53 protein-coding genes and 1 pseudogene (2 of these 54 running past the window's edge) are annotated in these 56,886 nt (G+C 57.4%); 23 read left to right on the forward strand and 31 right to left on the reverse strand.

The features are described 5' to 3' along the window. From AOC04_RS01860 to AOC04_RS01910, 11 genes are all read right to left on the reverse strand, one after another. Window positions 1–466: the 5' portion of an ABC transporter ATP-binding protein gene (locus tag AOC04_RS01860; protein ID WP_060690899.1), read on the reverse strand. It extends 299 nt beyond the left edge of the window; only the first 466 of its 765 coding nucleotides appear in the window; it begins with the start codon at window positions 464–466; the stop codon falls past the left edge of the window. 7 nt (window positions 467–473) lie between these two features. After that, a complete protein-coding gene (locus AOC04_RS01865; protein WP_060690900.1) occupies window positions 474–1,595 on the reverse strand; it encodes a succinylglutamate desuccinylase/aspartoacylase family protein in 1,122 nt (373 codons plus the stop codon). 9 nt (window positions 1,596–1,604) lie between these two features. Then, on the reverse strand, window positions 1,605–2,315 hold the full coding sequence (locus tag AOC04_RS01870; RefSeq protein WP_060690901.1) for an ABC transporter permease: 711 nt from the start codon (window positions 2,313–2,315) through the stop codon (window positions 1,605–1,607). Beyond that, complete coding sequence (locus tag AOC04_RS01875; protein ID WP_060690902.1) at window positions 2,312–3,040, reverse strand: ABC transporter permease; 729 nt, start codon at window positions 3,038–3,040, stop codon at window positions 2,312–2,314. The genes AOC04_RS01870 and AOC04_RS01875 overlap by 4 nt, the downstream gene beginning before the upstream one ends. 56 nt (window positions 3,041–3,096) lie before the next feature. Further along, window positions 3,097–3,879, reverse strand: coding sequence for a transporter substrate-binding domain-containing protein (locus AOC04_RS01880; protein WP_060690903.1), 783 nt, complete (start codon window positions 3,877–3,879; stop codon window positions 3,097–3,099). A gap of 312 nt (window positions 3,880–4,191) precedes the next feature. Further along, window positions 4,192–6,654: a penicillin acylase family protein gene (locus tag AOC04_RS01885; protein ID WP_060690904.1), complete on the reverse strand. Its 2,463-nt coding sequence runs from the start codon at window positions 6,652–6,654 to the stop codon at window positions 4,192–4,194. Window positions 6,655–6,862: 208 nt separating this feature from the next. Continuing rightward, complete coding sequence (locus AOC04_RS01890; protein ID WP_060690905.1) at window positions 6,863–7,504, reverse strand: glutathione binding-like protein; 642 nt, start codon at window positions 7,502–7,504, stop codon at window positions 6,863–6,865. A gap of 181 nt (window positions 7,505–7,685) precedes the next feature. Next, complete coding sequence (locus tag AOC04_RS23245) at window positions 7,686–7,895, reverse strand: SEC-C metal-binding domain-containing protein (RefSeq protein ID WP_073508898.1); 210 nt, start codon at window positions 7,893–7,895, stop codon at window positions 7,686–7,688. A 7-nt stretch (window positions 7,896–7,902) separates the two neighbouring features. Then, window positions 7,903–8,385, reverse strand: coding sequence for an LEA/WHy family protein (locus AOC04_RS01900; RefSeq protein ID WP_060690907.1), 483 nt, complete (start codon window positions 8,383–8,385; stop codon window positions 7,903–7,905). Between the two features lie 21 nt (window positions 8,386–8,406). Continuing rightward, window positions 8,407–8,883, reverse strand: a complete 477-nt coding sequence (locus AOC04_RS01905; RefSeq protein ID WP_060690908.1) for a YchJ family protein — start codon at window positions 8,881–8,883, stop codon at window positions 8,407–8,409. Window positions 8,884–8,887: 4 nt separating this feature from the next. Beyond that, on the reverse strand, window positions 8,888–9,385 hold the full coding sequence (locus AOC04_RS01910) for a DUF6231 family protein (RefSeq protein WP_060690909.1): 498 nt from the start codon (window positions 9,383–9,385) through the stop codon (window positions 8,888–8,890). Window positions 9,386–9,540: 155 nt separating this feature from the next. Between AOC04_RS01910 and AOC04_RS01915 the strand changes: the two genes are divergently transcribed. The 3 genes from AOC04_RS01915 (at window position 9,541) to AOC04_RS01925 (ending at window position 11,443) form a co-directional block, all read left to right on the forward strand. Beyond that, on the forward strand, window positions 9,541–10,233 hold the full coding sequence (locus AOC04_RS01915; RefSeq protein ID WP_060690910.1) for a PA1041 family peptidoglycan-binding anchor lipoprotein: 693 nt from the start codon (window positions 9,541–9,543) through the stop codon (window positions 10,231–10,233). Between the two features lie 180 nt (window positions 10,234–10,413). Next, entirely contained in the window at window positions 10,414–10,692 is a 279-nt protein-coding gene (locus AOC04_RS01920; protein ID WP_060690911.1) for a DUF1145 domain-containing protein, read from the forward strand. Then, the gene (locus AOC04_RS01925; protein WP_060690912.1) at window positions 10,685–11,443 is read left to right on the forward strand and encodes a hypothetical protein; all 759 of its coding nucleotides are present in this window, start codon (window positions 10,685–10,687) and stop codon (window positions 11,441–11,443) included. Before AOC04_RS01920 ends, AOC04_RS01925 begins: the two co-directional genes overlap by 8 nt. 51 nt (window positions 11,444–11,494) lie before the next feature. Here the strand turns inward: AOC04_RS01925 and AOC04_RS01930 are convergent, their stop codons facing one another. Then, complete coding sequence (locus tag AOC04_RS01930) at window positions 11,495–11,959, reverse strand: CopD family protein (RefSeq protein ID WP_060690913.1); 465 nt, start codon at window positions 11,957–11,959, stop codon at window positions 11,495–11,497. A gap of 98 nt (window positions 11,960–12,057) precedes the next feature. On the opposite strand from AOC04_RS01930, the gene dinG reads away from it, so the two are divergent. The 7 genes from dinG (at window position 12,058) to AOC04_RS01965 (ending at window position 21,884) form a co-directional block, all read left to right on the forward strand. Further along, entirely contained in the window at window positions 12,058–14,202 is a 2,145-nt protein-coding gene (dinG, locus tag AOC04_RS01935; protein ID WP_060690914.1) for an ATP-dependent DNA helicase DinG, read from the forward strand. Window positions 14,203–14,296: 94 nt separating this feature from the next. Continuing rightward, window positions 14,297–16,648, forward strand: coding sequence for a beta-galactosidase (locus AOC04_RS01940; RefSeq protein ID WP_060696845.1), 2,352 nt, complete (start codon window positions 14,297–14,299; stop codon window positions 16,646–16,648). Window positions 16,649–16,759: 111 nt separating this feature from the next. Then, window positions 16,760–17,905, forward strand: coding sequence for a serine hydrolase domain-containing protein (locus AOC04_RS01945; RefSeq protein WP_060690915.1), 1,146 nt, complete (start codon window positions 16,760–16,762; stop codon window positions 17,903–17,905). A gap of 257 nt (window positions 17,906–18,162) precedes the next feature. After that, a complete protein-coding gene (locus AOC04_RS01950) occupies window positions 18,163–19,308 on the forward strand; it encodes a serine hydrolase domain-containing protein (RefSeq protein ID WP_060690916.1) in 1,146 nt (381 codons plus the stop codon). A 110-nt stretch (window positions 19,309–19,418) separates the two neighbouring features. After that, window positions 19,419–20,558 carry an OmpA family protein gene (locus AOC04_RS01955; RefSeq protein WP_060690917.1) on the forward strand — a complete coding sequence of 380 codons (1,140 nt, stop codon included), beginning with the start codon at window positions 19,419–19,421 and terminating at the stop codon, window positions 20,556–20,558. Between the two features lie 23 nt (window positions 20,559–20,581). After that, window positions 20,582–21,229 carry a pyridoxamine 5'-phosphate oxidase gene (gene pdxH, locus AOC04_RS01960; RefSeq protein ID WP_060690918.1) on the forward strand — a complete coding sequence of 216 codons (648 nt, stop codon included), beginning with the start codon at window positions 20,582–20,584 and terminating at the stop codon, window positions 21,227–21,229. A gap of 190 nt (window positions 21,230–21,419) precedes the next feature. After that, window positions 21,420–21,884, forward strand: a complete 465-nt coding sequence (locus AOC04_RS01965; protein ID WP_003443142.1) for an outer membrane lipoprotein — start codon at window positions 21,420–21,422, stop codon at window positions 21,882–21,884. Window positions 21,885–22,029: 145 nt separating this feature from the next. On the opposite strand, the gene nhaA is transcribed toward AOC04_RS01965, so the two are convergent. The 4 genes from nhaA to AOC04_RS01985 all read right to left on the reverse strand — a co-directional run bounded on the left by nhaA (window position 22,030) and on the right by AOC04_RS01985 (window position 26,586). Continuing rightward, window positions 22,030–23,211 carry a Na+/H+ antiporter NhaA gene (nhaA, locus tag AOC04_RS01970; protein WP_060690919.1) on the reverse strand — a complete coding sequence of 394 codons (1,182 nt, stop codon included), beginning with the start codon at window positions 23,209–23,211 and terminating at the stop codon, window positions 22,030–22,032. Between the two features lie 240 nt (window positions 23,212–23,451). After that, window positions 23,452–25,062 (reverse strand): NAD(P)/FAD-dependent oxidoreductase, encoded by a 1,611-nt coding sequence (locus AOC04_RS01975; protein WP_060690920.1) that lies wholly within the window; start codon window positions 25,060–25,062, stop codon window positions 23,452–23,454. 100 nt (window positions 25,063–25,162) lie between these two features. Then, on the reverse strand, window positions 25,163–25,834 hold the full coding sequence (locus AOC04_RS01980) for a COG3650 family protein (protein WP_060696846.1): 672 nt from the start codon (window positions 25,832–25,834) through the stop codon (window positions 25,163–25,165). A gap of 152 nt (window positions 25,835–25,986) precedes the next feature. Beyond that, window positions 25,987–26,586, reverse strand: a complete 600-nt coding sequence (locus AOC04_RS01985; RefSeq protein WP_060690921.1) for a short chain dehydrogenase — start codon at window positions 26,584–26,586, stop codon at window positions 25,987–25,989. A 105-nt stretch (window positions 26,587–26,691) separates the two neighbouring features. Here AOC04_RS01985 and AOC04_RS01990 point away from each other — a divergent pair, with 105 nt between their 5' ends. Continuing rightward, window positions 26,692–27,600, forward strand: coding sequence for a LysR family transcriptional regulator (locus tag AOC04_RS01990; RefSeq protein WP_060690922.1), 909 nt, complete (start codon window positions 26,692–26,694; stop codon window positions 27,598–27,600). Here AOC04_RS01990 and AOC04_RS01995 read toward each other — a convergent pair. From AOC04_RS01995 to AOC04_RS02035, 9 genes are all read right to left on the reverse strand, one after another. Further along, entirely contained in the window at window positions 27,597–28,100 is a 504-nt protein-coding gene (locus AOC04_RS01995) for a DoxX family protein (RefSeq protein WP_060690923.1), read from the reverse strand. The two genes, AOC04_RS01990 and AOC04_RS01995, sit on opposite strands and share 4 nt — an antisense overlap. Beyond that, entirely contained in the window at window positions 28,097–28,870 is a 774-nt protein-coding gene (locus AOC04_RS02000) for an HvfC/BufC N-terminal domain-containing protein (protein WP_060690924.1), read from the reverse strand. The genes AOC04_RS01995 and AOC04_RS02000 overlap by 4 nt, the downstream gene beginning before the upstream one ends. Further along, entirely contained in the window at window positions 28,867–29,745 is an 879-nt protein-coding gene (gene bufB / locus AOC04_RS02005) for an MNIO family bufferin maturase (RefSeq protein ID WP_060690925.1), read from the reverse strand. Before bufB ends, AOC04_RS02000 begins: the two co-directional genes overlap by 4 nt. A 22-nt stretch (window positions 29,746–29,767) precedes the next feature. Beyond that, complete coding sequence (locus AOC04_RS02010) at window positions 29,768–30,070, reverse strand: BufA1 family periplasmic bufferin-type metallophore (RefSeq protein WP_060690926.1); 303 nt, start codon at window positions 30,068–30,070, stop codon at window positions 29,768–29,770. A gap of 239 nt (window positions 30,071–30,309) precedes the next feature. Next, window positions 30,310–31,011 (reverse strand): ABC transporter ATP-binding protein, encoded by a 702-nt coding sequence (locus tag AOC04_RS02015; protein ID WP_060690927.1) that lies wholly within the window; start codon window positions 31,009–31,011, stop codon window positions 30,310–30,312. Further along, window positions 31,012–31,779, reverse strand: a complete 768-nt coding sequence (livG, locus tag AOC04_RS02020) for a high-affinity branched-chain amino acid ABC transporter ATP-binding protein LivG (protein ID WP_003443113.1) — start codon at window positions 31,777–31,779, stop codon at window positions 31,012–31,014. It abuts the gene before it with no gap. Continuing rightward, window positions 31,776–33,032 carry a high-affinity branched-chain amino acid ABC transporter permease LivM gene (locus AOC04_RS02025; RefSeq protein WP_060690928.1) on the reverse strand — a complete coding sequence of 419 codons (1,257 nt, stop codon included), beginning with the start codon at window positions 33,030–33,032 and terminating at the stop codon, window positions 31,776–31,778. The genes livG and AOC04_RS02025 overlap by 4 nt, the downstream gene beginning before the upstream one ends. Next, window positions 33,029–33,952, reverse strand: a complete 924-nt coding sequence (gene livH / locus AOC04_RS02030) for a high-affinity branched-chain amino acid ABC transporter permease LivH (protein WP_003443109.1) — start codon at window positions 33,950–33,952, stop codon at window positions 33,029–33,031. Before livH ends, AOC04_RS02025 begins: the two co-directional genes overlap by 4 nt. A 250-nt stretch (window positions 33,953–34,202) precedes the next feature. Further along, window positions 34,203–35,342: a branched-chain amino acid ABC transporter substrate-binding protein gene (locus tag AOC04_RS02035; RefSeq protein ID WP_269465023.1), complete on the reverse strand. Its 1,140-nt coding sequence runs from the start codon at window positions 35,340–35,342 to the stop codon at window positions 34,203–34,205. Between the two features lie 356 nt (window positions 35,343–35,698). Between AOC04_RS02035 and AOC04_RS02040 the strand changes: the two genes are divergently transcribed. After that, complete coding sequence (locus AOC04_RS02040; RefSeq protein ID WP_060696847.1) at window positions 35,699–36,004, forward strand: DUF2288 domain-containing protein; 306 nt, start codon at window positions 35,699–35,701, stop codon at window positions 36,002–36,004. A gap of 152 nt (window positions 36,005–36,156) precedes the next feature. Here the strand turns inward: AOC04_RS02040 and AOC04_RS02045 are convergent, their stop codons facing one another. Further along, entirely contained in the window at window positions 36,157–38,361 is a 2,205-nt protein-coding gene (locus AOC04_RS02045) for a putative bifunctional diguanylate cyclase/phosphodiesterase (RefSeq protein ID WP_060690930.1), read from the reverse strand. Window positions 38,362–38,639: 278 nt separating this feature from the next. Then, window positions 38,640–41,486 (reverse strand): RNA polymerase-associated protein RapA, encoded by a 2,847-nt coding sequence (gene rapA / locus AOC04_RS02050; protein WP_060690931.1) that lies wholly within the window; start codon window positions 41,484–41,486, stop codon window positions 38,640–38,642. A gap of 161 nt (window positions 41,487–41,647) precedes the next feature. Between rapA and AOC04_RS02055 the strand changes: the two genes are divergently transcribed. From AOC04_RS02055 to ccoM, 3 genes are all read left to right on the forward strand, one after another. Then, the gene (locus AOC04_RS02055) at window positions 41,648–41,965 is read left to right on the forward strand and encodes a hypothetical protein (protein WP_060690932.1); all 318 of its coding nucleotides are present in this window, start codon (window positions 41,648–41,650) and stop codon (window positions 41,963–41,965) included. 113 nt (window positions 41,966–42,078) lie between these two features. Next, the gene (locus AOC04_RS23905) at window positions 42,079–42,240 is read left to right on the forward strand and encodes a hypothetical protein (protein WP_167344875.1); all 162 of its coding nucleotides are present in this window, start codon (window positions 42,079–42,081) and stop codon (window positions 42,238–42,240) included. A gap of 141 nt (window positions 42,241–42,381) precedes the next feature. Continuing rightward, window positions 42,382–42,492, forward strand: coding sequence for a cytochrome c oxidase subunit CcoM (gene ccoM / locus AOC04_RS24365; protein ID WP_060690933.1), 111 nt, complete (start codon window positions 42,382–42,384; stop codon window positions 42,490–42,492). Between the two features lie 144 nt (window positions 42,493–42,636). Here the strand turns inward: ccoM and AOC04_RS02065 are convergent, their stop codons facing one another. Beyond that, a complete protein-coding gene (locus tag AOC04_RS02065) occupies window positions 42,637–44,109 on the reverse strand; it encodes an inorganic phosphate transporter (RefSeq protein WP_060690934.1) in 1,473 nt (490 codons plus the stop codon). A gap of 360 nt (window positions 44,110–44,469) precedes the next feature. After that, window positions 44,470–44,664, reverse strand: a complete 195-nt coding sequence (locus AOC04_RS02070; protein WP_060690935.1) for a hypothetical protein — start codon at window positions 44,662–44,664, stop codon at window positions 44,470–44,472. A gap of 786 nt (window positions 44,665–45,450) precedes the next feature. On the opposite strand from AOC04_RS02070, the gene pcaR reads away from it, so the two are divergent. The 8 genes and pseudogenes from pcaR (at window position 45,451) to pcaC (ending at window position 53,655) form a co-directional block, all read left to right on the forward strand. Next, window positions 45,451–46,293: a pca regulon transcriptional regulator PcaR gene (gene pcaR / locus AOC04_RS02075; RefSeq protein ID WP_060690936.1), complete on the forward strand. Its 843-nt coding sequence runs from the start codon at window positions 45,451–45,453 to the stop codon at window positions 46,291–46,293. Between the two features lie 304 nt (window positions 46,294–46,597). Next, window positions 46,598–47,944 carry a 4-hydroxybenzoate transporter PcaK gene (gene pcaK, locus AOC04_RS02080; protein WP_060690937.1) on the forward strand — a complete coding sequence of 449 codons (1,347 nt, stop codon included), beginning with the start codon at window positions 46,598–46,600 and terminating at the stop codon, window positions 47,942–47,944. 220 nt (window positions 47,945–48,164) lie between these two features. Beyond that, window positions 48,165–48,428, forward strand: a pseudogene (locus AOC04_RS02085) (CoA-transferase subunit beta); the annotation flags it as partial. Beyond that, window positions 48,425–49,630, forward strand: a complete 1,206-nt coding sequence (gene pcaF, locus AOC04_RS02090) for a 3-oxoadipyl-CoA thiolase (RefSeq protein ID WP_171970560.1) — start codon at window positions 48,425–48,427, stop codon at window positions 49,628–49,630. The pseudogene AOC04_RS02085 and the gene pcaF, both read left to right, overlap by 4 nt. Before the next feature lie 119 nt (window positions 49,631–49,749). Then, window positions 49,750–51,042, forward strand: coding sequence for an MFS family transporter (locus tag AOC04_RS02095; protein WP_060690940.1), 1,293 nt, complete (start codon window positions 49,750–49,752; stop codon window positions 51,040–51,042). Between the two features lie 47 nt (window positions 51,043–51,089). Continuing rightward, entirely contained in the window at window positions 51,090–52,454 is a 1,365-nt protein-coding gene (locus tag AOC04_RS02100) for a 3-carboxy-cis,cis-muconate cycloisomerase (protein WP_060690941.1), read from the forward strand. Window positions 52,455–52,466: 12 nt separating this feature from the next. Continuing rightward, window positions 52,467–53,252, forward strand: coding sequence for a 3-oxoadipate enol-lactonase (pcaD, locus tag AOC04_RS02105; RefSeq protein ID WP_060690942.1), 786 nt, complete (start codon window positions 52,467–52,469; stop codon window positions 53,250–53,252). 10 nt (window positions 53,253–53,262) lie between these two features. Beyond that, on the forward strand, window positions 53,263–53,655 hold the full coding sequence (gene pcaC / locus AOC04_RS02110) for a 4-carboxymuconolactone decarboxylase (RefSeq protein WP_060690943.1): 393 nt from the start codon (window positions 53,263–53,265) through the stop codon (window positions 53,653–53,655). A 128-nt stretch (window positions 53,656–53,783) separates the two neighbouring features. On the opposite strand, the gene AOC04_RS02115 is transcribed toward pcaC, so the two are convergent. Together AOC04_RS02115 and AOC04_RS02120 are read right to left on the reverse strand one after the other, a co-directional pair. Next, on the reverse strand, window positions 53,784–55,235 hold the full coding sequence (locus tag AOC04_RS02115; protein ID WP_060690944.1) for an AdeC/AdeK/OprM family multidrug efflux complex outer membrane factor: 1,452 nt from the start codon (window positions 55,233–55,235) through the stop codon (window positions 53,784–53,786). After that, window positions 55,232–56,886, reverse strand: the 3' portion of a protein-coding gene (locus AOC04_RS02120) for an efflux RND transporter permease subunit (protein WP_060690945.1). It continues 1,501 nt past the right edge of the window; the window shows 1,655 of its 3,156 coding nt (coding positions 1,502–3,156); its start codon lies off the right edge, out of view; the stop codon is at window positions 55,232–55,234. The genes AOC04_RS02115 and AOC04_RS02120 overlap by 4 nt, the downstream gene beginning before the upstream one ends.

Genomic DNA, 56,886 nt, shown 5'->3' on the forward strand with positions numbered 1-56,886 from the left:
GTTGCTGGCCGCCGGACAGAAATGCCGGGTATTGACTGGCAACCCGGGCAGGCAGGCCGACCTTGTCCAGGTAGCGCCGAGCACTCTCTTCAGCCTCTTTTTTACTGACCCCCAGTACACGACGCGGTGCCAGGGTGATGTTGTCCAGCACTGTCAGGTGACTCCACAGGTTGAAGTGCTGAAACACCATGGCCAAACGGGTGCGCAAGCGCTGCAACTCGTCCTCGCTGGCCACCCGCATGCCGTGTTTGTCACTGACCATGCGAATCAGCTGGCCATCAAGGGTCATGGCGCCATCGTTGGGTGTCTCTAGAAAATTGATGCAGCGCAAGAAGGTGCTCTTCCCTGAGCCACTGGCACCGATCAGGCAGATAACATCCCCGGTTTTAGCCTTGAGTGACACGCCTCTGAGGACTTTGTTGTCGCCATAGCTTTTATGCAGGCCTTCGACGGTAAGTTTGTACATGCTGACCTCAAGGGGAAAGAAGATAGCCGCTACGATAGGCATGCTGCCCGGCTACATGGGCGATCACCATGCCGGCAGTTGCCATTCGCCGCAGTGAGCGGGCGTAGAGCAAGCCTGCTGCGGTGCAGTAAACCGGGGTCACACGGTCGCTGACAGGGTCAATGACTTCGGCAATCAGCTGGCCAGCCTGCAGGTAATCTCCGGGGTTTGCACAAAACACCAGGACTCCTCCTGCAGGCGTCGCAACGGGTTCCACGCCGGCCAGCGGAGTTGCGGGGTAGGGCAGAGGGGGAAGAGGCCCGGGCTCGCCCTCAATCGCGCCAAACCCGATCAGATAATCAATCAGTGCCTGGCAGTCCTGCTCGGCGAGCGCATGGCTGACATCACCCTGGCCGCGCAATTCTACAGTGACGGAAAAACTGCCCTGTGGAATGGCGAAGTCATGTGCAAAGCGTTGTTGTAATTGCCACCACAGCAGCGTAAAGCACTCATCAAATGACAACCCGCCTGAATCTGTGGCCAGCAGGCTGGCTTGTGCCCCGAGATAGCGCGCCAGCGGTTCTACCTGCGGCCAGGCCTCTGGTGTGGTGTACAGGTGCGCCACGGCCTCAAAGTCACAATGCAGGTCCAGCACCATATCCGCGTCGCAGGCCAGAGACTGGAGGGCCAGGCGTTGCGACTGCAGTTGCGTTGTCGGCACTTGTGCCGCCAGCGCTTCGCGCAAGTGGCCACGGATCAGTTGTCGGTTATGCAAGGGATCGTGGTTTAACAAACCCTCGAGCTCATCACCGATTTGTGCACTGAGATCGATGAAGTGGCGATTGAAATTTTGCCCGCTTTCCAGTTCATACCGGCCCAGCGGGATGTCCATTAATACTTGCTCCAGCCCCGCGGGATTGGCCACTGGCACCAGCACAATTTCGCTGCGCAACCGGCCTTCGCTTTCCAGGGCCGCCAGGCGCTGCTTGAGGTGCCAGGCAACCAGCATGCCGGGCAGCTCGTCGGCATGCAGCGAGGCTTGGATGTAGACCTTGCCCTGTGGCTTCGAGGGGCCGTAGTGAAAGCTGTGAATATGCCGCTCGGTGCCCGGCACGGGTGCCAGCAAGGGATGGATTTGATGTCGTTGCATGTGAAAATCCTAGTGTGCAGGGCCCAGAAAGGCTAACCAGCGGCGTTCCGCCAGCCGGAACAGGCCGACCAGAATGAAGGTGACGCACAAGTAGATGATTGCCGCGATCCCGAAAGACTGAAATGTCAGAAAAGTCGCCGAGTTTGCGTCCCGAGCGACTTTCAATACATCCGGGATAGTTGCGGTGAAGGCAACAGTGGTCGAGTGCAGCATCAGAATCACCTCATTGCTGTAATACGGCAATGAGCGACGCAAGGCTGAAGGCATGATGATGTAAGCGTAGAGTTTCCAGCCGCTTAGCCCATAGGCCTTGGCCGCTTCAACCTCACCATGGGCCATGCTGCGAATGGCCCCGGCAAAAATTTCCGTGGTGTAGGCACAGGTATTGAGCGCAAACGCCAGAATCGTGCAATTCATGGCGTCGCGAAAGAACGCATTGAGCTCGGGCTGTGCGCGGACTGCCGCGATGCTGTAGATCCCGGTGTAGCAGATCAGTAACTGGATATACAGGGGCGTACCGCGAAACAGCCAGGTGTAGAACTGCACCGGCCAGCGTACCCAGCCTCGGGATGAAACCCGTGCAATGGACAGCGGGATCGAGACCACAAAGCCAATCACCAGCGATGCACTCAATAGCCACAATGTCATTGCCAGGCCAGTGATGTGATAGCCGTCGCTGTACAGAAACGGTCGCCAGTACTCTTGCAATAGCTCCATCATCGCACTGCCTCCCGGGCGCCTGCGCCATAGTGGCGTTCAAGGCGGCGTAAAACGAAGTTCGAGGCGCTGGTTATCGCCAGATAAATAAACGCTGCGACGACCAGAAAGAAAAACAGCTGGTAAGTGCTTTTGCCCGCATCCTGAGCCGCCTTGACCAGATCGGCCAGACCAATGATCGACACCAGCGCTGTGGCCTTGAGCATCACCATCCAGTTGTTGCCTATACCCGGCAGGGCGAAGCGCATCATCTGCGGGAAGACCACATAACGGAACCGCTGGCCGCGCTTGAGGCCATATGCGGTGGCTGCCTCGACCTGGCCGCGGGGGACGGACAGGATGGCTCCACGAAAGGTTTCTGTGAAATAGGCCCCATAGATAAAGCCCAGGGTAATGACGCCTGCGCTGAACGGGTTGATTTCGACGTATTCCCAGTCCATTGCATCGGTAAGGTTGGTGAGCCAGGTTTGCAGGCTGTAAAAAATCAGCAGCATCAGCACCAGGTCGGGTACGCCGCGAATCAGGGTGGTGTAGAGCTGGGCAGGTATGCGCAGCAGTTTATGACTGGAGAGTTTGGCGCTGGCGCCGAGCAAGCCGAGCAACACGCTCACTGCCAGCGACAGCACCGATAATTTGAGGGTCATCCATGTGCCTTGCAGCAACAGCGGGCCAAAGCCCTGCAAGCTGAAAGCCGGAAGCCCAAGGTTCTGTAAAAGGTTTTCAAGCATCGGATCGAACCTATGGCAGTCAAAAAAGCGCCCACCCGAGGGTTGGCGCCAGAGCATTATTTGCCGCTGTACAGATTCAAATCGCCAAAGTGTTTTTTCTGGATCGTGGCGTAGGTGCCATCGTCGTGTAACGCTTTGATACCTTTATTCAATAGAGCTTGTAGCTCTTTGTTACCTTTCTTGATGCCTATTGCGGTTTTGGCAGGTAACAGTTCGCTGTCTACGGGTTTGCTGACTTCGTATTCCGCGCCTTGCGGGGTTTTCAAAAAGCCCAGTTCGGCTTGCAGCATGTCCTGGATCGAGGCGTCGAGGCGGCCTGAAATCAGGTCGGCATACACCTGATCCTGGTTGGCATAGGCCTGGGTGGTCACCCCGGCCTTGTCCAGTACTGCCTTGGCGTATGCCTCCTGGATAGTGCCTTGCTCATAGCCGACCTTTTTGCCCTTGAGCGATTCAGGCGTGGCGTCCAGGCCAGTGCCCTTTTTGAACACCAGCGCGGTGGGGCCGGAGAACAGCTCGTCAGAGAAGTCGATGACCTTTTCGCGAGCCGGGGTTACGGTCATGGAAGAGATCACACCGTCGAATTTGTTGGCTTTAAGCCCCGGAATGGTGCCGTCGAAATCGCTCTCGACCCACGTGCATTTTGCTTTCAGCTCGGCGCAGATGGCATTGCCCAAATCGATATCGAAGCCCACCAGGCTGCCATCGGCGGCCTTGGATTCAAACGGTGCATAGGACGGATCAACCCCGAAACGCAGCTCTTTATAGTCTTTGGCCAAAGCGGTACCTGCTGCCATGCATAAAGTCAGTGCAGAGAGGGCCAGAAATGCTTTTTTCATTATTCAATCCCTAAAACCGATGAGCGCTTGTGGCGCGTGATGACTGCTACTGGAGTGCTACGTCGGCAGAGAAGTAGCAAGTTCCGAACCACAGTGGGACAGGGAATGGATTAAAGGGAGAAAGAGGTCTGGGCAACGAGTGTCTATGCCCGAAAAAAGAGCGCCATAAAACAGCTGCACACAAAGAGTGCATGGCTGGTCTGTGGGCGTTTGCTGGCTTGCTCCCACAGAAACGGAGTGTGCGGTTGGCACTCAGTCTGTGGGAGCCGGTTTGCCGGCGATGGCGTTAACCCGGTTACCGATGGCAGCGTTCTATTTGCCGGGGACCAGGGTCAGGCGCGTATTGCCATACACCTTGTCGAAGTTCTGCGGTTGCATCGGGAAGCTGATGTACTGGCCCTTGAGCCACGGATCGATGCCGTCGGTGTAGTGCTGGCTGGACGGGTTGCTGGATTGGCCCGTGCTGTTTTGCCCCATCATCGGTTCGATCTGACCGAAGTCGACGATCATGCGCATGGCCGGGATCAGCGTTGTCTCGAAGTTGTTGCCGCCAACGTTGTAAGCCGCAATGTTCAGCGTGCTCTGGTCGCCGCCTGCTGCCACCGGGCCGCGCACTGTCTGGCCATCGGCATTACGCCACAGGTAATAATGCAGTTTGCCCCATTGCCAGGCCTTGTGATCGCTGCCCATCAAGCTGTCGCCGGCACTGATGGCTGCCGCCAGGCTGCGGGCCAGAATCGTAGGCTTGTCTTCTTTGTGCGGAGTGCGAATATCGTCCCAGAACGGGCTGTCCTCGCGCCCAAGCAGGTGATCGGCCTGGGCCGAATACGACAATCCGCCGTTGGCAATAAAAGCCTTCCAGCTGGCACTGCTTTCTGGTCCCAGTTCATCAAGGAAGATTTGCTTGGTGCTTTCTTGCAAAAACAGCTCGTACAACGCCGCATCCGCTGAGGCCGGGACAAGTTTGCCGTCAAACGTCATAAGCCGGCCAAGGGCCTCGCGTGCCTTGGCCTGGTCAGCCGCGGGCAAGGCTGCGATCGCCTGCTTCAACGGCTGCGCCATGCCGGGGGCGGCAAACATGGCTTTTAATTTGGCGGCGAACAAGGTGGTTTGGTCGTACTGCATCGCGATCATGCTGCGAGCATCCTGCTTGCCAGTGCCAGCCAATTGCGCAAGGCGTTCGCTGCGCTCAGGGGATAACCACGAATTGGACAGCTGCATGCCATAGCCATAGGCAGCCGTACGCTGGTTGGCCGTGCCCAGCCAGCCTTGTGCCGGGTCCTGGTCATAGGGGTGCAGCATCGGATCGGCGTAACCGTCCCAGTCGTAGCGGCCTTCCCAGCCCGGGGAGGGGAACAGACCAAGACCTTCACGGCGGTTGGGGTACAGCCCGGTCACTTGCCAGCCGAAGTGCTTGGCGTCCGCGTACAACAGATTCAGCGCTACGGCCCTGATCTCGCGGCTGGCGTCAGAGGCTTTCTCGCTGTCCTGGGCGCGGGACAGATCGAAAAATGCATCAAGAGTTTTATCGCCCTTCAAGTCCGGGGTTTGCAGGGCAAGGCCAAGGCTGGCGTTTAAATCAGTCTGAGTGCTCCAGGAACTGTTGAGCAGCGGCCCGTGGCGTGTTTCGTAAATGGTTTGACGAATCGGACGCTGACCTTTGACGAAAAAGGTTTCGTTGCGCACCGTTGCGGGTAGCCATTTTCCATCAGCCAGGTAGTACAGGCTGTTGCCCTGACGTTTGAGTTTCTCCAGAAACACATCCTGGTTATCCCCCATGGCCATGCTCATGCCCCATGCCACCTTGCCGTTGAACCCGGAGAACAGGGTTGGCAAGCCGGCAATGGATGCACCGGCGGCCTGATATTTAGGGGCGCGGATTTGCACATAACTCCACGCCGAAGGCACGCCTATGGGTTGATGCATGTCGTTGGCCAGCAGGCTTTTGCCACTACGGCTGCGCTGTGGACCAATCGCCCAGTCGCTCGAGGCCGTGACCCCGGGCAAGCTCAAACGGGTGACTTGCTCAAGGGCAAGGCTCACATCGCTTAACCCTGGCAGCGTGCTCCCGGGGATCAGCCCCTTGAGTTTGTCTGCCTCGGCTGTGGCCAGGGCTTCATTGGGGTAGGTTGGCGTCAACCACGGGAGCTTGTCGGTGCCGACCTTTTGCGCCAGTACCAGCGAGTTGAGCTCCTCTTGCAAATTGACCGACATGGAGAAGTTCAACAGGCTGAAAATCAGCGCTGAATCTTCAGGTTTCCAGTATTCGACTTTATAGCTGGCTTGCGCCAGGTCGGCCGGGAGCTTGTCGCGGTAACGGAACAGATAGGCGTTGACCCCGCGGGCATAGACTTCAAAGAATTTTTTAAGGCGCGGGGATGCGCTTTTATAAAGTTCGTCAGCATTTTTTTTCAGATTGACGCTGCGCATCAACCTGTCGCTTTCCAGCGCATCGGCACCGTTCAACTCCGCCAGCCGGCCTTGGGCCAGCAAGCGTAAACGGACCATCTGGCTGATACGGTCGCTGGCGTGCACGTAACCGAGGGTAAACAGGGCGTCATGAAAGCTGCTGCTTTCGATCAGTGGCATGCCCTGGCTGTTGCGACGTACAGATACATTCTGCGCCAGGCCTTTAAGGGGCTGTACACCGGAGGTCGGTACCAGGCTTTCTGAGGCATGGTTGTTTATCTGGCAACCCGTCAGGCCCAACAGGCTGACCACTGCCGCGGCAACGCCGAACCGGGGTAGAAAATGTGTAAGGACTGGCGAGGCCATGGCAAAGCTCCTGCGGGGGGTAGTGTCATCGAAAGGCGCTACGTTAGTGAGGCCGATGACGCCGCGCAAGCGCTATCTCACGGCGCTGTAGAGAACGCTGGAGCGGCGGGTGAAGGCTGCGATACGGGCCGCGTGACCTGCAAATGCTCAGGGCCGTTTCGTGCCCCGTCGCAGCCTGTGGCAGCGGCTACAAAACCCTGGCGGCTGCTTACTTCGGTGGATTGATCTTATCCACCAGTGCATAAGCGCGTCCGGTGGCCGGGCGTGCCTTGATACGCTGGAACCAGGCCTTCAATGCCGGGAAGTCATCCAGGTTCTGGCCCTGGAATTCATGGGGCACGATCCACGGATAGATGGCCATGTCGGCGATGCTGTAGTCGTCCCCGGCAACAAACTGACGACCCTCCAGCTGTTTGTTCAACACGCCATACAGGCGGGCTGTTTCATCGGTGTAGCGCTTGATCGCATAGGGGACTTTTTCGGGCGCGAAACGATTGAAGTGATGGTTTTGCCCGGCCATTGGCCCCAGCCCGCCCATTTGCCAGAACAGCCATTGCAGAGCCATTTGCCGGCCGCGCAAATCTTTGGGCAGGAACCGGCCGGTTTTTTCTGCGAGATACAGCAGGATCGCGCCGGACTCAAACAGCGACAGGGGATCGCCGCCGTCCCCGGGAGCCTGATCGACGATGGCCGGAATCCGATTGTTGGGGGATATCTTCAGAAAGGCAGGTTCGAATTGTTCGTTCTTGCCGATATTCACCGGATGCACGGTGTAGGGCAGGCCCGCCTCTTCAAGAAACAACGATATTTTGTGGCCGTTGGGGGTGGTCCAGTAATACAGATCGATCATGAAGGGCTCCAGAAGGGGATGTTCACGCAGTCGCAGCAGTTCACTGCGAACTGTCAGTTTTACCCTCAATGGCGCTCCGGATGAAAGTGTTTGCCGGGGCAGGTGGATTTTTTGAGGGCCACAAACACACACGCCGCACATGCCCAGGGCAGGTGCGGCGTGTGCAGGGCGCTTTTAAGTATCAGGCGCCGTGGCACTTCTTGAATTTTTTGCTGCTGCCACATGGGCAAGGGTCGTTGCGGCCAACGTCTTTGAGTTCGTTACGCACCGGCTCCTGGGGGGCATGGCCGCAATGCGGGCCATGCACGTGACCGTGGTCGTCATGGGCGTGATCATGATGATCGTGATCGTGGTTGCAGTCGGGGCCATGAACATGGGGTTGTTGGGTCATTACTCAATCACTCTGGAATAAAATCGGCAGGGATTATCTCGCCTTTGCGTATCAGGTGCACGTCGTTACCGTAGAACAGGCCGGTTTCGAGAGTGCCATCCAGCTGATAGGGGATGGGGACGGCAGGAGATTCAAGCAATTTGACCAGTGGGCGCACTTGTGGCCACAGGTTAGTCCGCACCGGCACCACGAACACGGTCTGGCTGTTTGGCTGGACGCTGAACCACTGGTCGTACTGACCTTCAGTCAGCTGGATCGTGCCCAAGTGAATTTTGTAGCTCAAAGCGCGCACAGTCAGGGTCGAGTCATTCGGATTGTCGACCCGCAAGTACAACTTGAAACGTTGCTCGAGCATTTTGGCCTTGACCAGCTCTACACGCACCAAGTGCACGTCCGGGTCTTTTTCGCCTGAATCAAACCAGGATGCGCAACCTGTAAGCGCCAGAATCATCATCAGGGCAATAGTTGTTATTCGGGCCCGAGAATCCATTCCTTATTCCCCTTTGTCGCTTTAGCTACCCAGGTAACTGGCGCAGCACTTTTTGAACTTGAGCCCGCTGGCGCATGGGCAGGCATCGTTGCGCCCGACCTTCAGTGGCACTGTGGGATCAATGAAGTACCAGCGTCCAGCACTTTGTACAAAAGATGACCGCTCGCGATGGCTGTGCTCGCCATTGGCATCGTGCCAGCGTGCGGTAAAGGTGACAAAGGCATGTTCGGGCTGGCCGCCGAATACTTCGCTGCTTTCAACCTCAAGTCCGAGCCAGGTGCTTTGTGCGCTCCAGTCGCCGATGGACTGACGATCAAGGCCGGCCTGCTGCACTGGCAGCGTGGTAGTGACCAGATAATCAATCAACCCCAGGACATAGGCGCTATAACGCGAACGCATCAGGGTTTCGGCGCTTGGGGCCGGATGCCCGGCGTGATAGTGCCCGCAGCAGGCGTCGAGCAAATTGCCGCTGCCACATGGGCAAATGGATGTACTCATCGGCTTACCACCAATACTTGCCAAAATTTTCCGGATTGGCCCAGAACCTGGCATTCAGCCAGTCGGGTACTTGTTTGTACTCGCGCAAGTCGTAAGTGAACAGGGTCAACACCTGTTCATCGCGCTGAAAACGCTCACTGCTTTGCAAGGCCAGCGCAAAGAAATCGGTGTCTTTCCAGTTACAGGCGCTCAGATCCGCCAATACCGCAATGCGGCTGGCGTTGAGATTGCGAATCCCGCCCAGTAGCTCCAGCCCGTGGCGCTTGGGCATATGCTCCAGGCAGTCGATCACCAGCGCCAGGTCAAAGCGCTGTGCGGCCAACTCTGCCGGTAAAGCGCCGGGGGCTGCGTGGGCGACAACAACTTCGGGATGCGTCTCCTGAAACGCTGCCAGCGCCGGAAACTGGCTGGCGCCGACCACGAGCAGGCGTTGTGGCGCATAACGCTCAAGCAGCGCCGCCAGTGCTTGCTGGGGTGTACGTGTAGAAATACCAGACGTCATCGAAAGTCCTCAATCAGAGCCCCCAAGACTAGCGCGCTGAAGCCCCGGGGCCTAGTGGGCACTTGCCCGTGCAGTGGCTTTGCTGGCGTATAACCCCGGCGGGGTCTTTACTTTCGGGGCATCGGCCCTACGCCGACCCCCAGGAGAGATCCCGTATGAGCATCATCAGGACAGCAGTACCTTTGATTGTTCTCACCAGTGTATTGACGGGCTGCGCCGGCTTGCAAAAAACCGACTGGCCTACCTGTGCAGCTGTCGGGGGCGTGGGCGGAGCGGCGCTTGGTGCAATAAACAGCACGGCCTGGGCGGGAGGTGGCGCGGTATTCGGTGCCGGTATGGCCGCGGCCTATTGCTGGGTGCATGGTGATGGCGACGCCGACGGCGATGGCGTTCCTGATAGCCGCGACAAGTGCCCGGACACGCCAAAAGGGGTGAAGGTCGATGCCGTAGGCTGCCCGATAGTCGCGGTAGTGGTGGTTGAAGAGGTGGTAGTGGTCAAGGAAGAAACCATCGTGGTGCGCGATGTGCACTTCGAGTTCAACTCGGCCAGGCTGACCGCCGCTGACAAGGAAAAACTCAATGTGATTGCGGCGCGCCTGAAAAAGGACGCCGCCAATGCTCAGCTTAAAGTCACAGGCTATACCGACAGCGTCGGTAACGATGCCTACAACCTCAAGCTGTCCAAAGAACGGGCGAAATCGGTGGTCGAATACCTGATCAGCAGTGGTGTGCCGCGCAATCAGTTTGTATCCGTAGCCGGTGGTGGCGAATCGAATCCGGTGGCCAGTAATCAAACCCCGGAAGGACGAGCCTTGAACCGCCGTACCGAGATTCAGATCATTCGTTAAAGTCGCTCGTGCGCTTTGGCGAAAACCTCGGGCCAGAGCGCAATTTCAAGCGTTCGCAGGAGTTGCAGGTTTAATCAGACAGATCAAACCTGCGACGTATTTTTTTTGCAAAGTTCACTGGCGTCTGCCTCCTGCGAGCCGTTAATGTGCGCTCAAAGAAAAACACAAAAGGTCAGTGGTATGAAGGTGCTTTGGGGGCTGGGGAAAGTTCTGACGTTGTTGTTTTGGGCCGTTGCGTTGATCAACATTTTTAAACCGCTGATCAACCCGTTCGATTTATTGATTAATCTGGCTGGCAGTCTGTTGCTGCTGACCCATGTTCTTGAGTTGCTGTTGTTCAACAGCAGCCTGCGCGATCGCCCGCATGCCTGGCGTGATCGCCTTTACATCCTTGTGGTTGGAATACTTCACGTGCAAACCCTTCGCAATTCTTCCAAACGAGACGACAGCCATGCGTAAGATTTGCCTGCTGGCCACTTTGTGCAGCCCTTTTGCCCATGCTGACGTGGTGATGGTTGAAGCCAATTCCATGATGCGCCTGCCGGCTAACGCCAGTGTCCTGCAACTGGAAAGACTTGAAGTGGCTGACTACGGCACGCTGCTGATTCCGGCCGGCGTTACCCGGGTCAACATCGACCAGTTGCATTTGGGCCGCGAGGCACGCATCACCCTGGTACCGGCCGAGGGCGGCATTGAACTGCGGGTGGCCCAGGCTAAACTCGACGAAGGCAGTCAAATCAATGCGCGTGGAGCCCCGGGCACTTTCGAGAAGCCTGCGCGGCCGGCACGTGATTTGAATGTACGTATCGAATCGCTGCAAGCGCCGCAATTAGTCATTGATGCCCGTGGCGGCACGGGTGCACCGGGTTTTGCCGGGCTCGACGGCGGTAATGGCGAGGCGCCGGGTTGTACCTGGGGGGCTGCGGGTGCCGGAGCCAATGGCGACAACGGCGGGAATGGCCAGGCCGGTGCAGCCGGTGCGAATGTGCGTCTTGAGTTGCCCGCTAGTTATCCTGGCGAACTGATCAGCGTGCGGGTTGATGGCGGAGCCGGGGGCAAGCCAGGGGAAGCCGGACGTGCGGGGGCAGGCGGTAAATCCAAAGGCTGCTTTGTGTACCGCACTGATGGCGGTAAATCCGGTCGTGCCGGAATTGCCGGGCAACCGGGAGAGGCTGGGAGCGCCGGCCAGGTGACGATTCAGCGTTTGTAACCTTATTGCCGTGCCCCGGGATCCGCTGAACCGGGCACGGCTGGCCACCCTTCAAAACATGGGGCGCGCTGCTGCAATCCCCACCACGACCAGCCCCACAATCAAATTACATCCCACCAGGCGCCGGATCCGGCCCATCACTGCCGCGCCTGCCGCCCACTGTTCATCCAGCACCGCCTTGCGCAACTCTGGCAGTTGCAGCGACTGGACCCGGATAAACAAGGCCACCATTACAATGTACAAGCCCATCATGATCTGTACATAACGCGGGGCCGTTTCGAAACCGCTAAAGCGCAACTGCAACAGGCCTACACCGCTTATCGGCAAAATCACCACGGCCACCCACACCCAGACAAAAAACCGTTGAAACACTTCTACCCACAGTTTTAACCGGGCCGGGCCTTCAAGGGCCGTCACAGCTGCCGGGCGCAGGATCATCCAGGCAAAAAACATACCTCCTACCCAGGTCAGGGCGGCCAGTAAATGCAGGCTGTAGGCGAGGCTAAAGGCGGTCATTGGGGTACTCCGTTCGGCGCAGGATGAATTAGCGGGGTATGATAGCGGCCATTCGAACCACTGAAAATTTATCCAGCGTTTCTCGCGCCCGAAGAACCATGATTAGTAACGAACTAAAATCCCAGATCCAGGGCGCTTACTCGCGTTTTCTCGAAGCCAAGAGCCTCAAGCCGCGCTACGGCCAACGTTTGATGATCGCCGAAGTGGCCAAAGTGCTGGGCGATATCGACACTGATGAAGAAGGCCACCGCAGTGGCGATCCGGCTGTGGTCGCTGTTGAGGCCGGTACCGGTACCGGCAAGACTGTCGCCTATAGCCTGGCGGCCATTCCTACGGCCAAGGCCGCCGGTAAACGCCTGGTCATCGCCACGGCCACCGTCGCGCTGCAAGAGCAGATCGTCTACAAGGACCTCCCCGACCTCATGCGTAACAGCGGGCTGAACTTCAGCTTTGCGCTGGCCAAGGGGCGCGGGCGCTACATGTGTCTGTCCAAACTCGACATGCTGCTGCAAGAAGGCCACGCGCAAACCGCGACAGCGCAGCTGTTCGAGGAAGAAGGCTTCAAGATTGAAGTCGATGAGGCCAGTCAGAAACTGTTCACCAGCATGATCGAGAAGCTTGCCGGTAATAAATGGGACGGTGATCGCGACAGCTGGCCCCAGGCTCTGGAAGATCAGGACTGGGCGCGCCTGACCACCGACCACAGCCAGTGCACCAATCGTCATTGCCCGAATTTCGGCCAGTGCGCCTTTTACAAGGCCCGCGAAGGCATGAGCAAGGTGGATGTGATTGTCACCAACCATGACATGGTGCTTGCAGATCTGGCGCTGGGGGGCGGTGCAGTGCTGCCTGACCCGCGTGACACGCTGTACGTGTTCGACGAAGGGCACCACTTGCCGGACAAGGCCATTGGCCATTTCGCCCACTACACCCGCTTGCGCTCAACTGCCGACTGGCTTGAGCAAACAGCCAAAAACCTCACCAAGCTGCTGGCCCAGCATCCGCTGCCGGGAGACCTGGGGCGTTTGCTGGAGCAGGTGCCGGAGCTGGCGAAAGAGATCAAGGCCCAGCAGCAGTTCATGTTCACCGCCTGTGAACAAATCGCCGACTTCAAGGTAGGCGAAGAGCCAGAGGGGCGTGAGCGCCCGCGCCATCGCTTTATCGGCGGCTTGATCCCCGATCACATGCGTGAAATGGGGATCGAGCTGAAGAAAGGTTTTTCGCGTCTGACCGACCTGTTCACCCGCCTGACGGAAATCCTCAAGGACGGCATGGACGGCGAGGTCAATATTGGCATCACCAGCAATCAGGCCGAAGAATGGTACCCGCTGTTCGGCAGCCTGCTGTCCCGTGCCCAGGGCAACTGGGAGCTTTGGACGGCCTTTACCACCGAAGACCCCCAGGACAGCCCGCCCATGGCGCGCTGGATGACCCTGGCTGAAAGTGGTTCGCTGTTTGATATCGAGGTCAATGCCAGCCCCATCCTTGCGGCCGAAATGCTCCGTCGCAACTTGTGGAACGTGGCTTACGGCGCTCTGGTGACGTCGGCCACCCTGACTGCGCTGGGTACCTTCGACCGCTTCCGCATGCGCGCCGGATTGCCCAAGGCCGCCGTCACGGCGGTGGTGCCGAGTCCGTTCCATCACGCCGATGCCGGTGTCTTGCGGGTGCCGGACCTTAAGGCCGATCCGCGGGATGCGGTGGCCCATACCGCCGCGATCATTCGTGATCTGCCCGGTCTGGTAGAAGGTTCGCGGGGTACGCTGGTGCTGTTTTCCTCGCGCAAGCAAATGCAGGACGTGTTTGACGGCCTGGAGCGCGACTGGCGCAAGCAAGTGTTTATCCAGGGCAACCTGTCCAAACAGGAAACCCTCAACAAGCACAAGGCGCGGGTAGATGGTGGGGACTCGAGCGTACTGTTCGGCCTGGCCAGCTTCGCCGAGGGGGTGGATTTGCCCGGCGCCTATTGCGAGCACGTGGTGATCGCCAAAATCCCGTTCTCGGTACCTGATGACCCCGTCGAAGCAGCCCTGGCCGAGTGGATCGAAGCACGGGGTGGCAATCCATTCATGGAGATCTCGGTGCCGGACGCTTCACTCAAGCTGGTTCAGGCCTGCGGGCGCCTGCTACGCACCGAGCAGGATCGCGGCACTATTACATTGCTCGACCGGCGGCTGGTCACCCAGCGCTATGGCAAGGCGATCCTCAATGCCTTGCCACCTTTTCGTCGCGAGATTTCTTAAGCACAAGTCGGCGTCTTCGCCGGCTTTGCTGTCTATGCTGTTTCTTCAACACCTCACAGGCTTGTTTTCGGCCGTTTGGGAGAACCTGATCCATATGATTCGCCGTTCCTTGTCTGCTGTTCTTGCGTTGCTGGTCACAACCCCGCTATTGGCGGCACCTGCCGGTCAACAAACCTTGTTCAACTTCGTTCGCCCTGCCGATGTGGTGCAAGTGGTGACCGTGGATGCGAGCTTGCCGCAATACAACGCGGAGCAAACGGCGGAAGGCGAAGTATTGCGGCGCGTGACCTTTAACCCCGCTGCGGTACCAAGCCTGCGTTTAACCCCGCAAGCCGGGGCGTGGGACTGGTCACAGTCGGGGATGATGACCCTGCGTATCCAGAATGCGATGAACTGGGCGCTTACCCTTGATGTGACCGTGCAAAGCAATAACGGCAAGACCCTCACCAGCCGGGTCGACTTGCCTGCCGGGCCGGCGCAGACCCTGTTGCTGCCGTTGCAGGCGAACTCGCCGCACACTCAGGGGATGCGTGCGGGGCCGCCGATGCCAATGACGGTCGACGGGCAACGTATCTTGCTGGCTACCACCCAGGGTGAAATTGATCGCAGCCAGGTGGTATCGGTTACCTTATCGATCCCGCAACCGAACGCCGCGCAAAGCATTTTGCTCGAGCGCTTTGGTGTGCAGGACGGCGCCGGGGTGATCAAAACGGTGTACGGCTCGATCGTGGATGGTTACGGCCAGTCGACCCGGGCCAAATGGCCGGAGCGGGTAGCCAATGACGAACAGCTCAAGGGCGCCGCAGCCAAAGAACAGCAGCTTCTCAAGGGCTGGCTGGCCAAGCGGGCGGATCAGGACAAATTTGGTGGTTCGCTGAAAGGTCCAGGGTTCAAGGCAACCGGCTTTTTTTATACCGAAAAACGCAATGGTCGCTGGAACCTGGTGACGCCTGAAGGTCATCCGTTTTATTCGTTGGGGCTCAATGCCGTGACGGCCAACGACAGCCAGACCTACGTTGCCGGGCGTGAGTGGATGTTCACCGATCTGCCTGAGCAAGGCGCTCCTCTGGCCGGTTATTACGGTTCATCGAACAGTAACAACGGTAATGGCTCCGCGCAGGGGCGAGGTTACAACGTAGGGCGCTGGTACAACTTCTATGGCGCCAACCTGCAACGGATTTATGGTGAGCCCTGCGTTGGCGGCAAAACAGTTCCCGGTGCTGATCCTGTTATGCCGTGTGCGCCAGAAGTCATTGATGCCAAGCGCTGGCAGGAGCACGCCCTGGATCGCCTGCAAGCCTGGGGCTTTAACACCATTGGCAACTGGAGCGACCCGCAACTGGGGCTCAACGATCGCGTGCCTTATACCTTGCCGCTGTCGATTGTCGGTGACTATGCCAGCATCAGCACCGGTGCCGACTGGTGGGGCGGCATGCCTGATCCGTTTGATCCGCGCTTTGCCATGGCCACCGAGCGTGCCGTGGCCATTGCTGCCCGTGACCACCGGGATGACCCATGGCTGATCGGCTATTTTGCTGACAACGAACTGGCCTGGGCCGGCCCCGGTAATGATCCTGCATCGCGCTATGCACTGGCCCTGGGCACCTTGCGCCTGACCACTGACGTGCCGGCCAAGCGCGCATTCCTCAAGCAGTTGCGCGACAAGTACCGTAACCAGCAAGGCCTGTCCAAAGCCTGGGGTGTCGAGATCCCGGCGTGGGAGTTAATGGAAGACCCGGGTTTCGAGGCGCCGCTGCCCAACGCCGAACATCCGGAAATTGAAGCGGACTATCAGTACTTCCAAAAAGTCTTCGCCGATACCTATTTCAAGACCATTTCCGATTCGCTGAAGTGGCATGCACCCAACCACTTGTTGTTGGGCGGACGCTTTGCCGTGAGCACGCCCGAAGCAGTCGCTGCGTGCGCCAGGTACTGCGACGTGCTGAGTTTCAACTTCTACACCTTGCAGCCGCAGGACGGTTATGACTTCGCCAAACTGCGCGAACTGGACAAGCCGGTGATGATCACTGAGTTCAACTTTGGCTCCCGCGACCGTGGTCCGTTCTGGGGGGGCATGACCGAGGTGGCCAACGAAGAAGCTCGCGGGCCGGCCTACGCCAGGTTTCTCAAGCAGGCAGTAGCTGAGCCTTCGATTGTCGGCGTGCACTGGTTTCAGTACCTGGATCAGCCTGTGACCGGCCGCCTGCTTGATGGCGAGAATGGACACTTCGGCATGATCGGTATCACCGACCTGCCGTTTACCGGCTTTGTCGACAGCGTTCGCAAGACCAACCTACAGGCCCTCGATCAGCTCGGCCAAGAAGCCGCCAAGGCGCAGGTTGATGCAGATCAAGCCACCAGGGCTCCGGTGCATGCTCCTCAGGAAGGGAGTGCCGGAGGCTCTGGCCCGGGTCATGCAGGCGGTCATTCGGGTAAAGGCCACTAATTATGTAACTCCGATCAGTGGCGATGTATTTCGTCGCTCTCGGGTTTGAGCACCTTTCATATTTCCATTTGAAAACTAAGGTCTTCCACTCAACTGGATGGAGACTTCGAAATGGATGCGAAAGGGAAGTGTGTGAGTGGGTTCGAAGCCGTTCAGCGTGCCTTTGAAGAAATCTTTGATGATCCGCAAGAGCGTGGCGGCGGAGTCTGTGTGCAGGTCGCTGGCGAAACCGTTGTCGACCTTTGGGCCGGCGTGGCGGATTTGGAGGGCCGCAAGCCCTGGAATCACGACACGTTGGTCAACTCCTATTGCAGCATCAAGCCCTTTGCTGCTGTCGCCGCCTTGATGTTGGTCGAGGAGGGCAAGCTGGAGCTGGATGCACCGATTGCCCGGTACTGGCCCGAATTTGCCCAGAGTTCCAAAGATCGAGTCACGTTGCGCCAAGTGTTATGTCACACCGCAGGGGTTTCAGGACTGCGCCTGCCTGATCATAGCGACATTATGTATGACTGGGAGGCGATGATTGGAGTTATGGCTGCCGAGCCACTCTGGTGGGAGCCAGGGTCAGATTTGGGCTATGGCGCCTGGACCTTCGGCTGGATTGTCGGCGAGGTGATTCGTCGGGTTGATGGTCGCGATCCAACCACTTTTATCGCCGAGCGCATTTCCAGGCCTAACGGTCTCGATGTGCATATGGGGGTTGCTGTGGAAGATTTTTATCGTATTGCTTACTTCAGTCACGCCCAGGGCCGTGTGGGTGATCAGTTCGCTCAAGACCTGCGTAATATCATCCTTTCTGAACCCGAGCACGTGGCTGCATTGACGTTCACTAACCCTCCTTTTGGTCCACGATTTACCTCGGACCCGCGCTGGTGGGCCCTTCGCCATCCCGGCCTGAACAGCCACAGTACCGCCCATGGTCTGGCCGGGTTCTACAGCGCTCTGTTGGGCGGACGTCTGATCGGCCCGGAGTTGCTCAAGGAGTTTTATCGTGAGCAAAGCAAGCGCGTGGATCGCACGTTGTTGCGACCCATGCGTTACGGGCTGGGCTGCATGATGGAACACCCGGATGACCCGAGCGCCTCGTACTGCATGGGGCCCAATGCCTTCGGCCACGTGGGCCTGGGCGGCCCGGTCAGCTTTGCCGATCCGGACAGTGATGTCACCTTTGGCTTTGTCACCAATACGATGGGCAGTCATGTATTGATGGATCCGCGGGCGCGAAAACTGGCCACTTTGGCCTACGCAGCGCTTTAAATCGCTGCAGCATCAGGTTTGTTCGCGTAGCAGTCGGCGCGGTTATCCGCTCGGGTGCAGCCTGTTATCGCGAGCAAACGTGCTGCCGTAGATCTCGAGGAATTTCACGAAAAATCCACTCTCGGGCTGATACCTTCTGCGCCGACTGCGTAATGCACAAAAATTGTGCGTTCGTAGCGGTTTGCTCTGTTTCAAAATCTCACAGGGACTGGAACAATGCATGCCTTGTAGAGCCATGCTTGATCCAGGAGGTAGGGGTGCAGATTCAGGGTTTTCACGACCTTAAGTTCGAAACCGTGCGTGAGGCTTTTGCCGATCTGTTCAGTGATCCGCAAGAGCGCGGTGCGGCACTGTGTATCCAGATCGGTGGTGAAACCGTGCTCGACCTGTGGGCCGGAACGGCTGACAAGGATGGCGAGCAGCCCTGGCACACCGACACCATCGCCAATCTGTTTTCCTGTACCAAAACCTTCACTGCCGTGACTGCATTGCAACTGGTGGAGGAAGGCAAGCTGGAGCTTGATGTGCCGGTAGCCCGGTACTGGCCGGAGTTCGCTGCTGCGGGCAAAGAGTCGATCACATTACGTCAGTTGTTGAGCCATCGTGCCGGCTTGCCAGCTTTGCGTGAGTCAATGCCGGCGGCTGCCTTGTATGAATGGCAGACCATGGCGGATGCACTTGCTGCTGAAGCCCCGTGGTGGACGCCTGGCGAAGGGCACGGTTACGCCGCAATCACTTATGGCTGGTTGGTGGGCGAGTTGATTCGCCGGGCCGACGGGCGCAGTGCGGGCCAATCGATAATGGCGCGTACCGCCAGGCCTTTGGGGCTGGATTTTCATGTCGGGCTGGCGGATGAAGAGTTTTATCGAGTGGCCCATATCGCTCGCAGCAAGGGCACGATGGGCGATGCGGCAGCGCAGCGTCTGTTGAAAGCGATGATGAACGAACCCGCTTCAATCAGCACTCGGGCATTCACCAACCCACCGTCTATCATGACCAGTACCAATAAACCGGAGTGGCGCCGGATGGAGCAGCCAGCAGCCAATGGCCACGGCAATGCCAGGAGTCTGGCGGGTTTCTACAGCGGTTTGCTGGATGGCAGTTTGCTCGAAGCCGAAATGCTCGAGCAACTGACCCGCGAGCACAGTGTTGGGCCGGATAAAACCTTGTTGACCCAAACCCGCTTTGGGCTGGGCTGCATGTTGGATCAGCCGGATGTGGCCAACGCGACCTATGGCCTGGGGCCCAAGGCGTTTGGTCATCCCGGAGCGGGCGGGTCGATAGGTTTTGCCGACCCGGATAGGGATGTGGCTTTTGGATTTGTTACCAATACACTGGGACCTTATGTATTGATGGATCCTCGGGCGCAAAAGCTGGTGAAAGTCTTGGCGCAGTGTCTATGACTGGGTTTTAGTAGGCCGTAGGTCGGAACCCTGTAGCTTTTATGCGTTCAATACGTTTTTTTATATGGGCATAGCGCCTTTTTATTCTTAATTCATTGTGTGGATATTCAATGTCATCTAATAAGACCCTCGCTCTGGCTCTTTGCCTGGCTATTACCGGTTGCGCACAAACTCCACAGAATGACGCCGCAGGTGGCCACAAATGGTGGCAGCTGGGCTCTTCCGACCAAGCGTCGACGCCTTCCGATAAAAGCGTCAGCGCACCTTCCAAGCCTGCAGACACTAAAGTAACTGCGCCGGCTGCCAAAGTCGCCGCAGCGCCTGCCCCAGCTTCCCATGCTGGTGCTCCAGTCGTGACCGAAGCCAAAGACAGCGGTTCCAGCTGGTGGCCATTTGGTTCTGACTCGGCCAAAAAAGATGCGCCGGCGGATAAAGACAAAGTTGTGGCCGCCGCGGTTGTGGCCCCGGCTGCGGCCTCTACCAAGAACTGGTGGTGGCCGTTTGGTAGCGATGCCAAAGATACCAAGGCCGCAACGGTCGGCGTGATTCCAATGCCGGACCCGAAAATCACTCAGGCCTGGCTGGACGAGTACGAACCTCGTCTGCGTGCAGCAATCAAGGACACCAACCTGCAACTGGAACGTCGCGAAAGCTTGCTGGTAATCGTTGCTTCGGCAGACAGCTCTTTCAAGGCGACGCGCCCGGATTTGTTGATGCCATCCATGCTTGGCCCGTTCACCCGTGTCGCTAAAGTGGTTGAAGGTGATCCCAAGACTGCCGTACTGGTACTTGGTCATGCGGATGCCACTGGCGCCATGGCTGCCAATACACGCCTGAGCCTGGATCGTGCCAAATCAGTAGCGGCGATCTTCCGTATGAGCGGTTTGCAAAGTAATCGCCTGACCCTGCGTGGCATGGGTTCGGTAATGCCACGTGCGGCTAACGACAGCAATGAAGGTCGTGCACTGAACCGCCGGGTTGAAATCCTGATGACGCCTCAAGCCACCATGGTCGCGTTGGTCAGCAAGTACAGCCAGCCTGCCTTGTCCCCTGCAGATCTGGTTGCGGTGCAACCGGCTGTTGCGCCATCGGCTATCAAAAAATCCGCTGCTCCTGCTAAAAAGTCGGTTGTCGCCAAAAAAGGCACACCGGCTAAAAAAGCAGCGAAGCCTGCTCCAGCCAAAAAACCGGTAGTGGCCAAAGCGAATACCGCTAAAAAAGTGGTTGCTAACGATCAGGCCAAGAACTGATTGATTCAGGAAAGGATTGGGGCATGACTCAAGCGCTGGCAGATATGCGCCGTGATTACACCCGCGACGGGCTGGCCGAGGCTCAGGCCCCGGGCGAGCCTTTCGCGCTGTTTCACCAGTGGTTCAACGATGCGGTGAGCACCGAACAGCCACCGGTCGAGGCCAATGCCATGACCCTGGCAACGGTTGATGAGCAAGGTCGCCCGCACTGCCGGGTGCTCTTGCTTAAAGGGCTGGATGAACAGGGTTTTACCTTTTTCACCAACTACACCAGCGCCAAGGGGCAGCAACTGGCAGCACGTCCTTTTGCTGCCATGACCTTTTTCTGGCCAACCCTGGAGCGTCAGGTGCGTATCGAGGGCAGGGTGGTCAAGGTTTCGGCTAAAGAGTCCGATGCCTACTATCAGGTTCGCCCCTTGGGTAGCCGGATTGGTGCCTGGGCTTCGCCGCAAAGTCAGGTGATTGCTGACCGTGAAGCGTTGGCCGAGCTGCTTAAAGCGACAGAGTTGCGCTTCAGTGATACCCAGCCACACTGCCCTGAACACTGGGGCGGCTTCCGGCTATTGCCCGAGCGTATCGAGTTCTGGCAAGGCCGCCCAAGCCGTTTGCATGACCGGCTGAACTATCGTTTTGATGGTGCTCGCTGGACCCGTGAACGGCTGGCGCCCTAACGTCGACAGCGGCTGATGGCGTGCAATGCAAAACAGCAATTACACGCTACCCTTTACAGAAGTTTTTAGATGGCTATCAGTTCTGTCCAGGCTGTACAGGTGCTGAAGAAAGGCTGTTTATCTGCGCCGTGCGGTGACAGGCCCCCGGCAGCGGAGTTTAATGTTTCCCTGATCTTTTGGAGTTGATTCTATGCGTAAGTCCGTACTGTTAGTTGCTGCTTTTTCGACCATGACAGTTCTGTTGGGCGGCTGCACCTCAAGCTTGACCGGCGACACCTACTCGCGCGATGAAGCGCGCCGTGTACAAACCGTTCGCATGGGCACCATCGTTGCCTTGCGCCCGGTACAGATTGAAGGCACCAAGACACCAATCGGTGCTGCAACAGGTGCAGTTATCGGCGGTGTTGGCGGCAGCGCAATCGGCGGCGGTCGTGGCAGCATCGTAACCGCGGTAATCGGTGCAGTAGCCGGTGGCCTGCTGGGCTCGGCAGCCGAATCTGGCCTGACCAAGACCCAAGGTGTAGAAATCACCGTACGTGAAGACGACGGCAGCACCCGTGCCTATGTACAGCAAGTCGAGCCGAACCAGGTGTTCCGTACCGGCGAGCGTGTACGCATCATGACCGTTGATGGTACTAGCCGCGTTACCCAGTAAGTTTGTGCGACAGCGCTAAAAACAAAACCCCGGCCAGTTCGAACTGGCCGGGGTTTTTTATTTATCTATGACATACCGGTGGGAGCTGGTTTGCCAGCCTGACTGACGCGCCGGTTTCATCGTCGGTAAGGCGGACTCCACTCAATCAGGCAGCCTGTTGCTTACGGCTAAAGAATGCCGTTACTGCGTAGCCAATCAGCGCTGCCAGAATTGAACCGGTCAGGATGCCCATACGGTCCATCCCCACGTAATCACTACTGCCCGACACAAATGCCAGTGAGCCCACGAACAGGCTCATGGTGAAACCTATACCGCACAGAATTGCCACGCCAAATAATTGGCCCCAGTTAGCGCCTGTGGGTAATGCTGCAAGGCCGGTTTTGATGACGATCCAGGTCAAGCCAAACACACCCACTGTTTTCCCGATCAGCAAGCCTGCGGCGATTCCTATCGGTACATGGTGAGTAAAGCTGTGCAGGTTTACGCCCGTCAGTGACACGCCGGCATTGGCGAAGGCAAATAACGGCAAAATCCCGTAAGCCACCCAAGGGTGCAGCGCATGCTCGATGTCCATCAACGGGGATGGTTCGGAGTTCCTGGTCCGCAGTGGGATACAGAAGGCCAGGGTCACACCCGCCAGAGTGGCATGCACGCCGCTTTTTAGTACGCAGACCCAGAGGATCAATCCGACAATCATGTACGGCGCGATCTTGACCACGCCCATGCGGTTCATCGCGATCAAAACCACCACACAGGCAGCCGCCAGCATCAGTGAAACGCCTGACAGCTCGCTGGAGTAGAACACCGCAATCACAATGATTGCGCCTAGATCATCAATGATCGCCAGGGTCATCAGGAACAGCTTGAGCGACACCGGGACGCGCTTGCCTAGCAGGGCCAGTACGCCAAGGGCGAAGGCTATGTCAGTGGCCATGGGGATTGCCCAGCCGCCATGGGCGTCCGGGAAGTCTTTATTGATGTACCAGTAGATCAGTGCGGGCACTACCATGCCGCCGATGGCGGCTGCGCCGGGCAGTACCACCTGGGAAGGCCTGGACAGTTGTCCATCGAGCAATTCGCGTTTGACCTCCAGGCCAATCAGCAGGAAAAACAAGGCCATCAGGCCATCGTTGATCCACAGCAGCGAAGGTTTGGCGATCTGCAAGGCACCGATCTGCACGGCCACCGGCACGTCAAGGAAGGCTGTGTAGTAGTGGGACAGCGGTGAGTTGTTGATGATTAATGCCAGAGCCGCAGCCGCAATCAATAACAGACCGCTGGCAGCTTCCAACTGAAAGAAACGAGTGAAAGTGCTACGCAGAAGCAAGGGGGCTCTCCATCGGGTGGTTATAAGGTGCAATGCCCTAAATTGTGAGCATGATTGTGATTACAAAAGCCATATTAGCTTTTGTAATAAACAACCTTTTGATCTCACATCGACAAGGAGCCTAGCAGTTGCGTGTCAAACAGAGCGTATCGAGTCAGAACAGACTGCTGGAGTGTCATGCGAATCAAAGTTTGTAGCCGCTGCCTGAAGGTGCAAGACCAACCGGCAGCGGCTCCAAGATCAGGCTTCGATACCGAGAATATCGCGGGCCACTGCTTCGGCAATGCGGATGCCATCCACACCAGCCGATAGAATTCCACCGGCATAACCTGCGCCTTCGCCAGCCGGGAACAGCCCTTTGACATTCAGGCTCTGCATTGACCCGTCGCGGGTCATGCGCAGTGGCGATGAAGTGCGAGTTTCGATCCCGGTGAGGATAGCGTCATGCATCGAGAAACCTTTGATCTGTTTCTCGAATGCCGGCAAGGCTTCGCGGATGGCTTCAATGGCGTAGTCCGGCAACGCCAGGGCCAAATCACCCAGGGACACGCCCGGCTTGTAGGAAGGTTCAACACTGCCCAGTGCCGTCGACGGCTTGCCGGCAATAAAGTCGCCAACCAATTGCGCCGGTGCTTCGTAGTTGCTGCCGCCTAACACATAGGCGTGAGCCTCCAGACGCTCTTGCAACTCGATACCGGCCAATGGTCCACCCGGATAGTCCTCGGGGGTAATGCCGACCACGATGCCTGAGTTGGCATTGCGTTCATTACGCGAGTACTGGCTCATGCCGTTGGTCACGACGCGGCCAGGTTCGCTGGTGGCTGCGACCACGGTGCCGCCCGGGCACATGCAGAAGCTATAGACCGAGCGGCCGTTTTTGGCGTGATGGACCAGTTTGTAATCGGCGGCACCCAGTTTCGGGTGACCGGCGTATTTGCCCAGGCGTGCGCTATCGATCAACGATTGCGGGTGCTCGATACGGAAACCCACCGAGAAAGGTTTGGCCTCCATGTACACACCACGGTCGTGGAGCATGCGGAATGTGTCACGGGCGCTGTGGCCCAGGGCCATGATCACGTGGCGTGATTTCAATTGCTCGCCATCGGCCAGCACCACACCGGTCAATTGTCCGTCATCGATCAATACGTCGGTCACGCGCTGTTGAAAACGCACCTCACCGCCAAGCGCCTCAATTTGCTGGCGCATGTTTTCGACGACGCCGGTCAGACGGAACGTCCCGATGTGCGGTTTGCTGACATAGAGGATTTCTTCTGGCGCGCCAGCTTTGACAAACTCGTGCAGCACTTTGCGACCATGGTGCTTCGGGTCTTTGATTTGGCTGTAGAGCTTGCCGTCCGAGAACGTACCGGCACCGCCTTCGCCAAACTGCACGTTTGACTCCGGGTTCAGGACGTTTTTGCGCCATAGGCCCCAAGTGTCTTTAGTGCGCTGGCGAACTTCAGTACCGCGCTCAAGAATGATCGGCTTGAAGCCCATTTGTGCCAGCAGCAATCCAGCAAAAATACCGCAGGGTCCAAAGCCGACCACAATCGGGCGTTCGTTCAGATCCTGGGGGGCCCGGCCGACCACTTTGTAGCTGATGTCCGGCGCAGGATTGACGTTGCGATCATCCGAGAACTTGATCAACAGCGGCGCTTCGTCGCGCACGCTCAGATCGATGGTGTAGATGAAGCACAATTCGGAGGTTTTTTTGCGCGCATCGTAGCTGCGCTTGAACAAGGTGAAATCGAGCAGGTCATCGCTGGCGATGCCCAGGCGCTGCAGGATGGCAGGGCGCAGGTCTTCTTCGGGATGGTCGATCGGCAACTTGAGTTCGGTAATTCGTAACATGACAGTGTCCAATATAGGGGCCAGGCAAACCCCGGCAGCCTTAACGCGAACCGGCGATTATAAGCTGCCTGGAGGTCAGACCGTCAGCAACATTCGTCGTTTAGTCGTTACGTGCGCCACCGAAGTAACCACAACCACGCTGTACCTGACCGTTGACCCGAAGTTCTGCACCCAGGTGCTGGATGCTGCCGTTGGCGCTGTCAGTGCAACGTTGAGGGGCCACCCACAGTTCGATGTGTTGATTGTTGGCCTCTGTGGACAGGGAAAAGCGACCGTTGCCGACCTGTTCTTCAACAAAAGGCAGGGCCAGTTCAGGCTGGCCATCGCGTTTGAGCATCATGCCCTTGGCACCTGCCTGAACTTCCCAAGCGGGACCGTTACCGTTGGCGTGTACCGTCATTTGTTTGAAGTTGGGGTCCTGGCAGGCTGAGCTGCTGCGCTCTAGGCGATACAGTTGTTGCAACTGAACTTCGCCATCAGTGCCGGGCACTTTGGCGCTGGTAAAGCTGCCGCGAATGTCGGCGAACAACTTGCCGGGCTTGTCAGGCATATCCGCAGCGTCTTGCACCAGCGTAGTGCTGGCGCTGTCACGCACCACATAGCGCTGTTGTCCGACGCACGGTTGAAAAACCAACTGGCCATTGGCCGAGACCAGCTCTCCCTGCAAGCGGGTCAAGCCGGCGTTGCTGTCAGCGGGTTTACTGTTGAACATTTGGCAGCCCGCGAAAACGGGCAGCAGAGCGAACAAAACCAAGGAACGAGCAGCACGCATCATTGAGACTCCTGACTAGTGCCGCCACGTTACTTAGGCGCGAAGTGCCGCACAAGGGGCGATCTTTTTTTTGTCCGGGGACTCCCTGCCGTAGCGAGCTTGCCCGCAATCTTTTGATCGGCAAAGCTCGTTCCTGCCGGGGGACTCGTCGGTCAACCCACCTGATAGGTTTGTCCGGTGTGCAGGCCTTCGACACTTTTGGCGTAGGCCAATGCAACGTCCGCCGCGGCTACCGACTTGAATCCACGGAAGTACGGCGCATATTTCCCCATAGCTTCGGTCAGCACGGTAGGACTCACCGAGTTCACCCGCAGCCCGCGTGGCAGTTCGATGGCTGCGGCTTTTACGAATCCATCCAGCGCGGCGTTAACCAGAGCTGCCGAGCTGCCGGTGCGAATCGGCTCGCGGTTGATGACGCCGCTGGTAAAGGTGAACGAAGCGCCGTCGTTAGCAAATTCACGACCGATCAGCAGCAAATTGACCTGGCCCATCAGTTTGTCCTGCAAGCCCAGGGCGAAGTCCTTTTCGCTCATCTCGCCCAATGCGACGAAGTTGACGTTGCCTGCCGCGCATATCAGGGCGTCGAAACGCCCGGTTTGTTCAAACAGGTTTCGAATCGAGGCGCTGTCGCTGATATCCACCTGAAAATCGCCACTTTTGCGGCCAACACGCACGATTTCGTGGCGGGGAGACAACTCGCGATCAATGGCTGAACCAATGGTGCCCGTAGCGCCGATCAACAGAATCTTCATTCCCACGTTCCTATAGTGATGAGGTGTGGGTTGAGTCTAGTGCTGGTTTTTTAACGCGATAAGCGCACTAATAGGCAACCTTTGGTTTTCATATGGAAACAATTGATGAGCGAAATGGATGACCTGGCGGCGTTCGCAGTGTTGATCGATGCCGGTAGTTTTACGTTGGCGGCGCAGCAGTTGGGCTGTAGCAAGGGGCAGTTGTCCAAACGTATCAGCCAGCTTGAAGCCCAGTTTTCGGTGGTGTTGCTGCACCGCACCACCAGGCGCCTGAGCTTGACCGCCGCCGGTTCTGCGTTATTGCCACAAGCCCGGGCGCTGGTGATACAGGTGGAGCATGCACGTCAGGCGCTGGCCCGGCTCAAGGACGACATGGCGGGGCCGGTGCGCATGACCGTACCCGTGTCGCTGGGCGAAACGTTTATTGATGCACTGCTGCTGGAGTTCTCCCGCGATTACCCGCAGGTGCAGATTGAGCTTGAACTCAATAACAGCTATCGCGATATGGCCCGGGACGGCTTTGACCTGGCGATCCGCTCACAAGTGGGCAATCACGAGCGGCTGGTGGCCAAGCCCGTTCTGAACTGGCACGAGATCACTTGCGCCAGCCCTGCCTACCTTGAGCAACACGGCGAGCCGAGTACGCCGCAGCAATTGGTCGAGCATCAGTGTTTGCTCAACAGTCATTACAGTGGTCGCGAGGAGTGGCTGTACCACCGCCAGCATGAGCTGCATCGGGTGCGGGTATCGGGGCCGTTTGCCAGTAATCATTACAGTCTGCTGAAAAAGGCCGCCGTGATAGGTGCGGGAATCGCCCGTCTGCCTTCTTACATGCTCCAGGCCGAACTGGCGGATGGGCGTTTACGCGGGCTGCTGCGCGATTATCAAACCCGAAGCAATCCGATGTATCTGGTGCATCCTTATCAGGGCGGGCTGCCCAGACGCACGCAGGTTCTGGCCGATTATCTAGTGGGCTGGTTCCGGCGTAGCGGTGAGGCAATAGACCTGCTTTAGCAAAAGCGCCGGGCAATCAGATGGTCAATTGAGAGCGTGCCCGGACCTCTGGCCATCAGATACAAAAGAATTGCGATCCAGGTGCCGTGGGTTGGGTAAGCATCGGGGTAGACGAAAAACTGAATGGTCAGCGTCATCCCCAGCAGGGCCAGCGCCGAAAAGCGGGTAGCGAAACCCAGCAGGATCAGCACCGGGAACAGGTGTTCGCTGACAGTCGCTGCATATGCAGCCACCTCAGGAGACAGCAGTGGAAGCGGGTACTCGTTGTGGAACAGGTACACCGTGGATCCGGCCAAGTCCGGGATGCCGAACTGAAACGTGCCGCCAACCAGATCGATAGAAAAACCTTCGACTTTGGTCTGGCCTGATTTCCAGAATACGGCGGCAATGGAAAAGCGGGCGATAAAAGCTATCAAACTTTGGGGGATGCGTTGCATGAGTCCAACTGCATACTCGACCCCACGGCGTAGCAAGCATGAAGTTACGGCGGTGGTGTTCATGGCGAAATCTCTGGGGGCAGGAATAAATCAGTGATGGCGCCATGTGCAATCAGCAGCGCCAGGGCCTTGCTCAAGTCAAAATGAGGATCGACGTGCAGGGCGTATTCAGCAGCAGGCCCCAAGGCATAGCCGCCCTGCAGATGGTTGATAAAGGCCGTGTAACCCGGTCTGACTGCAAACACCTCTACAGACAATCCGTAACGCAGCACCACCGTGTTTTGTGGGAGGTTCAGGTCATATTCATGGCACTGCCCTTCGCTTTGATGTGTGGCCCATAAGTCGGCTACGGCGTAAGGGGAGTCCAGGGTTGCTACGCTGGGGTGCAGTTGCAGGTGCAATTGGTCGAGACTTTCTGGAACGTGGAGCATCTGCGCCAGTGCCTGCGGGTTCACTGCGCTGGCGTCTGCTGCGTGATAGGCGTCCACGCACAAACGTTCCAGACGTGCGATATCGGCCAGGTAGGGCAGGCTACTGGCGGGAGCAAAATTGCTAATGAAGTCGGCCAAGCGGATGCCGTAGGTACTCATGACCGGATTGTCGGGCGGGCTGTGTTTAATGAATAAGCGTGCCATTTCCTGGAAAAAATCTTTGCCCACCAGCATGGACACAACGGGGTAGCTGAATGCCAGCGCATTGATTAACCCTCTTTGAACATTGTTGCGATACACCGCGAAACGGCTCTCAACGTGCCCGTTACGGGATACCACCCCTCCGGGGCATGGCTGTTGCGAGTCAAGTACGGCTGAGCTGAATACTTCTTGTAGTTTCATGGCTGCACCTGAGCCGTCAGCAAGTAACTGTCAGCGAGCCGGGCTTGCGCAAGGAGCTCGCTGAACACAGGCAGTTGATTGTCGCGCTCGATCAAAGTAGCCACAGGGCCAATACATTCCAGCACCTGTTGATACAGCGCCCACACGGCTTGGTCGACGGGTGCGCCATGACTGTCGATCAACAAGCGCTGTCCGGATTTATCGACATCTTCTGCAAAACCAGCCAGATGAAGCTCGCTCACCGCGTGCAAGGGCAGTGCGTTGATGTAGGCCAAGGGATCGCGGCCATGGTTTACGCAGGTAACGTAGACATTGTTCACATCCAATAACAGGCCACAGCCACTACGGGTAATGACTTCGTGAATAAAGCTGGCTTCGTCGAAATGCGCCTGGTCGAACTCGATATAGGTCGCGGGATTTTCGAGCAGTATTTGGCGCTGCAGTGTGTTTTGCACCTGGTCTATATGGGTGCAGACTCGCTGTAGCGTGCTCGCGTCATAGCGTAAAGGCAGTAAGTCGTTGAGAAAGTACGGCCCGTGGCTGGACCAGGCCAGGTGTTCTGAAAACATCTTGGGCTGGTAGCGGGCAAGCAATTTTTTCAAACGTTGCAGGTGCTCGATATTGAGTGGGGTTTCGCTGCCAATTGACAGGCCGACTCCATGGATAGACAGCGGGTAGCGTTCACTGATCAGACCCAGATAATGATGAAAAGGGCCTCCTGCCACCATGTAGTTTTCGGCATGTACTTCAAAGAACCCGACGTCAGGCAGGGTCTGCAGTACTTCCTTAAAGTGTTCGGCCTTGAGCCCCAGCCCCGCACGCGGCGGGAGCAGGGGCGAATGAGGCGCGATGAGCGAAGCAGTTGAACTGTTCATCATCAGGACTCAAGGGAGGAGATCAGGATTTGGCCGTGAAGGCTGTCAGTTGGCCGAAGCCGGTAGGTGAGGTACTGCTGGCGGTTTTATTGCAGGTACCTTTGGGGACGAGTTTCCAGGCATTAGCCTGGTAGTCGGTTTTAGCGGTGCCCGCGCAGGTGGTGCCAGCACCTGCTGCACAATCGTTTTGGCCTTTCAAGGCAACCCCGAAACACTTATCCATATCACCCGCAGCCCGGGCGGGCAAAGCGGCAACAGTCAAGGCAGAACCAAGTGCGAGAGCCAGGGCAGCGGTGCAAAGAGTGCGGCTGGTGTTGTTGTTCATGGTGAATCTCCAGGGGGGATTTGGTAAGGCTGCAGCGGATTGCTGCCGGCTTATTCCACTAGAGAGGGGAGGCGGGGGTTTGTTACAGGCGACTAAATAAAATTTCGATTTATCAAGGGCTGTTAATGTTCGGTGTTGACACGCGAACCGAAGGGATGACAGCCCACGTGGAGCCATGCAGCCTTCGTTAACGCCAATTAAAAACGGCCCCGAAGGGCCGTTCCATGTTGCAGGCAGTATTAGCCGCCCAGATAGGCATCACGTACTTTTGGATCGTTGAGCAATTGCTCTCCGGTGCCTTGCATCACTACACGGCCGTTTTCCAGCACGTAGGCGCGGTCAGCAATTTTCAGCGCCTGATTGGCGTTTTGTTCCACCAGAAACACGGTCACGCCCTCATCGCGCAGTTGTTCAATAATATCGAAAATCTGCTGAATGATGATTGGGGCAAGCCCCAGTGATGGCTCGTCGAGCAACAACAACTTGGGCTTACTCATTAGCGCCCGGCCAATCGCAAGCATTTGCTGCTCGCCACCGGACATGGTGCCTCCCCTTTGGTTGAAGCGTTCCTTCAGGCGCGGGAACAGGTGCAAGACCTTGTCCATTTGCTCCTGATATTCGTGCTTCTCAGTAAAGAACCCGCCCATGGCGAGGTTTTCTTCCACGGTCAGACGGGCAAATACCCGCCGACCTTCCGGCACCACGGCAATGCTTTTGCGCATGATTTGCGCAGAGCTCAACCCGACCAGCTCTTCGCCCAGGTAGCGGATGCTGCCGCTGTGCGCCTGGGGCGAGCCGCACAGAGTCATCATCAAGGTCGATTTCCCCGCGCCGTTGGCACCGATCAGGGTCACGATCTCGCCCTGACGCACCTCGACATTCACGCCGTGCAGCGCCTGGATCTTGCCGTAGAAGGTAGAGACGTTTTCAAATTGCAGCATTTACGCTTCCCCCAGATAGGCTTTGATCACTTCAGGGTTATCGCGGATCTGCTCCGGGGTCCCGTCGGCCAAAGGTGTGCCCTGATTGATCACCACGATATGGTCGGAAATGCTCATGACCAGTTTCATGTCGTGTTCAATCAACAGCACCGTGGCGTTGTGCTCGTTGCGCAAAACGCTGATCAGCGCCTTGAGGTCTTCGGTTTCTTTGGGGTTAAGCCCGGCTGCAGGTTCGTCGAGCATGAGGATGCGCGGACGCGTCATCATGCAGCGGGCGATTTCCAGGCGTCGTTGCTGGCCGTAAGCAAGGGTCCCCGCCGGGCGGTTGGCAAACTCGGTCAGGTTGACCTTGTCCAGCCAATACGCTGCGTAGTCCATGGCATCGCGCTCGCTTTTACGGAACGCCGGGGTTTTGAACAGGCCTGCCAGGAAGTTGGTGTTGAGGTGGCGATGCTGGGCAATCAACAGGTTTTCAACCGCGGTCATGTCCTTGAACAGGCGCACGTTCTGGAAGGTGCGCACTACGCCCTTGCGGGCAATTTCATGACCTGCCAGCCCTTCAATGGGTTCGCCATCCAGCAGGATGCTGCCCGACGATGGCTTGTAGAAACCGGTCAGGCAGTTGAACACCGTGGTTTTGCCGGCGCCGTTAGGGCCGATCATTGACACTACCTGTTTTTCCTTGACGGTCAGCGCAACGCCGTTCACCGCTAACAAGCCGCCGAAGCGCATGCACAGGCCACTGACTTTCAGTATCTCGCGGCTCATTTTCGCAGCTCCAGATGAGGACGTTGCATTGGCAGCAGTCCTTGTGGACGCCAGATCATCATCAGCACCATCAGGGCGCCGAACAACAGCATCCGGTACTCACTGAAATCACGCATCATTTCCGGCAGCAGGATCATGACCACGGCAGCCAGAATCACGCCCAGTTGCGAGCCCATGCCCCCCAATACCACGATGGCCAGAATGATCGCCGACTCGAGGAACGTGAACGACTCCGGGGTCACCAGGCCCTGGCGAGCGGCAAAGAAACTGCCGGCAAAGCCTGCAAAGGTGGCACCCAGGGTAAAGGCCGAAAGCTTGATGATGGTCGGATTCAAGCCCAGCGCACGGCAGGCAATTTCGTCTTCACGCAGGGCTTCCCACGCACGACCGATCGGCATGCGCAGCAGACGGTTGATCACGAACAGTACGACAAGCACCAGTACCAGCGCGATCAGGTAAAGGAAGATCACCTTGTTGATCGAGTTGTAAGCGATGCCAAAGTATTCGTGAAATGTCTGCACGCCTTCGGCTGCGGTTCTGTCGAAGCTCAGGCCGAAGAGCGTCGGCTTCGGAATGTTGCTGATGCCGTTTGGCCCGCCGGTGATGTCTGTCAGGTTACGCAGGAACAGACGGATGATTTCACCAAAGCCCAGGGTCACGATGGCCAAATAGTCACCGCGCAGGCGCAAGACCGGGAAACCCAGCAGGAAGCCAAAGGTGGCAGCCATCAAGCCGGCCAGCGGCAAGCAGATCCAGAAGCTCAGGCCGAAGTAGTGCGCCAGCAATGCATAGGTGTAGGCACCCACGGCATAGAAGCCTACGTAACCCAGGTCGAGCAGGCCCGCCAGGCCAACCACGATGTTCAGGCCAAGGCCCAGCATCACGTAGATCAGGATCAGCGTGGCAATGTCTACTGCACCCCGTGAACCATAGAACGGCCAGATCAGGGCAACGACCACCAGACCGAGAATGATCCAGCGTTGTGTGCTGGGCAGGGTCAGGAACTCAGTGGCTTTGGACGGTACTTTTGGCATGTTGGGCGAAGCCTTCCACGCCTCGCTCAGATGCTGGTTGAACAACACGCGCACAAACATCAACAGCGAACAGATCGCGATCACGCTCAGCGTAAAGGTGCTGGTGTTGTGAACTTCGATGTTGATCCCGACGATAGTCAGTTTCAGACCGAGTACCGGGTAGGCGACGGCCCAGACCAACAGGGCGCTGAAGAACGCCGATTTAAGATTTCTAGTCATACTTTTTCAATCTCCGGACGTCCCAGAATGCCGGTCGGACGGAACAGCAGTACCAATACGAGAAGGCCGAAAGCCACCACGTCTTTGTACTGGTCGCCAAAAATATCGGCACCAAAGGCTTCAGCCACACCGAGCACCAGACCACCGAGCATTGCGCCGGGGATACTGCCGATCCCGCCCAATACTGCAGCAGTGAACGCTTTAAGCCCCACCAGGAAGCCTGAGCCGGGGTTGATCACACCGTACTGCACACTGATCAGTACGGCTGCAACGGCTGCCAGTGCGGCGCCGATCACAAACGTCAGGGCAATCACGTTGTTGGTGTTGATGCCCAGCAGGTTGGCCATCTTCATGTCTTCGGCGCAGGCGCGGCAGGCGCGACCCAGGCGTGAACGGGAGATGAACAGGGTCAGGCCGAGCATTGCCAGGAGAGTGACGACGAAGACGACGATTTGCATGTAGGAGACAACGACTTCGCTAGCCCCTCCTGGACCGAATGTGAAACCGCCAGGGATCAGGTTAGGAATCGATTTGTCTTTCGAGTCTTGGGACAACAGCACCATGTTTTGCAGGAAGATCGACATACCGATGGCAGAAATCAAGGGGATCAGGCGATTACTGCCACGCAGAGGACGGTAAGCCACCCGTTCAATGCTGTAGCCATATGCACTGGTGACCACGATGCTGGCGATAAACGCCCCGGTCAGCAGTAATGGCACGCTGTCCAGACCCATCATGGTCAGGCCGGCGATGGCGATAAACGCAATATAAGAACCAATCATGTACACCTCGCCGTGGGCGAAGTTGATCATTCCAATAATGCCGTAGACCATCGTATAGCCGATGGCGATCAGGGCATACGTGCTGCCAACGTTGAGGCCGTTAACCAGCATTTGGAAGAAGTGATAGATGTCAGGCATTACAAAGCTCCTAAAAACCTGAGACGCATTTCACTGGTGGAGTCATTTTCCGGCCTGGGCTGCAGGGGTTTTTTACCCGCTTTGAGCGCAAGTCTTCTGCCAGCGAACCGCTGGTGACGGTTTTAAAGATTTTCAGGTGGGCAGACTTTCGGATCACGAAAGTGCGGCCCCTTTTCTGTGAACCAAAGGTTCGTAAAACAAAGCCCACTGCTTGCGCAGTGGGCTTTGTTATCAGATCAAGAACCGCTACTTACTGAGGGCTAACCTCTGTTTTAGGCTTGCCGAAGTGCCATTCATAGACCACGAACTTGAAGTTCTTCAGGTCGCCTTTGTCATCAAAGGTCAGGTCGCCCATCGGGGTCTTGAATGTCCCGTCATGGATGGCTTTGGCCACTTTTGCAGTGTCTTCGCTTTTGGCTTGTTCAATACCCTGGGCAATGACTTCAACTGCGGTGTAGGCAGGGAATACAAACGGACCAGTCGGGTCTTTTTTGTCTGCGACGAACTTCGCTACCAGTGCCTTGTTTTCAGGCTGTTGGTCGAATGCTTGTGGCAGGGTCACCAGCAACCCTTCGGAAGCGCCCTGAGCGATTTGCGAGATGGAGTCGTTACCCACACCTTCCGGGCCCATGAACTTGGCGTTCAGGCCTTTTTCCTTGGCCTGGCGCAGGATCAGGCCCAGCTCAGGGTGGTAGCCGCCGTAGTAAACGAAGTCGACATTGGCCTGCTTGAGTTTGGCAATGACGGCAGCGAAGTCTTTATCGCCTGCATTGACGCCTTCAAAGACAGCGACTTTGACGCCTTTCTTTTCCAGAGTCTGTTTTACAGCGGTGGCGATGCCTTCACCGTACTGCTGTTTGTCGTGCAGGACAGCGACAACTTTCGGTTTGACGTGATCGGCGATGTAGTTACCGGCCGCAGGGCCTTGAGCACTATCCAGACCGATGGTGCGGAAGATGTTCTTGTAACCACGGGCGGTGATTTCCGGCGCGGTAGCGGCGGGGGTAATCATGATGATGCCTTCGTCTTCGTAGATGTCCGAAGGAGGCTGGGTGGAGCTGGAGCACAGGTGACCGACTACAAACTTGACGCCGTCGTTGACGATTTTGTTGGCTACGGCAACCGCTTGTTTTGGATCGCAGGCATCGTCGTATTCTTTGGCTTCAAGCAGGAGCTTTTTGCCGTCGACGTCTACTCCGCCTTTGGCGTTGATGTCTGCGATAGCTTGTTTGGCGCCGGTAAACTGCATGTCGCCATACTGAGTTACAGGGCCGGTTTTAGGGCCCGCAATACCGATCTTGATGGTGTCTGCTGCAAACGAATGGCTGGCAACCCCGGCCAAAACCATAGCGGCAAACAATTTGGTAATTTGCTTAGTAGCCATCTCTATTGGTGCTCCACTCTTCTGTTGTAATTTTTATAGTCCTGGAAGCCAAGGCAGCCGGACCGGGTGTTTTCTAGCGAAATTCCCGGCCAATCCCCCCTGCAACTGTACCGGTACAGTGTAGAGCGCCGGTTTAGCGCTTGAATAGCGTGTATCCGAGGGAAAAAGCAGGAAATGTCGCCTAAACGAAAGAAAGAGACAGAATGGCGGCGGAATATACTGATGTTTTTTATCAGAATGTTGCCAGCTCAGCCTTGCTGTCCTTGTCTCCTTACGCTTTCTTGGCGCCTGTACCTTTATTCGGGTTTTTCTACCGGGTGAGCGGCGCTATCATTGCGCCGATTTTTTACCAGGTGAATCCCATGAACCAAGAACCTAGCACCCTCTATGCCAAGCTGCTTGGCGAGACCTCAACAATTGAATGGCAAGCGTTGCAGCCGTTCTTCGCCAAAGGCGATCTGTTGTGGGTTGATCCTGCACTGGACCTGATAGAAGCGGCGCAGGCCGTGACTCAGGATGATGCAGAGAAAGTGGCCGGCTGGATGGCATCCGGAGTGCTTGGCAAGATGACCGAGGCGCAGGCGCTAGACGTTCTTGAACGTGACCCGCAGTTGTGGGCAGTGGTTGTTTCGCCTTGGGTTATGGTCCAGGAAAGGGCAGGAAATTAATTTCTCGCACCAAATAAGAGCGTTTTAGCCCGATCAGATTTCGGCCTGTGAGTGTGTAGGGCAGTAACTCGTCCCGGCATAGTGGCCAGTTGCCGTAGAGAAAGGCCACAGTCTGCACTGTGGCTTTTTTTTGTCTGCAGACAGCCCCTGACCTACTGGCCCGAAAGTTGAAGTGTCGCGTAACCGGGCTCCGACAGCGGGCGCCGATTCAGCTCCTCTAGCAACTCGTGCAGGGCCTCAAAAGGCACCGGGCGGCTTAGCAGGAAACCCTGGATAAAGTCGCAGCCGTACTGGCTCAGGAATTCGAATTGCTGATGGGTCTCAACCCCTTCGGTGACGACCTGTAAATGCAGCGTATGGGCCATGACGATAATGGCCTGGACGATTTCCATGTCCTGGCTGGAGGCCGGGACTTCCTGAATAAACGAACGATCGATTTTTAACGTGTTGAGAGGCAAGCGCTTTAAATAGGCGAGGGATGAATACCCGGTGCCGAAGTCATCAATTGACAGCGATACGCCAAGGGCGCGGATTTGACGAAGCAGTTGCGAGGTAGTGTTGATATTACTCATCAGTGCGTTTTCTGTGACTTCAAGTTCCAGTCGATACGGGGCAATGCCGGATGTTCGCAGGGCATTTTCAATTTCGTCGGCCAGCTCTACTCGTCCAAGATTCAGTGCCGAGCAATTTACCGCGACCCCTAGTTGCTGCCAGCCCAAGTGGGACAAGGCGGCCAGGTCCTGGCAGGCTTTGCGCAACACCCAGTGATCCAGTTCGGCGATAAGTCCGTTGGCTTCGGCGATACCGATAAAACGGTCCGGGGCGAGCAAGCCATGCTCGGGATGCTGCCAGCGGACCAAGGCTTCGAGCTTGGCGACGCGGCCCGTTTTAAGATCAAAGATGGGCTGGTAATGCACAAGTAATCCAGCACCATCTACTAGCGCATTACGCAGTTCTTCCTCTAACTGAAGTTCCAGTGACGCACGGGCTTTCAGGTTCGAGCTAAAAAAGGTCAGGCCATTGCGACCATTACCTTTGGATTGGTAGAGCGCCAGATCCGCGTGTTTGAGCAGTTCGGTGCTGGTGGTGCCATCGTCCGGAAATACGCTGATACCGATGCTGGTGGTCATCACCATGCGTCTGCCGGCCAATTCGATAGGCTCCTTGAGTTTGTGCATGATGCGCTGGGCCATGCTCTGTGCTTCATCACGGTGTTTGAGGCCGACTAAAATGCAGAACTCATCGCCGCCGAATCGTGCGACCACATCATCATGGCTGCGGGTGGCGCTTTTGATTTGAGTTGCGATGGTCTTGAGCAACTGGTCCCCGGCATCGTGGCCCAGGCTGTCGTTGATGCGCTTGAAGTGATCGATGTCGAGAAACATCACCGCCAGCTTGCCGTTCTGTGCGGTGTGTTCAATCAGCTTTTCGGCAAAGATCTGGTTAAAGCCGCGCCGGTTGATCAGGTTGGTCAATGGGTCGTAATGCGCTACTTGCTGCAAGGACATGCGGGCCTGATCAAGCTGGGAGAGCAGGGCGTTGACCCGTTTCAGGTCATGCTCTTTGTGCTGCAGTTTCTTGTCCACCAGCGCTGCGCTGATGCTGCAGCCAATCAGTAACAGGCTGATCAGGGCTACCATCAAGGCCAATTGCCAGTGGTTGTTTTCAATTAGCATCTGGCTGGTTTCTCCAGTCGGCGCGTAGAGGTGCACCCCCCACATGCCGATGAAGTGCACGCCCATCAGAGCGGCGCCTGCAACAACGCTGATGGCGCCGATGCAAAGCTGGTGGGACACGCCACTGGCTGAACGCAGATAAGAGGTCATCAACAGCGCGCCATAGCTGGCAGCGATTGCCGTCAGCAAGGAAAGAGCGATCAACAGCGGTTGGTAATGCGTCAGATGGTTGGAATGCATGGCCGACATGCCGACATAGTGCATGCTGCAAATACCCACCCCAAAAACCAGCGCCGAGAGTTGCAGCCGAGTACGGGTGGAAGCTGGGCGATTGAGGATTTGCATGGCAATCAGGGCGCCAATCCATGCAACGAGCAGCGAGACGATGGTGATGCCAAGGTCGTAGTGAGTCTCGGACCGGGATTCAAACGCCAGCATACTGATGAAGTGCATGGCCCAGATACCGCCCGCCAGACAGCTGGCCCCAAGCCATCTCCATACGTTTTTGGCGACTGTTTTTTCGCTATTGGCGGCACGTTCAACCATGTGCAGTACAGCTAAAACAGCTGCGCAGGCCACCAGCCAGGCGAGAAATACCAAATACGGGTTATGACTGCTGTTAAGCAGTTGCTGTCCGTTATCCAGGTGCGGACCAAAAAACTGCAAGCCCAGCCATTCCATAGTGCGCCTCGGCACTGAGTCCAGATTTGCTAGTCGTCAGGCGCTAGCTCGGTCTCAAGTATAGAAGCTGGATTTTAGGGTGCTGCAGTGATGGCAAGATGATGCCTACCATTTTGTTATGAGGGGAGTAGTTGTTATTCCCGTTAACGCTATATCAGCATAAGCCTCGTCTCGCTGTAACGATCAGAAGGCTTAAGCACGTTGAATGGCGATGCTATCGCCACACAGGGATTGAAGCGTTAATAAACCCGCTTGCGTTGCGCAAGCGGGTTTTTCAATTAGCCAGCGACCAATACACGAATTGCTTCAAGGCGCAGGGCCGCTTTCTCAAGCATGGCCAGGCTTTGTTCGCGTTGCTTGCGCAAGGCAACCAGTTCGCTGTCACGCACGCTCGGGTTAACTGCTTGCAGAGCAGTCAGGCGTGCCAGTTCTTCTTCCGTGTCGGCGGCCAGGCGGCGCTGTGCTTCGGCCACACGTTCTGCGTGGCGTGGCGCAATCTTGGCTTCACCGGCGTTGATCTTCGGCGTGAGGTTGTCACGCTGCGCCTGAATGAACTTGTTGGCGCTGGCGCGAGGCACGCTTTCCAGCTGTTCGTTCAGGGTTTCGAAAGCCACCCGTGATGACAGGTCGTTGCCGTTGGCATCGAGCAGGCAGCGCAGGGCGGCAGGCGGCAGGTAACGGCCCAATTGCAGCGCCCGCGGGGCAACCACTTCGCTGACGTAAATCAGCTCGAGCAGTACGGTCCCGGGCTTGAGTGCCTTGTTTTTAATCAGTGCGACCGCGGTGTTGCCCATCGACCCCGACAAAACCAGATCCATGCCGCCTTGCACCATCGGGTGTTCCCAGGTGATGAACTGCATGTCTTCGCGCGACAGCGCCTGGTTGCGGTCGTAGGTGATGGTCACGCCTTCGTCGTCGCCAAGCGGGAAGCTGGCGTCGAGCATTTTCTCGCTAGGTTTGAGGATCAAAGCGTTTTCCGAATGGTCTTCGCTGTCGATGCCAAAGGCGTTGAACAGGGTTTCCATGTAGATCGGCAAGGTGAATTGATCATCTTGTTCAAGGATCGCTTCGACCAGTGCTTCGCCTTCGCCCGAACCACCGGAGTTCAGCTCTAGCAAACGGTCGCGGCCTGTGTGCAGTTCCTGCTCGAGACGTTCACGCTCGGCACGGGCCTCGTCGATCAATGTCTGCCACTCTTCATCGTCCGCTGCTTCAAGCAACGGTAGCAGGCGTGGACCAAACTTGTGTTGCAGTGCGTTGCCGGTCGGGCAGGTATTGAGGAAGGCGTTCAGCGCTTCGTGGTACCACTGGAACAGGCGCTGTTGCGGGCTGGTCTCAAGGTACGGCACATGGACTTCGATAACGTGCTTCTGGCCGATCCGGTCCAGACGACCGATCCGCTGTTCGAGCAAGTCCGGGTGGGACGGCAGATCGAACAGCACCAAATGATGAGCAAACTGGAAGTTGCGACCTTCACTGCCGATTTCCGAGCAGATCAGCACCTGGGCACCGAACTCTTCATCAGCGAAGTAGGCTGCTGCACGATCGCGCTCGAGAATATTCATGCCTTCGTGGAAGACCGTTGCAGGAATGCCGGAACGTACGCGAAGGGCGTCTTCCAGATCCATAGCGGTCTCAGCGTGGGCACAGATCACCAGCACTTTCGTGCGTTTGAGCATCTTCAGTGTGTCGGTAAGCCACTCGACCCGGGGGTCAAAGCGCCACCAGCGTTCTTCTTCGCTAGCGTCCGGCTGGGCCTGGAAGCTGACTTCGGGGTAGAGCTCGGCATGTTCGCCCAGTGGCAGCTCAAGGTATTCGTCCGGGCACGGCAGCGGGTAGGCATGCAGCTTGCGCTCCGGGAAGCCCTGAATGGCTGCGCGGGTGTTACGGAACAGTACGCGGCCGGTGCCATGGCGGTCGAGCAGTTCGCGTACCAGACGTGCGCTGGCTTGAGCATCACCGTCGTTAACGGCGGCCAGCAAGGTATCACCCTCGGCGCCGAGGAAGCCGTGAATGGTTTTGTGCGCTTCTGGTGACAGGCGGCCTTTGTCCAGCAGCTCCTGTACCGCCTGAGCAACCGGACGGTAGTTCTCGCTCTCGGCGCGGAAGGCGGCCAGATCGTGGAAGCGGTTGGGGTCGAGCAGGCGCAAACGGGCGAAGTGGCTGTCCTGGCCCAGTTGTTCCGGAGTTGCAGTCAGCAGCAGTACGCCCGGGATCACTTCTGCAAGCTGCTCAATCAAGGCGTATTCAGGGCTAACCTGATCTTCGTGCCACACCAGGTGATGCGCTTCGTCGACCACCAGCAAGTCCCAATCTGCTGCAAACAGCGCGTCTTGAGCCTTGGTGTCGTCTACCAGCCATTCCAGCGCAACCAGCGCCAGTTGGGTATCTTCAAACGGGTTGCTGGCATCGCTTTCGATGAAGCGCTCTTCGTCAAACAGTGCGACTTCAAGGTTGAAACGCCGGCGCATCTCTACCAGCCATTGGTGCTGCAGGTTCTCCGGCACCACGATCAGTACGCGGCTGGCGCGGCCGCTGAGCAATTGGCGGTGAATCACCAGGCCGGCTTCGATGGTTTTACCCAAACCTACTTCGTCAGCCAGCAAGACCCGTGGCGCGATACGGTCGGCCACTTCGCGGGCAATGTGCAATTGGTGGGCAATGGGTTGCGCCCGAACGCCGCCCAAACCCCATAGTGGCGATTGCAGCTGGCGGCTGGTGTGTTCGAGGGTGTGATAACGCAACGAGAACCAGGACAGCGGGTCGATCTGACCCGCGAACAGACGGTCACTGGCCAGGCGGAACTGGATGAAGTTCGATAGCTGGGTTTCTGGCAGGGTTACAGGCTCGTTTTGCTCGTTAAGCCCGTGGTAAACCATCAGGCCGTCGGCATCGTCGACTTCGCGAACCGTCATCTTCCAGCCTTCGAAGTGGATGATGGTGTCACCCGGCGAGAACCGTACGCGCGTGAGCGGTGCGTTGCGCAGCGAATATTGGCGAGTTTCGCCAGTGGCCGGATAGAGCACGGTTAACAAGCGACCGTCCTGTGCCAGAACGGTGCCTAAACCTAGCTCTGCTTCGCTGTCACTAATCCAGCGTTGCCCCGGTTGATACTGCTGCGCCATGCTGCCTGACTCCCGCTTCGAAAAAGCCGAGTATATTAACGGAACACTGGCCTCAGTCCAAAGGACTCTCATAAAAAGCTGTCCGGCTTTACTTGGGCCGGCAGTTGTTTTCGATGAGTGGCTCGCGTCGATCAAACATCAGGAACAGGAGAACAATCGCCATGTTGCCGCCCATCCTGCCTTTGAGTGTTGTGCCCGTGACCTCTCAACAAGATCCGCCGAGGCCACGCCCGGACATTCCGCCGGTAGCCCCTGCGCAGCCAAGCGCTGGTGACAGTACGATCAATCCTGGTCATCAAGACGGCGAGCAGGCCACGCTGTTGTTGCGCGAAGAGCAACAGCGACAGCACGACAAGCGTCGTCGAGAGGCTTTGGAGCGGGCGGGTATCGGTGAGCAGGACGCTCAAAGCCCGGAACCGGACTTGCCCCCGGTCGATGGAACCCAGCGTCAGGGGATGTGGATTGATATAAAGGTGTAAGTCGATTTTCTCTGGTAAAGGGGAGGCATCGCGTCGCACTATTGGCCTATTGCCTGAGACCTCTGCGGTCTGCAGCGCACCGAATTAAACACAGACAGTGACCTGATTGCGCTATGAGCCAAGACAACAAACTGGTGGACCTGGGTGCCGAGCGCGCCAAACGGGCACACGATCTTAAAGAAAAGAAGCTGAACGAAGTACGACTGGCCTTCGAGCAAGCAATGCCATTGGCAAAAGGCAAAAAAAAGCCGAAGAACAAACCTAAAAAGCGCTGAACAGCGGCGTTTTAGATGATCTGGGTCAAATATCCCCTCCAAGTCGCTACGCCCGAGGATCACTATTGATCCCGGTCAAGTTATGCGCCTGCGCGTCTGGTTAACCTAGCTTCAACACACACAGACACGCAGGAGGCCGTCATGTTTCTCGATAATGTGGTTATCGCCGGAGTATTTACCGTCGGTCTCATGGTGCTGTTTTTCGCGGGTCTGGGCATTTTTATCTGGAAAGACTCCCAAAAGCGCAAATAGCGCGGGTCTTTCCGGGGTACGAGCACGCAAGGCATTTTGGGCGACTTCGGTCGCCTATTTTTTTGTCCGTGTTTTTTGCGCATGCCACAGGCACAAAAAAAGGTACGACCCGTGAGGGGCGTACCTTTTTTAATCGAGGCTAAATCAGGCGAGAGCTTTGGAAGCCAGCCAGAACAGCCCCGCAGACAGTGCGATGGTGGCCGGTAAGGTCAGCACCCACGCCATCAGGATCGTTTTGATCGTACTGCTTTGCAGGCCGCTCTTGTTGGCGACCATGGTGCCTGCAACACCCGACGACAGGATGTGTGTCGTCGATACGGGCAGGGCGAAGATGTTGGCCAGACCAATGGCAAAGGTCGTTGTGATCTGGGCTGCCATGCCTTGTGCATAGGTCATGCCTTGCTTGCCGATCTTCTCGCCGATGGTTTTCACCACGCGTTTCCAGCCAACCATGGTGCCCAGCCCCAGAGCCAGGGCAACCGCCAGAATCACCCAGAACGGCGCGTATTCAGTGGTGGCGGTCAGGTCTTTGCGCAGTTTTTCGAGGTCCGCTTTTTCACGGGCATCAAGTGCTGGCAATTTGCTGACTTTCTTCGCCGTGTCGTCCAGGCAAAGCAGGTAGCGACGGATCTCGATGCGCTTTTCAGCCGGGATCGAGTGGTAGTCCGCTACACCTTTAAGCGAGCTGAGCAGTGCCGCGATGGTCGGCTCGGTTTGCTGCGGGTTGCAGCTGAACTGATCCGGCAAGTCATCTTTTACGCTTTTGCCCAGCGCCAGGAACTCGCTCAGGGAGGCGTTGTTACGCTGATAGAACTGGCTCAGGTGCAGGGTTGCATCACGAGTCCGTTCGATCTGGTAAGTGGTGCTGTTGAGGTCCAGAACGAACGCACTTGGCACGATGCCGATCAGAACCAGCATGATCAGGCCGATGCCTTTCTGGCCATCGTTGGAGCCGTGAACGAAGCTCACCGTCATGGCCGAGATCACCAGAACCAGACGGTTCCAGAACGGCGGGTGTTTTTTGTCGTCCAGTTTGCGGCGCTGCTCCGGCGTCTTGTGCATCTTGGAGTCAGGGCGCCACCACTTCAGGCCAACCAGCAACAGCCCCGCAATCACGAAGCCGGCAATAGGCGAGAATATCAGCGAGGCGCCAATATCAATGGCCTTCTGCCAGTTAACGCCGTCGCTCACCGGAATTCCGTTGATCAGGGCATTGGCCAGTCCGACACCGAGGATAGAGCCGATCAGGGTGTGGGAACTCGACGCGGGAATCCCGAAATACCAGGTACCCAGGTTCCAGGTGATGGCAGCAGCAAGCAGCGAGAACACCATGGCCAGGCCATGTCCGGTGTTTACATTGACCAGAAGCTCTACCGGTAGCAGGTGGACGATGGCATATGCCACACCGACCCCGCCCAGCAGAACGCCGAGAAAATTGAACACACCGGAAAAGAACACCGCCAGATGAGGCGGCATGGCTTTGGTGTAGATGACTGTTGCTACCGCATTCGCGGTGTCATGAAAGCCGTTTATGAACTCAAACGCGAGAACAAAGGCTAGGGCGAAGAAGAGGCTGATAAGAACCCAGGCGTCCAATCCGCTTAATAGATCGATCATGAAGGTTTTCTGACACGGTCATAAAGGGGGCCGGATTATGCCAGAAAACCCCGGTAATCGATGCACTAGCTGTCCGTTGGTAACATCTAAAAACGAAAAAACCTGCAGGCCGTATTCATTGTGCAGAGTCTGTATGCCTTCCCAAGCCGCTGATATCAAAGGCTATGGGTCTTCTTGCAAGCTCATGCCCGGCCTCAGAAAGGTTCCCGCCCGAAGGATGAAATTTCTTGAATCAAGCACGCCAACGAGGGCAGTTCCAGCTTTAGCGTCACAAATGACCACTTCCGTTCGCGCAAATGGCGAATCAGCAGAGGGGGGCAGTGGAGCGCTGTTAGCCGATTTCAGCGCACAGGTTCACGGCTAGTCAGGCTTGAGTTCTTGTTCAATTTTCTGGATTTCTTGAGTGAACGCCTGATCAAGCAAGCTGGCACGTTTGCGCCAGGGTTTACGTTCAGGCTCTGGCTGAGCCGCGTAAGTAGTCACTTCGCCGCCGTAAACATCCTTGTAACGTTGCTCCTGACGCTCAAGTTCTGCGCGCAGTTCATCTTTCGTCACAGTATTACCTAATTAGTAGAGATTAAGTCTGGTGAACCATCGTGCATGAGAGGGCGATTAATTTAACGTATGAGTTCGCCTTGTGGTAATGCCTTGTAAGCAAGGCTCAGGCTAAACAAGCCGCTCTTTGCACGCCGCCACGTCATCAACTAAAAATGTACGTCGCACGGTTAAGTGTTCACCCCCTGATGAGGACAACACGCGGTGTACTTAAATGTTAGCCCGCAGGTACTTATTAAATTCAACCTGAAGGTTGGATCCAATACTCAAAGACGCTTGATCCTGTGCACTCAATTACTTACGGATCACATTGGTCCAAGTAAGGTCACTACTATCGCCCAATAACTTCTGGCACGTCAACTTCCAGATGACCGGCGTGTTACAGCGACTAAAGGATTAATTAGACGAGTTGCTGGCCTTGTCTATTAGTGTGGAGAACCGCGCAGTTGTCACATCAAGTTATTAAATTCCGGGGGCGGGTTAAATCAGCAGGCTTTTAAAGCAGACAATTTCTATCAGTGTCGAGCGGTTAGCCCGCCGATCCTGGAAGGGGCGGTCTTTGAATGGGCGGCGAGCGGTTCGTGTGGATTAACTACGCTGATTGGGGATTATCATTTGTATGTAAATGAGCAGTTGCTTGCGACGCGGTCATGCCAGAGGCGTGGCGGAGCGATTGCGATTATCGGCCGACAGTTCGATAATCGCCCCTTGCGCGTGCGCCAGGCGTGTTCAACAGCCCGGGCCGGCCGTTTAATAACAATAAATAGTTGAAACAGGGGATAGAGGATGAATGATCTATTGCGCAATGCCGCTAGCTGTATCGCGCCGCCGATCGTGGCGTCGCCCGCCAAGCGCATTCAGGCGTTTACCGGTGATCCCGACTTTATGGCGTCATTGGCCCGGGGGCTGGCGGTGGTCCAGGCGTTTCAGGAGCGCAAGCGGCACCTGACCATTGCACAGATCAGCCATCGCACCGAGATTCCGCGAGCCGCAGTACGCCGTTGCTTATACACGCTTATCAAGCTTGGCTATGCCACCACTGACGGCCGCACTTATTCGTTGTTGCCTAAAGTACTGACACTCGGTCATGCCTACCTCTCATCGACCCCGCTGGCGGTATCGGCCCAGCCATATCTGGACCGTATGAGCGAGCAGTTGCATGAGGCGTGCAACATGGCGACCCTGGAGGGCGACGACATCCTGTACATCGCCCGTTCGGCAACCACTCAGCGTTTGATCTCGGTTGATCTTTCCGTGGGCGGACGTTTGCCGGCGTACTGCACTTCCATGGGCCGCATCCTGCTGGCGGCACTGGATGATGTGACGCTGCACGAATACCTGGCCCATGGTGAGTTTCAGGCCAAGACCAGCCGCACCGTGCATACGCCCGAAGCATTGCTTGAGTGTTTGCAGAAGGTGCGCGAACAAGGCTGGTGCGTGGTTGATCAAGAACTGGAGCAAGGCCTGCGTTCAATAGCCGTGCCGGTCTATGACGCTTCCGGGCAGGTACTGGCAGCCTTAAACGTCAGCACCCATGCCGCAAGAGTGACACGCACCGAGCTGGAGCAGCGTTTTCTGCCGATTATGCTCAGCTCTAGCCGCGAATTGAGTGCCCAATTATTCAGCTGATGCAGGCGCGGTAGCACTAAGTGTTCGATAAACGCCCAGTTAAGCGTTTATCGAATTGCGTGTCAGCTGTGGCCTGATTACTGTCCCGTGAGCGTCCTGGCGTCTGCTCGCAAGCTCATGCAGGACCCTGCCCAATATAATAATGAAGAGGCTCAACGCTATGCATATCACTGCCTGTGTGCCCTGGAAGCGGCCAGCCCCAGTCTGCGCAAGACCTGTTTGAGATTCCTTTTTACGTTTTTTTTGTGAGCCACCGGTCCTTGGCCGGCTTTCGTTCGCCTGCGTTTTACCCGGAATAAAAATAATGAATTCGCCGCAGTCTGCTGTAGGAAACTGCCTTGATGTGCAGTCCTTTATCAATGCCCAGCCGCTCTCCCGATACCAATGGCGGGTAGTCATCCTGTGTTTTCTGATCGTCTTCCTCGATGGCCTGGACACGGCAGCCATGGGCTTTATTGCCCCGGCCTTGTCCCAGGACTGGGGGATCGACCGCGCCAGTCTGGGCCCGGTCATGAGTGCCGCGCTGATAGGTATGGTGTTCGGAGCCCTGGGTTCAGGGCCATTAGCTGACCGTTTCGGGCGCAAAGTGGTGCTGGTGTCCGCGGTGCTGGTTTTTGGCGGGTTCAGCCTGGCCTCGGCCTGGAGCACGAGCGTCGATCAACTGTTGGTCTTGCGCTTTTTAACCGGTCTGGGTTTGGGCGCCGGGATGCCGAACGCCACGACCTTGCTGTCCGAGTACACCCCGGAACGCCACAAGTCGTTGCTGGTGACCAGTATGTTCTGCGGTTTCAACCTGGGCATGGCCGGTGGCGGCTTTATCTCCGCCAAATTGATCCCGATGTATGGATGGCACAGCCTGCTGTTGATTGGCGGGGTCTTGCCCCTGCTGCTGACACTGATCCTGGTGGTGTGGCTACCGGAATCTGCGCGCTTTCTGGTGGTTCGCAATCGAAGTGTCGAGCTGATCCGTAAAACCCTGGCACCCATTGCGCCGGGGCTGGTCGCCCGGGCCTCCAGCTTCAGCGTCCCCGAGCAGAAGACCGTCAAGGCGCGCAACGTGTTCGCCGTCATTTTTTCCGGGACTTACAGCACCGGCACCCTGTTGCTGTGGCTCACCTATTTTATGGGGCTGGTGATCGTTTATCTGCTGACCAGCTGGTTGCCAACCCTGATGCGAGACAGCGGGGCCAGCATGGAGCAAGCCGCTTTTATTGGCGCATTGTTCCAGTTCGGCGGGGTGTTGAGTGCTGTAGGTGTGGGCTGGGCGATGGACCGATTCAATCCGCACAAGGTGATCGGTACTTTTTACCTGCTGGCCGGGGTGTTTGCCTACGCCGTAGGGCAGAGCCTGGGCAACATCACGATTCTTGCCACCCTGGTATTGGTAGCCGGCATGTGCGTAAACGGTGCGCAATCGGCGATGCCATCGCTGGCGGCCCGCTTCTACCCGACTCAAGGCCGGGCTACGGGGGTTTCGTGGATGCTGGGCATCGGTCGTTTCGGCGCCATTCTGGGGGCCTGGATGGGCGCAACCCTGCTGGGGTTGGGCTGGAACTTTGAACAAGTACTGACGGCGCTGGTGATTCCGGCAGCACTGGCAACCGCCGCCGTGCTGATCAAAGGCATGGTCAGTCATGCCGACGCGACCTGATCTCCAACGGATTAGCCAGCAAGCTAACTATGTGTTCGATTAACGAACACATAGTCGATTATCGGATTGTTTGGCCGGACCTGGCGGCTTAATCTGCGGGCATCCGGTGTCGTTCCAGTGCGCCTGTTCTTTATTCAAGTGGCCAACAAAAAAAGGGAGCTACCCCTCATGGCAGACATCATTGGCCAGGGCAAGAAAGACCTGGCCAATGCCTATGTGGCTGGGGCTTGCGGGTGCCGGGCCGGTGGGCATCATTACCGACCTGTGCATCATGGAACCCGAAGCGCAGACCCACGAATTTGTGGTCACGGCCTTGCACCCGGGTATTACCCGTGAACAAGTGATTGCCCCCACCGGCTGGGCGATTCGCTTTGCCGATAACGTAGTACTTACACCTGCACCGACCGAGGTTGAACTTGGTGTGTTGCGTGATCTGGAAGCCCGTATAGCACGGGCCCATGGCCAAGTTTCGGGAGAAGCCTGATGCGTGAAGTTTTTATCTGCGATGCCATTCGTACCCCTATCGGCCGTTTTGGTGGAGGCCTGGCAACCGTTCGTGCCGATGACCTGGCGGCAGCCCCGATACGGGCACTGATCGAACGTAACCCCGGGGTGAACTGGAATGAAGTTGACGAGGTGTTTTTCGGTTGCGCCAACCAGGCCGGCGAAGACAACCGCAACGTGGCACGAATGGCCGCTCTGCTGGCCGGGCTGCCGGAAACCATTCCGGGCGTGACCCTCAACCGGCTATGTGCCTCGGGCATGGATGCCATCGGTACGGCTTTCCGGGCAATTGCCAGTGGCGAGATGGAGCTGGCGATCGCTGGCGGTGTCGAGTCGATGTCCCGTGCGCCATTTGTAATGGGCAAGGCCGACGCTGCCTTCTCGCGCAATATGAAACTCGAAGACACCACCATCGGCTGGCGCTTTATCAACCCGCTGATGAAAGCTCAGCACGGTGTCGACGCGATGCCGCAAACCGCTGATAACGTCGCTGATGACTACCACATCTCGCGTGCCGATCAGGACGCTTTCGCCCTGCGTAGCCAGCAACGCACAGCTGCAGCCCAGGCTGCCGGCTACTTTGCTGAGGAGATCGTGCCGGTGCGTATTGCGCATAAAAAGGGTGAAACCATCGTTGAGCACGATGAGCATCCACGCGCCGATACCACCCTTGAAACCTTGAGCAAGCTCAAGCCGGTCAATGGTCCGGACAAAACCGTGACTGCCGGTAATGCTTCAGGGGTGAACGATGGCGCCGCGGCACTGATTCTGGCCTCGGCTGATGCCGTCAAACGTCACGGGCTGACCGCCCGTGCCCGGGTGTTGGGCATGGCCAGCGCCGCAGTGGCACCGCGGGTGATGGGTATCGGTCCGGTGCCTGCAGTGCGCAAGCTGGTGGAACGTCTGGGCCTGGCCGTTAGCGATTTTGACGTGATTGAGCTCAATGAAGCCTTCGCCAGCCAGGGCCTGGCGGTACTGCGCGAGTTAGGGCTGGCGGACGATGCGCCCCAGGTCAATCCCAATGGCGGAGCGATTGCCTTGGGCCATCCGTTGGGTATGAGCGGTGCGCGGATTGTGCTGACCGCTTTGCATCAGCTGGAAAAAACCGGTGGCAAAAAAGGCCTCGCCACCATGTGTGTAGGGGTCGGACAAGGCCTCGCACTGGCCATCGAGCGGGTTTGATAATTAGGCATAAAGCCATGAGCCGCACGACTGCCTTAGTCGTTCGGCTTATTGTGGTTGCGGCGCTAGGTGTTGCAAGGTATGTCTAACTGCAACTAAACCTGATGAGTATATAAAACATGACAACAGAAACTCACTACACGGGAGAAGAGCGTAGAAAAAGGATTTTTGCGATTGTCGGTGCCTCTTCCGGCAACCTGGTCGAATGGTTCGACTTCTACGTGTACGCTTTTTGTGCAATCTACTTTGCCCCGGCTTTTTTCCCTTCCGATGACCCGACCGTGCAGCTGCTCAACACTGCCGGCGTGTTTGCGGCAGGCTTTTTGATGCGTCCTATCGGTGGCTGGCTGTTTGGCCGGGTCGCCGATAAACACGGGCGCAAGAACTCGATGATGATCGCGGTACTGATGATGTGTGCCGGCTCGTTGGTTATTACTTTCATGCCGACCTACGACTCGATCGGGGCTTGGGCTCCGGCCTTGTTGCTGGTGGCCCGACTGTTTCAGGGCTTGTCGGTAGGCGGGGAGTACGGCACTACGGCCACTTACATGAGTGAAGTGGCGCCCAAAGGCGAGCGCGGTTTCTTCGCGTCTTTCCAGTACGTGACCCTGATCGGCGGGCAACTGCTGGCAGTGTTGGTGGTCGTCGTACTGCAGCAACTTTTATCAGAGGATGAACTGCGGGCCTGGGGCTGGCGCATTCCTTTCTTCATTGGTGCCGTGGCGGCGCTGATTTCGTTATTGCTGCGTCGTACCCTTAAAGAAACCACGAGCGAGGAGTCGCGCAAGAACAAGGATGCCGGCAGCGTTGGCGCTTTGTTCCGTGATCATAAAGCAGCGTTTATTACCGTGTTGGGCTACACCGCCGGTGGTTCGCTGATTTTCTACACCTTCACCACTTACATGCAGAAATTTCTGGTGAACACCGCCGGTATGCAAGTCAAAACTGCCAGTTACATCATGACCGGCGCACTTTTCCTATATATGTGCATGCAACCGCTGTTTGGCATGTTGGCTGACAAAATCGGCCGCCGTAACTCGATGTTGTGGTTTGGTGCTCTGGGTACGCTGTGCACGGTGCCGATCTTGCTGACGCTGAAAACCATTACCAGTCCATTTTTGGCCTTTGTGCTGATTACCCTGGCACTGGCCATTGTCAGTTTCTATACCTCGATCAGCGGGTTGGTGAAAGCCGAAATGTTTCCGCCGCACATCAGGGCGCTGGGAGTCGGTATGGCCTATGCCGTGGCCAACGCCATTTTTGGTGGTACGGCCGAGGTGGTGGCATTCGCGCTGAAGGCCAAAGGCATGGAAAACACCTTCTACTGGTACGTGACAGTGATGATGGTCATCGCATTCCTGTTCAGCTTCCGCCTGCCCAAACAGCCCAAGTACCTGCACCACGATTTGTGATGTGCCGCGCGCGCCCATAACCGGCGCGCGCCTTCAAAGGAAGGCTTATGAGTGACCGAGGGAACAATCAACTGTTCGATGCCTACTTCACGGCCGAGTCCATGGGTGAGGTGTTTTCTGATCATGGCCGGGTGCAGGCCATGCTCGACTTTGAATCGGCGCTGGCCCGGGCGCAGGCGCGGGTCGGCCTGATCCCTCAGGCAGCCGTTGCGCCGATTGAGGGGGCGTGTCGCGCTGAGCTGTATGACTTTGAGGCGTTGGGCCAGGCGATTGCCAGCGCCGGGAACTCGGCCATTCCATTGGTCAAGGCACTGGGCAAACAGATTGCACAGGCGGCTCCCGAGGCTGAGCGCTATGTGCATTTGGGGGCAACCAGCCAGGATGTGATGGACAGTGGCCTGGTGCTGCAACTGCGCTCAGCCCTGGGCTTGATTGAGCAGGATCTGGCGCAATTGGGGGCCGTGCTCGCGCAACAGGCTTTGCGGTATGCGACCACGCCCCTGGCGGGACGAACCTGGTTGCAGCAGGCGACTCCGGTCACCCTTGGTATGAAAATCGCTGGCTGGCTGGGGGCAGTTACTCGCAGCCGTCAGCGCCTTAAGGAATTAAAGCCACGCTTGCTGTGCCTGCAATTTGGCGGCGCTTCTGGAACGTTGGCGGCCCTGGGCGATCAGGCCATGCCGGTGGCGCAAGCCTTGGCCCAGGAGCTGGGGCTGAGCCTGCCCGATCAACCGTGGCACACCCAACGTGATCGTCTGGTGGAGTTTGCTGCGGTGCTGGGTTTGATCGCAGGCAGCCTCGGTAAGGTGGGGCGTGATCTCAGCTTGCTGATGCAGACCGAAGCCGGGGAGGTGTTTGAGCCCGCGGCACCGGGCAAGGGTGGCTCTTCGACCATGCCACACAAGCGCAACCCGGTGGGGGCGGCAGTGTTGATCAGTGCTGCTACACGGGTTCCGGGCTTGCTGAGCACCCTGTTCAGCGCCATGCCCCAGGAGCACGAACGCAGCCTGGGCTTGTGGCACGCCGAGTGGGAAACCCTGCCCGAGATTTGCTGTTTGGTCTCGGGGGCACTGGTGCAGGCGTTGAATATTGCCCAGGGACTGGAAGTGGATGCCGAGCGCATGCTGCACAACCTTGACCTGACCCATGGGCTGGTGCTGGCCGAAGCGGTCAGTATCGTGCTGGCACAGAGGGTAGGGCGTGAAACCGCGCATCATCTGCTGGAGCAATGCTGTAAGCGTGCGGTGGCTGAGCAGCGTCATCTGCGCTCAGTGCTGGACGACGAGCCTCAAATAAGCGCGCAGTTGAGCGCACAAGAACTGGATCGCTTGCTCGATCCGGCTAATTACCTCGGCCAGGCGGTGACATGGGTGGAGCGTGCCCGGGCTGAACATTTTGCATTGACGCCATAAAAGGAGAAGTTCGTGGGACGTACACAAGAAGGTGAACTGAACTACCGGCTTGACGGCCCGCAAGGCGCGCCGGTGCTGGTTCTCTCTAACTCGCTGGGTACCGACCTGGGGATGTGGGACGCGCAAATACCGGCGTTTACCGAGCATTTTCAGGTGCTGCGTTATGACACCCGTGGTCATGGCCAGTCGCTGGTGAGCGAGGGCCCTTACAGTATTGAGCAACTGGGGCATGACGTACTGGCGCTGCTGGATACGCTGAATATCGAGCGTGCTCACTTTTGCGGGTTGTCGATGGGCGGGTTGATCGGGCAGTGGCTGGGCATCCATGCCGGCGGGCGGCTGAACAAGCTGGTGGTGTGCAACACCGCGGCCAAAATTGGCGAAGCGGCGATGTGGAACCCGCGAATCGAAATGGTCCTGCGCGACGGCCCCGCGGCGATGGCCGGGCTGCGCGATGCCTCGATTGCCCGCTGGTTCACCGAGGATTACGTCCTGGCACATCCCGAGCAGGTCAAGCGCATCACCGATATGCTGGCCGCGACCTCACCTCAGGGCTACGCTGCCAACTGCGCGGCGGTACGCGATGCTGATTTTCGTGATCAGTTGGGTGCTATCAAGGTGCCGTTGCTGATCATTGCCGGAACTGAGGACGCCGTAACGCCGCCTTCCGGCAGCCACTATATTCAGGAGCACGTACCGGGCGCCCAGTACGCCGAGTTCTATGCCGCGCACCTGTCCAGCGTGCAGGCGGGTGATGCCTTCAGCCAAAGGGTGCTGGCCTTCCTGTTAAACGATTAAGGAGCTGTTTGTGGACGAGAAACAACGTTATGCCGAAGGCTTGAGCGTGCGCCGTGAAGTGTTGGGAGATGCTCATGTCGATCGCAGCCTCAATGCCCTGACCGAGTTCAATAGCGAATTTCAGGAAATGATTACCCGCCACGCCTGGGGTGATATCTGGACCCGCCCCGGCCTGTCGCGGCATACCCGCAGTCTGATCACCATTGCGATGTTGATCGGCATGAACCGCAGTGAAGAGCTCAAGTTGCATTTGCGTGCGGCCGCCAGTAACGGCGTGACCCGTGCCGAGATCAAGGAAGTGCTGATGCAGAGCGCGATTTATTGCGGCATCCCGGCAGCCAATTCCACGTTCCATCTGGCGGAGTCGGTGTGGGACGAGTTGGGGGTTGAGTCGCGGCAATAACGCCGCCTTCCTGCATTTCTGTAGGAGCGATTTAACAGCTCGCGAGCAAGCTCGCTCCTACAGGGGGCAGCGCTGCTCTGAAACAACAAACCCGCCAAAAGGCGGGTTTGTTGTTTAACCAGGGTGCATCAGGCCTTCGGTGGCTGATCCGAAACAGGCCGGTTTTGCCCGGTCTGTTCAAACCAGCCGCCACCCAGTGCCTTGTACAGCGTGACTTCACTGGTCAGCTGTGACAGGCGGTCGGTGATCAACGATTGCTGCGCGCTGAACAATGAGCGCTGGGCATCGAGGAAGGTCAGGTTGCTGTCGATGCCAATCCGATAACGGCGTTCTGCTAACCGGTAGTAATCCTGGTTGGCGTTCACGAAGTCGGTTTGTGCCTGCAACTGCTGGTTGTAGGTCTGACGCGCTGCCAGGCCGTCAGAGACTTCCTGGAATGCTGTCTGGATAGTTTTTTCGTACTGGGAAACGGTAATTTCTTTCTGGATTTTCGAGTAGTCCAGGCTGGCGCGCAAAGACCCTGCGTTAAAGATCGGCAGGTTAATTTGCGGCGAGAACAGCCAGGTACCCGAACCGCCTTTGAACAGACCCGACAGGTCAGGGCTCAAGGTCCCGGCATTGGCCGTGAGGCTGATGCTCGGGAAGAACGCTGCCCGCGCCGCGCCGATGTTGGCGTTGGCGGCCAACAGCCTGTGCTCCGCTTCGAGGATGTCCGGACGACGTTGCAGCAGGTCGGATGGCAGGCCGGCCGGCACTTCGGTCAACAGATCAGCTGCCAGGGGCTGGCTGGCTGGCAAGTTGTCCGGGATGGTAGTGCCGAGCAGCAGTGCGAGGCTGTTCTGATCCTGAGCGACCTGGCGGGTGTAGCGCGCCAGTTGCACCCGGGCATTCTCGACCGAGGTGCGCGATTGACTGACATCCAGTGCCGAGGCGACCCCGACTTCATTGCTGCGCAAGGTGAGCTTGTAGCTCTGATCGAACGCTTTGAGGGTGTCTTCGGTCAGCTTCAGCAGCTCTTTGTCAGCCTGCCAGGTCAAATAGGCATTGGCGACACTGGCCACCAGACTGATCTGGGTAGTGCGTCGGGCTTCTTCGGTTGCAAAGTAGTTCTGCAGTGCCTGATCGCTCAGGCTGCGCACCCGGCCAAACAGGTCCAGTTCGTACGCGCTGACCCCAAGGGTCGCCGAGTATTGGCTGGTGATGCCCGATTCACCGGTTTGCGACATGCGCGCCGGGGTACGTTGACGGCTGCCGCTGCCATTGGCGGTCACCGCCGGGAACAGGTCGGCACGCTGGATACGGTACTGCGCGGCATACGCGTCGATGTTCAGCGCAGCGACCCGAAGGTCGCGGTTGTTGATCAACGCCGTTTGAATCAGTTGCTGCAGGGCCGGGTCATGGAAAAACTGACGCCAGCCTTGTTCTGCAGCGGCCTGATTGGCCGCCTCGTTTGGCGAGTAGGCCGGGCCCTGCGGGTATTGCGCTGCTATCGGCGCCTCAGGGCGCTGGTAGTCCGGGATCAGCGAGCACCCGCCCAGGGTAAATGCAGCGACAGCGAGGGCTAGAAGGGACTTGCTCATTGGCCAGCCTCGTTGTTTGGAGTTTTAGTCAGGTCCACTTTCTTCTCGGAATCTTTCTTGTTGCCAAAGGACGATACGGCGACAAAGAACAGCGGCACCCAGAACACGGCCAGTACCGTGGCGGTGATCATGCCACCGATTACGCCTGTACCAATAGCGTGCTGGCTACCCGAGCCTGCGCCCGTGGAGATGGCCAGCGGAATCACACCCAGGACAAACGCCAGCGAGGTCATGATGATCGGACGCAGACGCATGCGGCAGGCCTCAATGGCGGCCTCGGTCAGCGTTCGTCCCTGTTCATGCAGTTCCTTGGCAAACTCGACGATCAGAATGGCGTTTTTCGATGCCAGACCGATGGTCGTTAGCAAGCCCACCTGGAAGTACACGTCGTTGGACAACCCCCGCAGACTGGTAGCCATAAGCGCACCGATAATCCCCAGCGGAACAACCAGCATGACCGCAATCGGAATCGACCAGCTTTCATACAGGGCTGCAAGGCACAGGAATACCATCAGCAAGGAAATTGCGTACAAGGCAGGTGCTTGCGAACCTGACAGACGTTCCTCGTAAGACAGACCCGTCCAGGAAATACCTACACCGGGCGGCAGCTTCTTGGCCAGGGCTTCGACTTCGGCCATGGCTTGACCGCTACTGTAGCCAGGGGCCGGAGCACCGAGTATTTCCATCGCTTCTACGCCGTTGTAACGCGACAGCTTGGGCGGACCATAGATCCATTTGCCTTTGGCGAATGCCGAGAACGGCACCATGGTTCCCTGGGCGTTGCGTACGTACCACTTCTTCAAGTCTTCAGGGTTCATCCGCGAGTCAGCCTCACCTTGCAGATAAACCTTCTTCACCCGACCGTGGTCGATGAAGTCGTTGACGTAGCTTGCGCCCAGTCCGATGGACAGGGTGTTGTTGACGTCCGACAGGTCTACGCCGAGCGTGCGAACTGCTTCATCGTCAATTTCCAGCTGATACTGCGGCTCATCGTTCAAGCCGTTTGGACGCACGCCTGCCAGTATCTTGCTTTGCGAAGCCATACCCAGGAACTGGTTACGGGCCTCCATCAGTTTGTCGTGACCGATACCGGAGCGGTCTTGCAGGTAAACGTCAAAACCGGTGGCGTTACCCAGCTCCATTACTGCCGGCGGAGCGAAGGCAAAAACCATGGCGTCGCGGAAGGTCGAGAAGTGCTTTTGAGCCCGTGCTGCCAGCGCAAATACGCTGTTGTCGGCATCACGCTCGCCCCAGGGCTTAAGCATGATGAACGCCAGACCGGAACTCTGACCACGACCGGCGAAGTTAAAGCCGTTTACGGTAAACACCGAAGACACGGCCGCCGATTCATCGGTCAACAGGTACTCGCGCATCCTGTCGATCACTTGCTGAGTGCGTTCAGCGGTGGTGCCTGCCGGGGTTTGTACCTGTGCAAACAGTACGCCCTGATCTTCTTCCGGGAGGAAGGAGGTAGGAATACGGGTAAACAGGAACACCATCCCGACCACGATCAGTACGTAGGCCAGCAGGTACGGCGCTTTGTGGCGCAGGATGCTGCCGACACCTTTTTCATAGCGTTTGACGCCACTGTCGAACGTGCGGTTGAACCAGCCGAAGAACCCGCGCTTGTTCTCGCCGTGATCACCCTTTT

The organism is Pseudomonas versuta, from assembly GCF_001294575.1.
In the GTDB taxonomy this organism is placed as follows: domain Bacteria; phylum Pseudomonadota; class Gammaproteobacteria; order Pseudomonadales; family Pseudomonadaceae; genus Aquipseudomonas; species Aquipseudomonas versuta.

What these genes read in the sequence shown, in the direction of transcription:
- AOC04_RS01870 (WP_060690901.1), bottom strand. Translation starts at nt 2,315, where the DNA reads ATGATGGAGCTATTGCAAGAGTACTGGCGACCGTTTCTGTACAGCGAC.
- AOC04_RS01905 (WP_060690908.1), bottom strand. Translation starts at nt 8,883, where the DNA reads ATGAGTACATCCATTTGCCCATGTGGCAGCGGCAATTTGCTCGACGCC.
- AOC04_RS01975 (WP_060690920.1), bottom strand. Translation starts at nt 25,062, where the DNA reads ATGTTACGAATTACCGAACTCAAGTTGCCGATCGACCATCCCGAAGAA.
- AOC04_RS02015 (WP_060690927.1), bottom strand. Translation starts at nt 31,011, where the DNA reads ATGCTGCAATTTGAAAACGTCTCTACCTTCTACGGCAAGATCCAGGCG.
- AOC04_RS01880 (WP_060690903.1), bottom strand. Translation starts at nt 3,879, where the DNA reads ATGAAAAAAGCATTTCTGGCCCTCTCTGCACTGACTTTATGCATGGCA.
- AOC04_RS01875 (WP_060690902.1), bottom strand. Translation starts at nt 3,040, where the DNA reads ATGCTTGAAAACCTTTTACAGAACCTTGGGCTTCCGGCTTTCAGCTTG.
- rapA (WP_060690931.1), bottom strand. Translation starts at nt 41,486, where the DNA reads ATGGCGCAGCAGTATCAACCGGGGCAACGCTGGATTAGTGACAGCGAA.
- AOC04_RS02010 (WP_060690926.1), bottom strand. Translation starts at nt 30,070, where the DNA reads ATGAACAACAACACCAGCCGCACTCTTTGCACCGCTGCCCTGGCTCTC.
- livG (WP_003443113.1), bottom strand. Translation starts at nt 31,779, where the DNA reads ATGAGCCGCGAGATACTGAAAGTCAGTGGCCTGTGCATGCGCTTCGGC.
- AOC04_RS01990 (WP_060690922.1), top strand. Translation starts at nt 26,692, where the DNA reads ATGAGCGAAATGGATGACCTGGCGGCGTTCGCAGTGTTGATCGATGCC.
- AOC04_RS23245 (WP_073508898.1), bottom strand. Translation starts at nt 7,895, where the DNA reads ATGACCCAACAACCCCATGTTCATGGCCCCGACTGCAACCACGATCAC.
- bufB (WP_060690925.1), bottom strand. Translation starts at nt 29,745, where the DNA reads ATGAACAGTTCAACTGCTTCGCTCATCGCGCCTCATTCGCCCCTGCTC.
- AOC04_RS01930 (WP_060690913.1), bottom strand. Translation starts at nt 11,959, where the DNA reads ATGACCGCCTTTAGCCTCGCCTACAGCCTGCATTTACTGGCCGCCCTG.
- AOC04_RS02115 (WP_060690944.1), bottom strand. Translation starts at nt 55,235, where the DNA reads ATGAGCAAGTCCCTTCTAGCCCTCGCTGTCGCTGCATTTACCCTGGGC.
- AOC04_RS02000 (WP_060690924.1), bottom strand. Translation starts at nt 28,870, where the DNA reads ATGAAACTACAAGAAGTATTCAGCTCAGCCGTACTTGACTCGCAACAG.
- AOC04_RS01980 (WP_060696846.1), bottom strand. Translation starts at nt 25,834, where the DNA reads ATGCGTGCTGCTCGTTCCTTGGTTTTGTTCGCTCTGCTGCCCGTTTTC.
- AOC04_RS23905 (WP_167344875.1), top strand. Translation starts at nt 42,079, where the DNA reads ATGAGCCAAGACAACAAACTGGTGGACCTGGGTGCCGAGCGCGCCAAA.
- AOC04_RS01865 (WP_060690900.1), bottom strand. Translation starts at nt 1,595, where the DNA reads ATGCAACGACATCAAATCCATCCCTTGCTGGCACCCGTGCCGGGCACC.
- AOC04_RS01965 (WP_003443142.1), top strand. Translation starts at nt 21,420, where the DNA reads ATGCGTAAGTCCGTACTGTTAGTTGCTGCTTTTTCGACCATGACAGTT.
- pcaK (WP_060690937.1), top strand. Translation starts at nt 46,598, where the DNA reads ATGAATTCGCCGCAGTCTGCTGTAGGAAACTGCCTTGATGTGCAGTCC.
- AOC04_RS01910 (WP_060690909.1), bottom strand. Translation starts at nt 9,385, where the DNA reads ATGACGTCTGGTATTTCTACACGTACACCCCAGCAAGCACTGGCGGCG.
- pcaR (WP_060690936.1), top strand. Translation starts at nt 45,451, where the DNA reads ATGAATGATCTATTGCGCAATGCCGCTAGCTGTATCGCGCCGCCGATC.
- AOC04_RS01955 (WP_060690917.1), top strand. Translation starts at nt 19,419, where the DNA reads ATGTCATCTAATAAGACCCTCGCTCTGGCTCTTTGCCTGGCTATTACC.
- AOC04_RS01945 (WP_060690915.1), top strand. Translation starts at nt 16,760, where the DNA reads ATGGATGCGAAAGGGAAGTGTGTGAGTGGGTTCGAAGCCGTTCAGCGT.
- AOC04_RS01995 (WP_060690923.1), bottom strand. Translation starts at nt 28,100, where the DNA reads ATGAACACCACCGCCGTAACTTCATGCTTGCTACGCCGTGGGGTCGAG.
- AOC04_RS02025 (WP_060690928.1), bottom strand. Translation starts at nt 33,032, where the DNA reads ATGACTAGAAATCTTAAATCGGCGTTCTTCAGCGCCCTGTTGGTCTGG.
- AOC04_RS02055 (WP_060690932.1), top strand. Translation starts at nt 41,648, where the DNA reads ATGTTGCCGCCCATCCTGCCTTTGAGTGTTGTGCCCGTGACCTCTCAA.
- AOC04_RS01985 (WP_060690921.1), bottom strand. Translation starts at nt 26,586, where the DNA reads ATGAAGATTCTGTTGATCGGCGCTACGGGCACCATTGGTTCAGCCATT.
- AOC04_RS02045 (WP_060690930.1), bottom strand. Translation starts at nt 38,361, where the DNA reads ATGGAATGGCTGGGCTTGCAGTTTTTTGGTCCGCACCTGGATAACGGA.
- AOC04_RS01900 (WP_060690907.1), bottom strand. Translation starts at nt 8,385, where the DNA reads ATGGATTCTCGGGCCCGAATAACAACTATTGCCCTGATGATGATTCTG.
- AOC04_RS01925 (WP_060690912.1), top strand. Translation starts at nt 10,685, where the DNA reads ATGCGTAAGATTTGCCTGCTGGCCACTTTGTGCAGCCCTTTTGCCCAT.
- dinG (WP_060690914.1), top strand. Translation starts at nt 12,058, where the DNA reads ATGATTAGTAACGAACTAAAATCCCAGATCCAGGGCGCTTACTCGCGT.
- AOC04_RS01920 (WP_060690911.1), top strand. Translation starts at nt 10,414, where the DNA reads ATGAAGGTGCTTTGGGGGCTGGGGAAAGTTCTGACGTTGTTGTTTTGG.
- AOC04_RS02040 (WP_060696847.1), top strand. Translation starts at nt 35,699, where the DNA reads ATGAACCAAGAACCTAGCACCCTCTATGCCAAGCTGCTTGGCGAGACC.
- AOC04_RS02065 (WP_060690934.1), bottom strand. Translation starts at nt 44,109, where the DNA reads ATGATCGATCTATTAAGCGGATTGGACGCCTGGGTTCTTATCAGCCTC.
- livH (WP_003443109.1), bottom strand. Translation starts at nt 33,952, where the DNA reads ATGCCTGACATCTATCACTTCTTCCAAATGCTGGTTAACGGCCTCAAC.
- AOC04_RS02095 (WP_060690940.1), top strand. Translation starts at nt 49,750, where the DNA reads ATGACAACAGAAACTCACTACACGGGAGAAGAGCGTAGAAAAAGGATT.
- AOC04_RS01915 (WP_060690910.1), top strand. Translation starts at nt 9,541, where the DNA reads ATGAGCATCATCAGGACAGCAGTACCTTTGATTGTTCTCACCAGTGTA.
- AOC04_RS02100 (WP_060690941.1), top strand. Translation starts at nt 51,090, where the DNA reads ATGAGTGACCGAGGGAACAATCAACTGTTCGATGCCTACTTCACGGCC.
- pdxH (WP_060690918.1), top strand. Translation starts at nt 20,582, where the DNA reads ATGACTCAAGCGCTGGCAGATATGCGCCGTGATTACACCCGCGACGGG.
- ccoM (WP_060690933.1), top strand. Translation starts at nt 42,382, where the DNA reads ATGTTTCTCGATAATGTGGTTATCGCCGGAGTATTTACCGTCGGTCTC.
- AOC04_RS01940 (WP_060696845.1), top strand. Translation starts at nt 14,297, where the DNA reads ATGATTCGCCGTTCCTTGTCTGCTGTTCTTGCGTTGCTGGTCACAACC.
- AOC04_RS01885 (WP_060690904.1), bottom strand. Translation starts at nt 6,654, where the DNA reads ATGGCCTCGCCAGTCCTTACACATTTTCTACCCCGGTTCGGCGTTGCC.
- AOC04_RS01890 (WP_060690905.1), bottom strand. Translation starts at nt 7,504, where the DNA reads ATGATCGATCTGTATTACTGGACCACCCCCAACGGCCACAAAATATCG.